Source organism: Gammaproteobacteria bacterium (assembly GCA_011682695.1).
Taxonomy (GTDB): Bacteria; Actinomycetota; Acidimicrobiia; order Spongiisociales; family UBA4744; genus BMS3Bbin01.
The window spans coordinates 1-57,255 of record JAACED010000012.1 but is presented as its reverse complement, the minus strand read 5'-3'; the positions used below and the strand labels follow the sequence as shown (position 1 = coordinate 57,255).

At 62.3% G+C, this 57,255-nt stretch carries 58 protein-coding genes and 1 pseudogene (1 of these 59 only partly in view); 16 read left to right on the top strand and 43 right to left on the bottom strand.

The genetic code is table 11. From position 1 onward, the window contains the following. The 11 genes in view from GWP04_03690 to GWP04_03640 are tightly spaced (at most 31 nt apart) and all read right to left on the bottom strand, a layout consistent with a single transcriptional unit that may run on beyond the window. On the bottom strand, window positions 1-614 hold the 5' portion of the coding sequence (locus tag GWP04_03690) for a segregation/condensation protein A (protein NIA24651.1). The gene continues 151 nt to the left of window position 1, outside the view; only the first 614 of its 765 coding nucleotides appear in the window; the start codon lies at window positions 612-614; its stop codon lies off the left edge, out of view. Between the two features lie 7 nt (window positions 615-621). Next, the gene (locus tag GWP04_03685) at window positions 622-1,128 is read right to left on the bottom strand and encodes an HDIG domain-containing protein (GenBank protein ID NIA24650.1); all 507 of its coding nucleotides are present in this window, start codon (window positions 1,126-1,128) and stop codon (window positions 622-624) included. Continuing rightward, complete coding sequence (locus tag GWP04_03680) at window positions 1,125-1,733, bottom strand: site-2 protease family protein (protein ID NIA24649.1); 609 nt, start codon at window positions 1,731-1,733, stop codon at window positions 1,125-1,127. The genes GWP04_03685 and GWP04_03680 overlap by 4 nt, the downstream gene beginning before the upstream one ends. Further along, the gene (locus tag GWP04_03675; GenBank protein ID NIA24648.1) at window positions 1,730-2,062 is read right to left on the bottom strand and encodes a TraR/DksA family transcriptional regulator; all 333 of its coding nucleotides are present in this window, start codon (window positions 2,060-2,062) and stop codon (window positions 1,730-1,732) included. Before GWP04_03675 ends, GWP04_03680 begins: the two co-directional genes overlap by 4 nt. A 7-nt stretch (window positions 2,063-2,069) precedes the next feature. Then, window positions 2,070-2,960 carry a site-specific tyrosine recombinase XerD gene (gene xerD, locus GWP04_03670; protein NIA24647.1) on the bottom strand — a complete coding sequence of 297 codons (891 nt, stop codon included), beginning with the start codon at window positions 2,958-2,960 and terminating at the stop codon, window positions 2,070-2,072. Window positions 2,961-2,967: 7 nt separating this feature from the next. Continuing rightward, window positions 2,968-4,095, bottom strand: a complete 1,128-nt coding sequence (gene ald / locus GWP04_03665) for an alanine dehydrogenase (GenBank protein NIA24646.1) — start codon at window positions 4,093-4,095, stop codon at window positions 2,968-2,970. Next, window positions 4,092-4,667: an NUDIX domain-containing protein gene (locus tag GWP04_03660; GenBank protein ID NIA24645.1), complete on the bottom strand. Its 576-nt coding sequence runs from the start codon at window positions 4,665-4,667 to the stop codon at window positions 4,092-4,094. The genes ald and GWP04_03660 overlap by 4 nt, the downstream gene beginning before the upstream one ends. Beyond that, window positions 4,630-6,282 carry a CTP synthase gene (locus tag GWP04_03655; GenBank protein ID NIA24644.1) on the bottom strand — a complete coding sequence of 551 codons (1,653 nt, stop codon included), beginning with the start codon at window positions 6,280-6,282 and terminating at the stop codon, window positions 4,630-4,632. The genes GWP04_03660 and GWP04_03655 overlap by 38 nt, the downstream gene beginning before the upstream one ends. A gap of 31 nt (window positions 6,283-6,313) precedes the next feature. Beyond that, window positions 6,314-7,906, bottom strand: coding sequence for an AAA family ATPase (locus tag GWP04_03650; protein ID NIA24643.1), 1,593 nt, complete (start codon window positions 7,904-7,906; stop codon window positions 6,314-6,316). After that, window positions 7,907-8,710, bottom strand: a complete 804-nt coding sequence (locus GWP04_03645) for an NAD(+)/NADH kinase (protein NIA24642.1) — start codon at window positions 8,708-8,710, stop codon at window positions 7,907-7,909. Continuing rightward, on the bottom strand, window positions 8,707-9,444 hold the full coding sequence (locus GWP04_03640) for a TlyA family rRNA (cytidine-2'-O)-methyltransferase (protein ID NIA24641.1): 738 nt from the start codon (window positions 9,442-9,444) through the stop codon (window positions 8,707-8,709). The genes GWP04_03645 and GWP04_03640 overlap by 4 nt, the downstream gene beginning before the upstream one ends. A gap of 213 nt (window positions 9,445-9,657) precedes the next feature. On the opposite strand from GWP04_03640, the gene GWP04_03635 reads away from it, so the two are divergent. Further along, window positions 9,658-10,386, top strand: a complete 729-nt coding sequence (locus GWP04_03635; protein NIA24640.1) for a rhomboid family intramembrane serine protease — start codon at window positions 9,658-9,660, stop codon at window positions 10,384-10,386. Here GWP04_03635 and GWP04_03630 read toward each other — a convergent pair. Continuing rightward, window positions 10,370-11,185 carry an HAD-IIA family hydrolase gene (locus GWP04_03630; GenBank protein ID NIA24639.1) on the bottom strand — a complete coding sequence of 272 codons (816 nt, stop codon included), beginning with the start codon at window positions 11,183-11,185 and terminating at the stop codon, window positions 10,370-10,372. The genes GWP04_03635 and GWP04_03630 overlap by 17 nt on opposite strands. Between GWP04_03630 and GWP04_03625 the strand changes: the two genes are divergently transcribed. After that, the gene (locus GWP04_03625; GenBank protein ID NIA24638.1) at window positions 11,184-12,299 is read left to right on the top strand and encodes a DUF1015 family protein; all 1,116 of its coding nucleotides are present in this window, start codon (window positions 11,184-11,186) and stop codon (window positions 12,297-12,299) included. The genes GWP04_03630 and GWP04_03625 overlap by 2 nt on opposite strands. Here GWP04_03625 and GWP04_03620 read toward each other — a convergent pair. The 17 genes from GWP04_03620 to arc all read right to left on the bottom strand — a co-directional run bounded on the left by GWP04_03620 (window position 12,286) and on the right by arc (window position 28,054). Next, a complete protein-coding gene (locus tag GWP04_03620; protein ID NIA24637.1) occupies window positions 12,286-12,726 on the bottom strand; it encodes an NUDIX domain-containing protein in 441 nt (146 codons plus the stop codon). The genes GWP04_03625 and GWP04_03620 overlap by 14 nt on opposite strands. Next, entirely contained in the window at window positions 12,713-13,189 is a 477-nt protein-coding gene (locus GWP04_03615; GenBank protein ID NIA24636.1) for a GNAT family N-acetyltransferase, read from the bottom strand. Before GWP04_03615 ends, GWP04_03620 begins: the two co-directional genes overlap by 14 nt. Then, complete coding sequence (locus GWP04_03610) at window positions 13,186-13,911, bottom strand: glycosyltransferase (protein NIA24635.1); 726 nt, start codon at window positions 13,909-13,911, stop codon at window positions 13,186-13,188. Before GWP04_03610 ends, GWP04_03615 begins: the two co-directional genes overlap by 4 nt. Beyond that, a complete protein-coding gene (locus GWP04_03605; GenBank protein ID NIA24634.1) occupies window positions 13,901-14,221 on the bottom strand; it encodes a DUF4193 family protein in 321 nt (106 codons plus the stop codon). The genes GWP04_03610 and GWP04_03605 overlap by 11 nt, the downstream gene beginning before the upstream one ends. 263 nt (window positions 14,222-14,484) lie before the next feature. After that, a complete protein-coding gene (locus tag GWP04_03600; protein NIA24633.1) occupies window positions 14,485-15,387 on the bottom strand; it encodes a hypothetical protein in 903 nt (300 codons plus the stop codon). 14 nt (window positions 15,388-15,401) lie between these two features. Further along, window positions 15,402-17,879, bottom strand: coding sequence for a DEAD/DEAH box helicase (locus tag GWP04_03595; protein NIA24632.1), 2,478 nt, complete (start codon window positions 17,877-17,879; stop codon window positions 15,402-15,404). Continuing rightward, window positions 17,876-18,589: a twin-arginine translocase subunit TatC gene (tatC, locus tag GWP04_03590; protein NIA24631.1), complete on the bottom strand. Its 714-nt coding sequence runs from the start codon at window positions 18,587-18,589 to the stop codon at window positions 17,876-17,878. The genes GWP04_03595 and tatC overlap by 4 nt, the downstream gene beginning before the upstream one ends. Continuing rightward, on the bottom strand, window positions 18,582-18,920 hold the full coding sequence (locus GWP04_03585) for a hypothetical protein (GenBank protein NIA24630.1): 339 nt from the start codon (window positions 18,918-18,920) through the stop codon (window positions 18,582-18,584). Before GWP04_03585 ends, tatC begins: the two co-directional genes overlap by 8 nt. A gap of 264 nt (window positions 18,921-19,184) precedes the next feature. Beyond that, window positions 19,185-19,484, bottom strand: coding sequence for a hypothetical protein (locus GWP04_03580; protein ID NIA24629.1), 300 nt, complete (start codon window positions 19,482-19,484; stop codon window positions 19,185-19,187). A gap of 62 nt (window positions 19,485-19,546) precedes the next feature. Further along, window positions 19,547-20,479 (bottom strand): WYL domain-containing protein, encoded by a 933-nt coding sequence (locus tag GWP04_03575; GenBank protein ID NIA24628.1) that lies wholly within the window; start codon window positions 20,477-20,479, stop codon window positions 19,547-19,549. Then, window positions 20,476-21,390 (bottom strand): WYL domain-containing protein, encoded by a 915-nt coding sequence (locus GWP04_03570; protein ID NIA24627.1) that lies wholly within the window; start codon window positions 21,388-21,390, stop codon window positions 20,476-20,478. The genes GWP04_03575 and GWP04_03570 overlap by 4 nt, the downstream gene beginning before the upstream one ends. Window positions 21,391-21,576: 186 nt before the next feature. Continuing rightward, entirely contained in the window at window positions 21,577-22,932 is a 1,356-nt protein-coding gene (gene pafA / locus GWP04_03565; protein ID NIA24626.1) for a Pup--protein ligase, read from the bottom strand. 273 nt (window positions 22,933-23,205) lie between these two features. Next, window positions 23,206-23,889, bottom strand: coding sequence for a proteasome subunit alpha (gene prcA / locus GWP04_03560; protein NIA24625.1), 684 nt, complete (start codon window positions 23,887-23,889; stop codon window positions 23,206-23,208). Beyond that, on the bottom strand, window positions 23,886-24,656 hold the full coding sequence (gene prcB / locus GWP04_03555; protein NIA24624.1) for a proteasome subunit beta: 771 nt from the start codon (window positions 24,654-24,656) through the stop codon (window positions 23,886-23,888). The genes prcA and prcB overlap by 4 nt, the downstream gene beginning before the upstream one ends. Next, window positions 24,653-24,832, bottom strand: coding sequence for a ubiquitin-like protein Pup (locus GWP04_03550; protein NIA24623.1), 180 nt, complete (start codon window positions 24,830-24,832; stop codon window positions 24,653-24,655). Before GWP04_03550 ends, prcB begins: the two co-directional genes overlap by 4 nt. 1 nt (window position 24,833) lies before the next feature. After that, window positions 24,834-26,303 (bottom strand): proteasome accessory factor PafA2, encoded by a 1,470-nt coding sequence (locus GWP04_03545; GenBank protein NIA24622.1) that lies wholly within the window; start codon window positions 26,301-26,303, stop codon window positions 24,834-24,836. 53 nt (window positions 26,304-26,356) lie between these two features. Next, on the bottom strand, window positions 26,357-28,054 hold the full coding sequence (gene arc, locus GWP04_03540; protein NIA24621.1) for a proteasome ATPase: 1,698 nt from the start codon (window positions 28,052-28,054) through the stop codon (window positions 26,357-26,359). 481 nt (window positions 28,055-28,535) lie between these two features. Between arc and GWP04_03535 the strand changes: the two genes are divergently transcribed. After that, window positions 28,536-28,781, top strand: a complete 246-nt coding sequence (locus GWP04_03535) for a ferredoxin (protein ID NIA24620.1) — start codon at window positions 28,536-28,538, stop codon at window positions 28,779-28,781. 201 nt (window positions 28,782-28,982) lie between these two features. Here the strand turns inward: GWP04_03535 and GWP04_03530 are convergent, their stop codons facing one another. The 3 genes from GWP04_03530 to GWP04_03520 are packed head-to-tail and all read right to left on the bottom strand — an operon-like array spanning window position 28,983 to window position 30,837. Then, on the bottom strand, window positions 28,983-29,756 hold the full coding sequence (locus tag GWP04_03530) for an SAM-dependent methyltransferase (GenBank protein ID NIA24619.1): 774 nt from the start codon (window positions 29,754-29,756) through the stop codon (window positions 28,983-28,985). Next, a complete protein-coding gene (locus GWP04_03525; GenBank protein ID NIA24618.1) occupies window positions 29,753-30,643 on the bottom strand; it encodes a tRNA(Ile)-lysidine synthetase in 891 nt (296 codons plus the stop codon). Before GWP04_03525 ends, GWP04_03530 begins: the two co-directional genes overlap by 4 nt. Further along, a complete protein-coding gene (locus GWP04_03520) occupies window positions 30,643-30,837 on the bottom strand; it encodes a thiamine biosynthesis protein ThiS (GenBank protein ID NIA24617.1) in 195 nt (64 codons plus the stop codon). Before GWP04_03520 ends, GWP04_03525 begins: the two co-directional genes overlap by 1 nt. Window positions 30,838-31,050: 213 nt before the next feature. Between GWP04_03520 and GWP04_03515 the strand changes: the two genes are divergently transcribed. Continuing rightward, window positions 31,051-31,245, top strand: coding sequence for a hypothetical protein (locus tag GWP04_03515; protein ID NIA24616.1), 195 nt, complete (start codon window positions 31,051-31,053; stop codon window positions 31,243-31,245). Here GWP04_03515 and GWP04_03510 read toward each other — a convergent pair. Then, complete coding sequence (locus GWP04_03510) at window positions 31,233-31,424, bottom strand: hypothetical protein (GenBank protein NIA24615.1); 192 nt, start codon at window positions 31,422-31,424, stop codon at window positions 31,233-31,235. The genes GWP04_03515 and GWP04_03510 overlap by 13 nt on opposite strands. Next, the gene (locus GWP04_03505) at window positions 31,424-31,717 is read right to left on the bottom strand and encodes a hypothetical protein (protein NIA24614.1); all 294 of its coding nucleotides are present in this window, start codon (window positions 31,715-31,717) and stop codon (window positions 31,424-31,426) included. The genes GWP04_03510 and GWP04_03505 overlap by 1 nt, the downstream gene beginning before the upstream one ends. Before the next feature lie 247 nt (window positions 31,718-31,964). Here GWP04_03505 and GWP04_03500 point away from each other — a divergent pair, with 247 nt between their 5' ends. The 4 genes and pseudogenes from GWP04_03500 to GWP04_03485 all read left to right on the top strand — a co-directional run bounded on the left by GWP04_03500 (window position 31,965) and on the right by GWP04_03485 (window position 36,182). Next, window positions 31,965-33,203, top strand: coding sequence for an MFS transporter (locus GWP04_03500; GenBank protein ID NIA24613.1), 1,239 nt, complete (start codon window positions 31,965-31,967; stop codon window positions 33,201-33,203). Window positions 33,204-33,234: 31 nt separating this feature from the next. After that, window positions 33,235-34,140 (top strand): EamA family transporter, encoded by a 906-nt coding sequence (locus GWP04_03495; GenBank protein NIA24612.1) that lies wholly within the window; start codon window positions 33,235-33,237, stop codon window positions 34,138-34,140. A 185-nt stretch (window positions 34,141-34,325) separates the two neighbouring features. Continuing rightward, window positions 34,326-35,316, top strand: a pseudogene (locus GWP04_03490) (ATP-binding cassette domain-containing protein). Continuing rightward, a complete protein-coding gene (locus tag GWP04_03485) occupies window positions 35,313-36,182 on the top strand; it encodes an ABC transporter permease (protein NIA24611.1) in 870 nt (289 codons plus the stop codon). The pseudogene GWP04_03490 and the gene GWP04_03485 overlap by 4 nt, the downstream one beginning before the upstream one ends. On the opposite strand, the gene GWP04_03480 is transcribed toward GWP04_03485, so the two are convergent. Next, complete coding sequence (locus GWP04_03480; protein ID NIA24610.1) at window positions 36,173-36,358, bottom strand: hypothetical protein; 186 nt, start codon at window positions 36,356-36,358, stop codon at window positions 36,173-36,175. The two genes, GWP04_03485 and GWP04_03480, sit on opposite strands and share 10 nt — an antisense overlap. Window positions 36,359-36,792: 434 nt before the next feature. Here GWP04_03480 and ftcD point away from each other — a divergent pair, with 434 nt between their 5' ends. Beyond that, window positions 36,793-38,448 carry a glutamate formimidoyltransferase gene (ftcD, locus tag GWP04_03475; protein ID NIA24609.1) on the top strand — a complete coding sequence of 552 codons (1,656 nt, stop codon included), beginning with the start codon at window positions 36,793-36,795 and terminating at the stop codon, window positions 38,446-38,448. Between the two features lie 60 nt (window positions 38,449-38,508). Here ftcD and GWP04_03470 read toward each other — a convergent pair whose 3' ends face one another. The 8 genes from GWP04_03470 to GWP04_03435 all read right to left on the bottom strand — a co-directional run bounded on the left by GWP04_03470 (window position 38,509) and on the right by GWP04_03435 (window position 49,165). Then, on the bottom strand, window positions 38,509-40,086 hold the full coding sequence (locus GWP04_03470; protein NIA24608.1) for a citrate lyase subunit alpha: 1,578 nt from the start codon (window positions 40,084-40,086) through the stop codon (window positions 38,509-38,511). Then, window positions 40,083-41,294 carry an HpcH/HpaI aldolase/citrate lyase family protein gene (locus tag GWP04_03465; GenBank protein ID NIA24607.1) on the bottom strand — a complete coding sequence of 404 codons (1,212 nt, stop codon included), beginning with the start codon at window positions 41,292-41,294 and terminating at the stop codon, window positions 40,083-40,085. Before GWP04_03465 ends, GWP04_03470 begins: the two co-directional genes overlap by 4 nt. Then, the gene (locus GWP04_03460) at window positions 41,291-42,472 is read right to left on the bottom strand and encodes an isocitrate/isopropylmalate dehydrogenase family protein (GenBank protein ID NIA24606.1); all 1,182 of its coding nucleotides are present in this window, start codon (window positions 42,470-42,472) and stop codon (window positions 41,291-41,293) included. Before GWP04_03460 ends, GWP04_03465 begins: the two co-directional genes overlap by 4 nt. A gap of 20 nt (window positions 42,473-42,492) precedes the next feature. Further along, window positions 42,493-44,442, bottom strand: a complete 1,950-nt coding sequence (locus tag GWP04_03455) for a homoaconitase (protein NIA24605.1) — start codon at window positions 44,440-44,442, stop codon at window positions 42,493-42,495. Then, a complete protein-coding gene (locus GWP04_03450; protein NIA24604.1) occupies window positions 44,442-45,842 on the bottom strand; it encodes an MmgE/PrpD family protein in 1,401 nt (466 codons plus the stop codon). The genes GWP04_03455 and GWP04_03450 overlap by 1 nt, the downstream gene beginning before the upstream one ends. A gap of 6 nt (window positions 45,843-45,848) precedes the next feature. After that, window positions 45,849-46,391, bottom strand: coding sequence for an HD domain-containing protein (locus GWP04_03445; GenBank protein NIA24603.1), 543 nt, complete (start codon window positions 46,389-46,391; stop codon window positions 45,849-45,851). Window positions 46,392-46,890: 499 nt separating this feature from the next. After that, a complete protein-coding gene (locus GWP04_03440; GenBank protein ID NIA24602.1) occupies window positions 46,891-47,844 on the bottom strand; it encodes a hypothetical protein in 954 nt (317 codons plus the stop codon). Window positions 47,845-47,848: 4 nt separating this feature from the next. After that, window positions 47,849-49,165 (bottom strand): nitrate reductase, encoded by a 1,317-nt coding sequence (locus GWP04_03435; GenBank protein NIA24601.1) that lies wholly within the window; start codon window positions 49,163-49,165, stop codon window positions 47,849-47,851. Window positions 49,166-49,598: 433 nt separating this feature from the next. Here GWP04_03435 and GWP04_03430 point away from each other — a divergent pair, with 433 nt between their 5' ends. The 7 genes from GWP04_03430 to GWP04_03400 form a co-directional block, all read left to right on the top strand. Continuing rightward, the gene (locus GWP04_03430; GenBank protein ID NIA24600.1) at window positions 49,599-50,477 is read left to right on the top strand and encodes a sulfurtransferase; all 879 of its coding nucleotides are present in this window, start codon (window positions 49,599-49,601) and stop codon (window positions 50,475-50,477) included. Window positions 50,478-50,483: 6 nt separating this feature from the next. Further along, entirely contained in the window at window positions 50,484-52,238 is a 1,755-nt protein-coding gene (locus GWP04_03425; GenBank protein NIA24599.1) for an NADPH-dependent assimilatory sulfite reductase hemoprotein subunit, read from the top strand. Further along, window positions 52,235-52,918 (top strand): bifunctional precorrin-2 dehydrogenase/sirohydrochlorin ferrochelatase, encoded by a 684-nt coding sequence (locus GWP04_03420; GenBank protein ID NIA24598.1) that lies wholly within the window; start codon window positions 52,235-52,237, stop codon window positions 52,916-52,918. The genes GWP04_03425 and GWP04_03420 overlap by 4 nt, the downstream gene beginning before the upstream one ends. Further along, window positions 52,915-53,598 (top strand): phosphoadenylyl-sulfate reductase, encoded by a 684-nt coding sequence (locus GWP04_03415; GenBank protein ID NIA24597.1) that lies wholly within the window; start codon window positions 52,915-52,917, stop codon window positions 53,596-53,598. The genes GWP04_03420 and GWP04_03415 overlap by 4 nt, the downstream gene beginning before the upstream one ends. After that, window positions 53,595-54,548 (top strand): uroporphyrinogen-III C-methyltransferase, encoded by a 954-nt coding sequence (gene cobA, locus GWP04_03410; GenBank protein NIA24596.1) that lies wholly within the window; start codon window positions 53,595-53,597, stop codon window positions 54,546-54,548. The genes GWP04_03415 and cobA overlap by 4 nt, the downstream gene beginning before the upstream one ends. Next, the gene (locus GWP04_03405) at window positions 54,545-55,897 is read left to right on the top strand and encodes a pyridoxal-phosphate dependent enzyme (GenBank protein ID NIA24595.1); all 1,353 of its coding nucleotides are present in this window, start codon (window positions 54,545-54,547) and stop codon (window positions 55,895-55,897) included. Before cobA ends, GWP04_03405 begins: the two co-directional genes overlap by 4 nt. A gap of 177 nt (window positions 55,898-56,074) precedes the next feature. Beyond that, on the top strand, window positions 56,075-57,255 hold a 1,181-nt coding region (locus GWP04_03400; protein ID NIA24594.1), incomplete at its 3' end, for a PAS domain S-box protein.

Below are 57,255 nucleotides of genomic sequence, written 5' to 3'. Positions count from 1 at the left end.
CGCTCTGCATGTGCAACGAGATCGGAGAAGTCCGCTTCGGCAGCTGCGACGACTCGGCTTCTCAGATCAGCCATCGCCTCGCCCACCGACGGGAGATCGAGGTCGAAGTGATCGAGGTCAGGTCCGATCTCCGTAGCCTCGAGCAAACGTTCGGCAAGAGCGGCAAGTCCTTCGGCGTTGATGGTGAGCACTGTCTCCGGTGGCTTCTGCAGCGGCGAGAAGTCCATGCCACCGGATCGAGCGACATATCGGCCGGCCTCTTCGAGGCGGTACGCGATCACCGCGGCGACGTCTCTGAACGTTACGCACGCGAGCAGGCGCGAGAGAAGCCGGTCTCGCTCCTCCATGAGTTCGAGCTCCTCATCCAGTTCCACGCCATCGTCCGTGGGAAGCAGGCGGCGTGCCTTGAGCTGGATCAACGTCGAGGCGATCAGGACAAACTCACTCGTGACGTCCATGTCGAGTTGCCCGAGCGTCTGCAATGTCTTCAGATACTCGTCGACCAGATCGACCAGGCTCACCGCCGTGATCTCCACCTGGCGTCTCGTGATCAGTTGCAGGAGCAGATCGAGTGGCCCTTCGAACACGGGGGTTTTGACTTCATAGGTCTTCACGGCGCCCTCATCGTATTGCGCGCGAGAACAGGGTTCGTGCTTTTCTGTCGGCATTTCGCAACGTGTCCCAGTCATCTGGGGTGATCGTCGGTGGTCGCACGCCCTGATGATGGCGTGCGAAGTCGACGACGATCGATTCCGCACCGAGCTTTTGCAGAATGCCGGCGCCGATGGGCCCGTGATCGAGATATGTTTGCAGGCGGCCGCGGACCGTGACGTGGAACCTTGCGAGGGCGCTGGCCAGTGATCTGCCCCAGACCCCGAGTCTGGCTTCTTGTTTGCCGATGTCGTGCAGCAATGCTGCTCGCCGGAGTTCGACTCTGCCCGCCACCAGCCTCGCAGCAGCGAGGCCGTGCTGCTGGTCTGCAGCAGGTTGTCCGAAGAACACCCTCTCCTCGGCATCGGATCGCAGGAGGACCGAAGCTTCTTCTCTCTGCTGTTCGTTGAGAGGGCGAGCCGTCAGCACCTCGAGAAACCGCCGTACGAGATGACACCAGCCTCCGAGCTCGCTCATGCGAGTCCCGCAACCCGGGCGAGTGCCCTGATGGGTGTCATCAGAACGACTGAGAACTGGGGGATGAACAAGAACGCGAAGATGATCAAGAGGCCGAACGGCTCGATCGCGGACCATACGCTGCGGCCGCGTGGGCCCAGAACGAGTGGCAGGAGACGGCTCCCGTCGAGGGGTGGGACGGGAAGCAGATTGAAGATTGCGAGTACCACGTTGACATAGGCGAATGCCCACACGGCGACACCTATCCAGCCTGAGACGGCCGGCAGGAGCAGCCGACCTGCAAGCAGAGCGAGGATCGCGTTGGTGACCGGTCCCGCCAACCCGACTATCGCCATGTCGCGCACCGGCCTGCGGAGATGCGCGGGGATAACAGGGACGGGCTTCGCCCATCCGAATACCGGAGCGCCCGTCAATGCGAGTACGGCCGGAAGGATGATCGTTCCCATCGGATCGATGTGAACGAGAGGATTGAGGGTGATCCGGCCCGCGTCTCGTGCAGTGGTATCACCGAAACGCTCCGCCACCCAGCCGTGAGCCACCTCATGCAGAATCACCGATGGTACGAGCACCGCGATGAAGATCAGACCTTGGACGATTGGGCTCAAGAACGGGACTTACAGTCGACGCAGAATACAGACTCGGGCCGAGCCTCGAGACGGGCTTCGGGGATCCGCTCACCGCAACGGTCGCAGATTCCGTAGGTGCCTTCGTCGATCTTGGCAAGCGCTCGGTCCACCATCCGGACGCGGCGTGCGAGGCTCTGGATGATACCGATCACTTCACTGCGTTCGGCGGTTGCGGCACCGGCGTCTGCGAAGGATCCAGAAAACTGAGCATCTGACCGAAGGTTTCCACGATCGGTCGCGCCGAACTCCTCGAGCTGATGAACCAGCTCTTCACGTTCACTCGTAAGTGTCGAACGGATGTCGTCCATTGTGCGTTCACCTGCTCCGTGGGTGTGACATGACGTACACCTCATAAAGGTGTTGAGGGGAAACCCTGGTGTACACCTGTGTAGTTGAGATACTAGCGTGCCCGAGCATCTCTTGAACGGTCCTCAGGTCCGCTCCCCCCTCCACCATGTGGGTTGCCGTCGAGTGCCGGAGCACATGGGGGGAAACGCGGTCGGGGGTGATGCCGGCTCGCTGCGCCTGAGTCCGCACGATCAGCCATACGCCCTGGCGGCTGAGCCTTCGCCCTCTGGCGCTGAGGAAGAGCGCTCCCGGGTCCGGACGTCCCGACGTCAACACCATGCGATCGTGCAAGTAGGTCCGAATGGCCTGGACGGCATAGGCGCCGATCGGGACGAGTCGTTGCTTGGAACCCTTGCCGGTGACGAGCGCCGTGCGATCTTCGAGGTCGACCGCTTCTATGTCGATGCCGGTCGTCTCGGAGACGCGTGCACCGGTTGCGTACATGAACTCGAGCAGTGCGCGGTCTCTGCGGCCGAGCGGTGAAGAGACATCGGGCGCCTCCAACAGGTTCAGTACTTCCTGAACCGTGAGGGCTTTTGGCAGGCTACGCGCGAGCTTGGGCGTCTCGATCAAGATGGTTGGATCTTCGGTGGCGGAGCCTTCGGCAACCAGAAAGCGGTGTAGGCCTCGAAGTGCGGCCACTTTGCGGGCGATGGTGGATGGAGCCAGTGAGGATTCGTGGAGCATCGAGACGAACTCGACGACCGACCCTGCCGTGGCCGGTCGACCGTCGAGGAACGTCAGATACTGGCGCAGGTCACGGCGATACGCAGTGACCGTGTTTGTGGAGAGCCCTCGCTCGATCGCAAGAGATGCGAGGTATTCCTCGACTCCTGCCCGGATGCCTGGGCCGTCCATCTCCGCATCAATGCGGCCAGTGGTCGAGGATCTGCGTTGGATCTGCATATTCCAACCCGAGACTCTCCGCCACGGCTCGATGGACGACGGCGGGGCCGATGATGTTCAGTCCCAGCAACAGCTCCGGATGGCCGGCGACGGCTCTCGAGACCCCGTTGTCGGCGAGCGCCAAGACGTACGGCAGGGTCGCGTTGGTGAGCGCGTAGGTCGAGGTGTGGGGAACCGCACCCGGGATGTTCCCGACGGCGTAGTGAACGACGTCGTGGAGAATGTAGGTCGGATCACTGTGAGTCGTTTCTCGACTCGTCTCGAAACACCCGCCCTGATCGATCGCGATGTCGACCAGTACGGAGCCACGTTTCATCTCCTTCACCATCGGCTCGGTCACCAGCTTTGGAGCGGACGCTCCAGGAAGCAGCACGGCTCCGATAACGAGATCTGCGTTCCGCACCTGTTCTTCGATGGTCAGCATGTTTGACGACAGGGTCAGAATCCGGCCGCGGTACAGAGCGTCGAGGGCTTGGAGTTTCGCCGCGTCCTTGTCGAGCACGACCACGCGGGCGCCGAGGCCTGCCGCCATCATGGCGGCGTTCGTGCCGGCCATGCCCGCACCGATGATGACGACTTTGGCCGGCATCACCCCCGGCACACCGCCGAGGAGGACGCCGCGGCCCCCATGTGCTTTCTCCAAGAAGTAGGCGCCGGCTTGCGTCGCCATTCTCCCCGCCACTTCCGACATCGGAGCGAGCAGCGGCAGTGCTCCACTGGGAAGTTCGACCGTTTCGTACGCGATGGCGATGATTCCGCGCTCGAGCATCGCTGCCGTCAGATCCGGATGGGCAGCCAGGTGTAGATAGGTGAACAGCACCTGTTCTGCACGCAACATCGCGACTTCCGGCAGTTGTGGCTCCTTCACTTTGAGGATGAGGTCGGCGACTTCGAAGACGTCCCGGGCAGATGCGGCGATGTGGGCGCCTTGACCCTCGTACTCGACGTCGTGGATCGTCGAACCCTCCCCCGCGTGGGTCTCGACGACGACCTGGTGGCCTCTGCCGACGAGCTCACGTACACCGACGGGAGTGATGGCGACACGATGTTCACCCAGTTTGACCTCTCGGGGCACTCCAATGATCACGGTCTGAACTCCCTTCTCAACGAGTGAAGTCCGATCACGGTCTTCACATCCAGGATCTCTCCAGCATCAACCCTACGCAGCGCCTCAGGAATCGGCAGACGTACGATCTGCGACATTTCCTCCTCCGGCCCTTGGGGTCGGGTCGGCACCGGTTCCAGGTCTTCTCCCCTGAACAGCCAAATCCTCTCGTCACTGAAACCTGGCGTCGTGTAGAGACTCCCCAGCGGAATCAAACGTCCCGGCCGATAGCCGATCTCTTCTTCGCATTCTCGTATCGCGGTCACTTCGAGTGGTTCATCGGCCTCGTCGCGCTTGCCCGCAGGAATCTCCAGCAGCCGCTTTCCGATCGGAGAATCCGCTCCTGCGCGATCAGGATGACCTCGTCTCCGATGACCGGAACGATGGCAACGGCGCCAGGGTGATGTACGACCTCTCTGGCGGCGTGGCGGCCGTCGAAGGCCGTGTAGTGCAGTCGTTCGAAATCGAGAAACGCACCATGTGCGAGGAATCGTCGACCGATCAGCCTCAGGGGTGTCACCGGCTTTGCGGCTCCGGAACGCCGACCGTCTCAACGGCGGCCCCAGGCATTGCCCTCCTCGCGAGCGCGGCGCGAATCAGGCCGAGGAACAACGGATGTGGATCATCCGGTCGCGACTTGAACTCGGGATGGAACTGCGACGCGATGAAGAATGGGTGCCCAGGAAGCTCGATGATCTCCACGAGCGAGTCGTCGGGGGCCGTGCCCGAGAGGCGCATGCCGCCGTTCTCGAGGTCCGTGCGGTAGCGATTGTTCAACTCATAACGGTGCCGATGGCGCTCGTAGATCAGCTCTTGCTCGTACAGGCGGCGGGCGAGAGACCCTTCTGCGAGCTTGGCCGGGTAGAGACCGAGGCGCATGGTTCCACCCATGTCCGAGACATCCTGCTGGCTTTCCATCAGGTCGATGACCGGGTTCGTCGTGGTCGGATTGAATTCGGCACTGTCCGCGTCCGTCAGCCCAAGAACGGATCGGGAGAATTCGATGACCGCGCACTGCAATCCGAGGCACAAGCCGAGGAACGGAATACCGTTCTCTCGTGCATAACGAATGGCCGAGATCTTTCCTTCGATTCCTCGGATCCCGAACCCGCCGGGGACCACGATGCCATCCACTCCTGCAAGATGCTCAGGCGCAAGAAGGCCACCCATGTCGTCGCTGGGAATCCACTTCAGATCCAGCTTCGAGTCCGAACCGGCAGCGGCGTGCCGCAGAGCCTCGACGACCGACAGGTACGCGTCCGGCAAATCGACGTACTTTCCCACCAGGCCGATCGTGACGAGTCGGGTGGCGTTTCGCGCACGTTCCACCATCGAGCGCCAGTCAGCGAGGTCGGGAGGCGGTGTTTCGAGGTGAAGGCGTCTGGTGATCACGTCATCGAGGCCGGCCTCGTGCAGCTCCAAGGGGACTTCATAGATGCTGGGCGCGTCCAGAGCGTTGATAACGGCTTCACGATCGACGTCGCAAAAGAGGCTGATCTTCTGAATCGCGTCGGACCCGACCTTGCGGTCGGAGCGGATGACGATCACGTCGGGGTGGATGCCGCGGCTTCGCAGTTCAGCCACCGAATGCTGCGTTGGTTTGGTCTTCAGTTCCTCTGAGGCCGAGATGTAGGGAACGAGCGTCACATGCACATACACGGTGTTGTGCGCTCCGAGATCCTTGCGTAGTTGGCGGATCGCTTCCAGGAACGGCAGGCTCTCGATGTCGCCGACGGTGCCGCCCACCTCCGTGATGATTACGTCGATGTCGTCGCGATCACCGACTCGTCGGATCCGCGATTTGATCTCGTTTGTGATGTGTGGAATAACCTGCACGGTGCCGCCGAGGTAATCACCACGACGTTCCTTCTGAATAACGGACAGGTACACCGAACCAGTGGTCACGTTGGAATCCCGCCGGAGGTTCTCACCGGTGAAACGTTCATAGTGCCCGAGGTCGAGGTCGGTCTCGCCACCATCGTCGGTGACGAACACCTCGCCATGTTGGAAGGGGTTCATCGTTCCCGGATCAACGTTGATATACGGATCCAGCTTCTGATTGACGACGCGCAGACCGCGTGCTTTGAGGAGTCTTCCAAGGGAGGATGCGGTGATCCCCTTCCCAAGACTGGAGACCACACCACCCGTTACGAACACGTATTTCGCCACGGGACGTCAGGGTAGCAGGCCGTGGGCGAACTCAGCCGTCATATCTCTGCGCGGCGGCGATCAGCTCCTCGGCGTGCCGTTGACCCTGCTTGGATTCTGGGAGTCCCGCCAACATCCTCGACAACTCGCGCAACCGGTCTTCTCCCTCCACCCTCTCGACACGTGCCCGGGTCCCTTCCCTGGTGACAACGAAGTGACGCTCCGCGAAGGCGGCGACCTGCGGAAGATGTGTGACACAAAGCACCTGGCGGTTGACCGCGAGCTTGGCCAGTTTTCGTCCGAGGGCAAGCGCGGTCTCCCCACCCACGCCTGCGTCGATCTCATCGAAGGCGACGATGGGAACATGCCCGACGTCCGCAGCCAGACGAAGGGCCAGAACGATTCGGCTCAGTTCCCCTCCCGATGCGACACGATCGATGGGTCCGGGGTCGAGACGGCTATCCGATGCAAAGAGGACACGGATGGTGTCGGCCCCGTTTGCTCCGGCCTCTGCCGGTTCCACGACTACCTGAAGCGAGGCGTTGGAGAACCCCAGTTCGCGAAGGTGCCCTGCCGCCTCGTCTTCGATGTTCTGCGCCGCCTCCTGTCGAGCGAGCCGCAGGGCCGTTCCCGCCGCGGCCAGTCGGCTCTTCGCTTCCTCCAAGTCGTCTCCAATCACATCGGCTCGACTCAAGAGACGATCCAATTGTTCGAGTCTCTCCCCCACTTGCGCTCCGAAACTGAGCACGTCATCGAGGGTGGCACCGTACTTGCGCCGCAGATCGGCGAGGCGCGCAATGCGCTGTTCGAGCACTTCGAGCGCGGCAGGATCATGTTCGATTGTTTCAGCGATCTGGCGCACCTGGGTGAACAATTCGCCTGCGCGGACGGCCACCTCGTCGGATTCGGTGAGCAGTGGAGTCGTCGATGGGTCGAGGCCGGCCACGGCTCTCAGTTCGTCGATCGCCGATCCGGCGGCCGTGATCGTGTCTTCGAGTGCTGCGCGCACCCTCGAGAGGCGCTCGGTCAGTTCGCCGGCATTGCGAAGCCGCGTGGCGGTTTGACGCAGCCGTTCGTCATCGCCGGCCTGGAATCCGGCAGAGATGATGTCATCGTGCTGGTACAAGAGGAGGTCGCGTTCGCGCTCCAGGGCGCGCCGGTCACCTCCAAGTGCCTCCAGGTCGGCTTCGAGGCGCTTCGCTGTTTCCCATGCGTCCCGGTAGGACTCGAGTTCGGGACGTGATCTCAGGCGAGTATCGACGAGATTGCGCATCGCACCGGGCCGGGCAAGCTTCAGGCGATCGTGCTGACCGATGATCTCGATGAGTGACTGCGTCCGTTCTTCGAGCACGCGTGCCGGCACCATATGCCCGTCGAGATAGGCTCGGCTTCGTCCATTTGCGACACGCCGCGCAAGCACCGTTTCCTCTTGACCGATCACGAACCTGCCCTCGACCACGGCGTCCTTTGCGCGCGGGCCGATCATGTCGGTGGGTACGCGCCCACCCATCAAGAGGCGCAACGCTCCAAGGAGCATGGTCTTTCCAGCGCCGGTTTCGCCGCTGACGACCACCAGTCCCGGACCAGGCTCGATGCTGACCTCGTCGAGGATGCCAAGATTCTCGACCTTCAACTCATCGAGCATTCAGCCTCCCACGAGCCTTCGGTCCTCATTGAGATGGAACTTGTCCTTCACGCGCCGAGGAAACGAAGTGCCCGAAACATCGATGAAGCGAACCTGCTGGGATCCACGTTCGATGAGGATCTTGTCACCGCTATGGGCGGTTCCGAGATCTCGTCCATCCACACTCACGCCGGCAGGTCTGTCGGCGACCACGGTGCATTGGATCTCGGCATCTGGATGCAGAATGACCGACTTGGAGAACAACGAGTGGGGAGCGACGGGCGAGATGATCAACGCCTCGACTTCGGGGTCCATAAGTGGTCCACCGGCAGAGAGGTTGTAGGCGGTAGAACCGGTCGGGGTCGCGAACACGAGGCCGTCCGCGTGATAGTCGATGAACCGTTCTCCATCAACCCGAACCTCGATCGAGATAATGCTGTGCCCTCCGGTCTTTTCGACCACGACATCGTTGATGCCGACGGCCGTTTCTCCTCCGTTCATGCGGGCCTGGATCGTCATGCGAGCCGATTCGCGCCATATCCCCGATGCCAACACGTCCAGTGCTTCAGGCAGTCGGGCCGGTTCCACATCCGCCAGAAAGCCTTTCCGTCCAACGTTGACGCCGAGGAGCGCGGCCCCTGACTCCAGCGCGATCCTGGCAGCTCGCAGAACGGTCCCGTCGCCGCCGATCGCGATGACCGCGTCAACGTTCTCGGCTTCCTGGTCTACGACCTCGATGCCACGTTCCAGGCAGCCTTCCCGGAAGCGCTCTGCCACGGTTCCAGCCTGGGGACGCCTCTCGTGTACGACCATTGCCAGCCTCACGCGTGCACCACCTTTGCAATCATCTCGTCATCCACCGTGACACGTCCCTGTCTCGCCCAGAGGAAGAACTCCCTGTTCCCGCCGGCTCCCCGGATGGGAGAGCGAATCACCTGCTTTGCACCGATGCCCGACTGTTCGAGACAGCCGATCACCTTGTCGAGCACTTCCCTATGCACCTTAGGGTCGCGCACGATCCCGCCCTTGCCAACCTTGCCCTTTCCGGCTTCGAACTGCGGTTTCACCAAGAGGACGAAGTCGGTGTCCTCGAAACTACAAGCGGCCAGCGCTGCACCGACCGTGCAGAGGGAGATGAATGACAGGTCGGCCACGATCACCTCGAAGGGAGCATGAATGTCGGCAGGGTCCACGTAACGCAGGTTTGTTCTTTCAACGACCCGCACCCGCGGGTCGTTTCGGATCCCCCACGCCAACTGTCCGTACCCGACGTCCAAGGCGACGACCGGGGATGCTCCGTGCTGGAGCAGGCAGTCGCTGAAGCCGCCTGTCGATGCACCGGCATCGAGGCAGTGTCTTCCGGCAACGGCCACATCGAACGTGTCGAGAGCGCCGGCGAGCTTCTCACCGCCTCGTGAGACGAATCGTGACGACGGCCCAACGAGACGCAAGGACGTTGCGTCGTCCACCAGGGTTGCCGGCTTTGGGGTTGGCATTCCCCCAACCGTCACCGTTCCCGATTCGATGGCAGCCTGGGCTTCGCTGCGACTTGCAGCCATCCCTCTGCGAACGAGCTCGATGTCGAGCCTGCGTCTGGTCAGGCCGAGTCCTCCGCTTTGTCTTCGAGTCGATCGGCCAGCAAGTCGGCCAGCCTTTCGGCCGCTTCCACGGCGTCGGCTGGATCCATACCGGCGAGTTCGTCGAGCATTTCGGTGACTTGCGTATCATCCATCGTCGGCATTATCACATCCCATTCCGACAGGAGCAGTCATTTGATTCCCATCCGGGACGCGAATCCAGGCATCACCCGCCCTGTTGTCACATGGCTGATCATTGCAGCGGGTGCGTTCGTGTTCTTCTTTCTTCAGCCCCACGGTGCGCGGGCTGCTCTGGAGTTCGACGTGCAGCACGCCGCGATCCCTTGCGAACTCTCTTCGGGTTCGCCCCTCGACCAGGGCGATCTCACAGGCTGTTCGGCTGCTCCTCAGCCTCCACCCCTCTATCCAGACAAGAACCTGTGGGGAAGCGTCTTCGTGTCGATGTTCCTGCATGCGAACTTTTTGCATCTGATCGGCAACCTCTGGGTCCTGTGGATTTTCGGCAATAACGTCGAAGATGCCTTCGGCAAGCTCGGATATCCGCTCTTCTATCTGGCCTCGGGAGTTGTCGCGACAGCGACATTCGTCGTCTCCAATCCGAGAGCGATTACCCCTTTGATCGGCGCCTCTGGCGCAATCGCAGGTGTGATGGGTGCCTACCTCGTTCTTTATCCCAGAGCGCGAGTTGTGTCGGTATTCCCGATCCTCTTCTTTCTTCCGATCGCGCTCCCAGCTTCGATCTTTCTGGTTTTCTGGTTCCTCGGCCAGTTCTTCGTCGAAGCGACGGGCGTCGCGTGGCAGGCACACGTTGGCGGATTCCTCTTCGGGGTTACCGTGGCGGCCCTCATGCGACCAGCACTGCTCAGACGGGTCCGCCGGCGTCGGATCATTGCCCTGCGCTGATCCGACCGCGTATCACGATATCGGCGAACTCGACCAGAGACGCGGTGACGAGATCCGGTTTCAGGTCGGATGGAACTTCGTCCAGGTCCGAGAGAACGCCCGTGAGGACCAAAGCAGCGTTCCAGTGTTCGGCCTTCGCCATGGCCAGATCGGTCTCGGGACGATCCCCCACTACCCACACGGGACCGGGTATCAGCCGCTGTTTCACCAGTGTCCGTATCGCAGAGTGAGGTTTGCCTGCGACCGTCGGCGTTCGTCCGGATGCAGTGGCGATCGCGGCGACGATCGCACCCGCGCCACAGTGGAGATCCTCTGGTCCGGGAAAGGTGGCGTCCGTGTTGGTGGCAATGAATCGCGCTCCCCTACGGATGGCAGACGCCGCCCTGTCGAGGCGCCGGTAGTTGAGGTGGACGTCGAGTCCCACGACCACGGCTTCGGCGGCGGAAGGGTCATCGACGATGGGGATTTCGCGTTCGGTCAACGCTGACACGATTCCCTTCCCTCCGAGGACCAAGGATGCCGGCCGATCCGGTGCAAGAAGTGCGGCGGCGGCTTGGGCGGAACCGATGACCTGGTCCGGTGAGGCCGCGTAGCCGTTGAGGCGGGTGATCTCGTTGGCGACATCTGCACACGTTCCCGTCGAGTTGTTCGTGACGAAGACGATGGCGAATCCCGCTTCGTCGAGACGTTGCAGAGCATCCCCCGCGCCGGGGATCGCTTCGGTGTCCCGGTTGAGGACACCGTTGAGATCGCAGAGGACATTGCCGAATCGCCCTGCACCGACTAGAACTCCCGCCATGTTTACACCTTTCCGAGGAACCACGTTCACGGCCAATGTGGCTGCCTGCACCAGCCCGCCATACGACATGATCGACGATGCTGCCACGTTACGTGACACCTCGCCACATAACATGGTGAGGCTCCTGCTCCCGAAGACGTATCAGGAATCTGCAGACCTTCTCGAAGCCTGGCTCGGGGATGGAACGCTGCAGATCGACACAGATCCGCGCTTCTACCTCTACACGATGCGCTACCGGACGGATGAGGGCGTCGAACGAGAGGCGCGTGGTGTGATCGGTGCTCTGGCTCTCGAACCGATCGGCAAGCGGATCCTCGGCCACGAGGAGACGATGGCACACACGGGAGTCGACCGGTTGGAGCTTCTGCGGGCAACCCGCTCGAACCTGGATCTGATCATTGCCCTCTCCCCCGCACCTGGGCTTCCCGCTCTTCTCGAACCGGAAGGCTCTCCTCGTTTCGCGTTCGAAGCCGACGGCGTCCGCCATGCGCTGTATGACCTGGAACGGCAGGTACCGGCAATTGCCGAAGCCGTTGACACGCATCCTCTCGCCATCGCGGATGGGCACCATCGGTTCACGGCGGCTCTCGAGTACCAGGCTTCCCACGAAGGCCGGGGTGGATGGGACGCAATCATGGCCTTCGTGGCTCCGGCCCAGGGCAGTGGATTGCAGATACATCCCATTCACCGATTCTTTCCGATCCTTCGCGTGGAGGAGATCGGTGACATCTTCGACGTGGAAACTGCCCCACCGTCGCCTCCGACGGTGCCCGGCTCCATCACGATGGTCACCACCGGAGAGTCGAAGCTTCTGATTCCGAAGGCGGGTCCGATTCAGGCTCTTCCACCATCATGGAGAAGCGCAAGCACGGCCGTAGCGCGCGAGCTGCTGTATCCCCGGTGCGGCGTCGGGGAAGAAGATGCTGTGTTCCATCCGGATCCCGAGCGCTTGATCGCGGAGCTCGCCGGAGCTCCCGATGGTGCAGTTCTGCTCATGGCTGCAGTGCCGGAGGAAGCAGTCTCCGACGCAGCGGAGCAGCGGCTTCGTTTTCCTCGGAAGACGACCCTGTTCGTTCCGAAACCGCGCGCCGGCCTTGTCCTCAGGTCTTTCTGAACGGACGGGACTCTGTCGCGTCGAGCAGCACGTCCATCAGGTCGACCATGGTTGGTGTGACTGGCCGCTCCAGCACGTCCTCCAACGCAACCCATTCGATCTCCACCGCGTCGTCGCCGGCACGCAACGTCCCGCCAAGAACGCTCGCGAGGAAGTCGACCAGGGTGAAATGCCACGCTGGTGGATCCCCGGGACCGATTGCGTCACCTACCCACACCACGTCTCCGAGGGCGATCTCGAGACCTGTCTCCTCTCGTGCCTCACGTATGGCGGCAGCCTCGAGCGTCTCCCCGAACCTGACTTTGCCGCCGGGTACCGCCCAGAGGCCTTTGTTCGCCCCGCGACCTCTGCGAATGAGCAGCAGCTCTCCATCGCGAATGATGACGACGCCCACGCCCGGAATCGGGGTTCGATCAGAGGTCTTCATGGTGCATGATGATCGAGCGAGCTTTGAACCCGTGTGCTTCGAAGAAGTTCTTCGCCGGGCGGTGGCCCGGCAGCACCGCGACGTCGAATCTTCGTATGCCACGGGTTCGCAGGTCGCCGAGGGCGGTGTCCAGCATGGCCTCTCCCACACCGATTCCTCTCGCGTCGTGTTCAGTGAAGACCAGATCGATCGATGCCGTTCGCTCGCCTCCAGCTTGCGGCAGCAACTCAGTGAGGCCGGCGATGAGGAACCCGACCACGACTTCGTCGATGGTTCCGACGATCACCAGGCGTTCCATCACTGCACGATCGAGAGCAGATTCCTCTGGTGCAGGAAGCCCGTCCGTGAGGGCCCAGATCGGACGCAGGCTCACCATCTCGCGTTCGAGGACGCGATACAGCCGCGCCAGATCGACGAGATCCTCACTGTTGGCGCGTCGTGCTCCAACTGCCACGTCGGTCATTTCCCTGCAATCCTTCTCCGGACACCCCATTTTGTGATGAGCCACATGGCCTCGGCGACGATCCTGGCTCCCATCTTGGACGTACCTTCGCGGCGGTCTCCGAACGTGATCGGCACCTCCACGATTCGCAGACCCTGATCCACGGCTCGCAGCGTCAATTCCACCTGGAAGGCATATCCGCAGGCCAGACAGGTCTCGGATTCGAGCTGCATCAGTGCAAGGGCCCGGTAGGCCCGGAATCCGGCCGTGGCGTCACGGACAGGGAGGCCGAGCATGATCCTGGCATACCAGTTCCCTCCTTTGGAGAGCAAGCGCCGATGCAGCGGCCAGTCTGGAGTGGCGCCCCCTTCGACATACCGGCTACCGATTGCGAGGGCGGCTCCACGGTCCACTGCATCCACGAGCGACGGAAGCGCCGCCGGATCATGGGAGAAATCGGCATCCATCTCGCAGATGATGCGGGCACCTTCAGAGAATGCCAGATGAAACCCGGCAGCGTAGGCAGGGCCGAGTCCCGCCTTGTGCGGCCGGTGGAGAACCCCGACTGAGGGGATCTCCGTTGCGAGGTGGTCCGCCAGTTCGCCGGTGCCGTCGGGTGAGTTGTCGTCGACGACCAGAACGCGATACCCGTGTCGCGTCACTGCCCTGACGATCGGTTCGAGATTCTCGCGCTCGTTGAACGTCGGAAGGACAACGGTCACCTGTGCGGGGTCAGTCGGCACAGTCTTTGCAGATCAGCTTCCGCTTGTTTGCAAGCTGACTGATCCGCTTGACGAGGAAGCAGGAAGAGCAGACGAACTCGTCTCCGCGGATCTCCTCCGCATCGGCGTCCAAGGTGAGTTCTGCACGCCGGATCGCGCGAAGTTCGGCAGCCTCGTCGACGAGCAGCGTCTCCGCGGCCTCGTCTTCGAGTAACTCCAGTTCCTCGGCTTCGAGTTCCTCCAGGGCCTCGGCAGCCTCTTCGGCCGCCTTGTCATCGCCGTCGTCCTCACTGCCCGGATCGAGGTCACTATCTCCGAAACCTTCGTCCAGCTCGATGTCGTCGAGAGCATCGTCAACGACTTCGCCGTTGTCGGATTCGAGTTCGTCGGTAACTCCGCCTTTGAGACCGACCTCGACGTTGTCATCGCTGGGGGCCACTGGTCCTCTCTCTCGTATGAAGCGGCGAGAGTATACCCACAAACCCCCGCCGGAAGCACGATCTGACAGTAGCGCCTCTCTCGCCTTGTGAGACCGATGATCAGGAACCTCAACATCTGCCTCAGAGGTGGTGCGCTTCGCTCTGTCGTTCGCCGCTAGGAGCTTCGGATATGGGACGTCTTCATCGATACCGCCGCTTGGCGGATGTGCCCGCGCATCGAGCCTTCGCCGAAGTACTCGCCGTCTGCCTCCACCGGCCACGGCGCGGACACGCTCAGCTCGAATGAGTCGGCAACAACCCTGCGGATCTGGGGTTCGGCGATGTGCGATCCGGTCTTGGCGAGCCACCAAAGCCGGGGAACATCCTTCTTGGAGGCCGTGAACACCTGGATGTCGAATAGGCCATCGGAAGCGGACGCATGAGGCGCGATGTTCCAACCGCCTGCGAAATACCGGGCGTTGGCGAACACCGCAAGGAGCGAAGGTCCCGAAAACTCCATATCACCTGCGTGGAGAGTCATCTCCACCAACCGGATGCGCGGGAAGACCAACGCCAGTGCCAGGTGATACTTGCTGGAGCCCAACCATCGCGGCAAGGTCAAGGAACGGTGCAGCACCGCCGCGGTGATTCCCGCTTCTGCCACGTTGACGAAGTACCGACTCCCCCAGTCGCCCTCGAGGACACCCACGTCGACCCTCTCGTGAGCGTCGCCGAGCAGCGTCGGTGTTGCCTCTTCGATGCTCTGGGCGATGTCGAATGTCCTCGCGAGATCTGAGCCGGATCCGGAGGGGAGCAACCCCACGACAGGGGGCTCAATCCAATCGTGCTGCAAGAGTTGGTCGACGACGACATTGACGGTTCCATCGCCTCCAACCGCGACGAATCGCGTCCGGCCCTCGCGAACACCTACGTCGACCGCGTCTCGCATCGCCTCCACAGTGGTCGGCACGCGGACTGTGGCGTTGACTCCGTGGTGGCGAAGCGCCTTTCGCGTACGGACTTCGGCGTGGCTGCGGTAGCCGGCTTTTGGGTTCACCAAGACAAGCCATTCCTCCATGTTCCCCTCCCTCGTCACTGAACGGCCGCGACGACGCCGCGGTCGATGCCCCGAATTGCCGCTCCCAACGGGTCTGCGAGATGCTGAGCCGCCTCACGCACTTGCCGCATCACATCCAGAAGCTGTCTGGACGTTCGAACGAAGTCGCCCGCCTCCTGAGTGCCGAGCACCTCACTCAGGTCTTCTCCCATTGTCCAACGGTATGCGAGCGAAACGAATCCAGGATCCGGTCGGCGAGTCTGTGGAAGTCCCCTCGCTCGTTCATCTGCAACGAGCTCCTCCCAGACTGCCTCCAACTGGAGGGCTCTCTCGCGAAGTGCCTCGGATGGCCACGCCTCCGTGCCACCTGCGGCCTTTCGCGGCTCGTAGACCGTCATCGAGACCAACGCTGCCATCTCGGCGGGACTGAGGCCGTCGAAGAGTCCGATGTGGACAGCCTCGGAGATGAGCAGATCGAGTTCGCTATAGATCACTCTCAGGCGTTCACCGCGCGGTGTCAGCTTCCAGCCGTCGACATAGCCGCGATCCTCGAGCAGATCGAGTATCTGCTCGAGCTCCCGAACCAGGCCACCCCGTGCCAGCTCCAGGTCCTTGCCAAGCTGCCGGTTCTGTCGTTGTAAACGATGTGCCCGTTCGAGCGCTCGCAGGTGGGCATCCTTGTCGGGACACGTGGCGACCGGGTGTTCGAGTTCTGCATGTTGGTTTCTCAGGGGATCCGGGCGACCCTGAAACGCTCGAAGTTGTCGTGCAATGTCCGCGCGGAACTTCGGGTCCCCCATCCGTTGAGAGTCCGTCATGACCATGGAGCCCAGTGAGACGGCATCGGGTCCCACGTCGTTGGGACGCAGCCGAACCACCTTGCCTCGTGTCGAGATCACGACGAGTTCGACTCTCTTGCCCCGCGAGCGTTTCATCACGATGTATCGACCCGCCTTGCTGCCCGACACGACTTCGATCACTCGCCCGCGATGCAGCCCGCCCATGGCTGAGGATTCACGGGTCGTAGAAGCGTTGAGCAGGTCTCGATACTCCGCGACGTCCCCTCGGTCGCACGACGCCGCATTCCGCAATGATGCGAGTTCAGCTTCTCGACGTTCGAGGGATCGTGCCTTCTTGCGTATGCCCCTCGACGCCTGGAACTGACCAAATGATGCGTTCAGTAGCTTCTGTGCCCGCTCCCGGGAGTAGTTGGCGACCAGGTTCACCGCCATGTTGTAGGTCGGCCGGAAACTCGATTGCAGCGTGTGCGACCCGGCGGCGGCGAGTTTGGCGACTTGTGCGAAAGGCACGAATCGTGAGTGCAGGACGACGCCGTATCCAACTTCATCGATCCCACGTCGCCCCGCCCTGCCGGTCAATTGCGTGTAGTCGCCGGCCCTGAGGAGTTCGTGGGCTTCTCCGGTGAATCGACTGAGGCTTTCGAGAACAACGGTGCGGGCCGGCATGTTGATGCCAAGGGACAGCGTCTCGGTGGCGAAGACGACTTTGATGAGGCCTCGGGCGAAGAGGTCCTCGACGGTTTCTTTGAACGCCGGCACCATCCCTGCGTGGTGGGGAGCGATCCCCGCCTGCAGGCCTGTCAACCACCCCTCATACTCGAGGACGGTGAGGTCACCGGGATCGAGGTGCGCCGTCCGTTCTTCGGCGACTCTGCGAATGGTCTCGCGTGCTGTGGCATCGGTGAACTTCGCGCCGGACGAGACAAGCCTTGCGGCGGCATCGTTGCAGCCTGCCCTCGAGAAGATGAAGTAGATGACGGGCAGCATTCCTTTGGCGGCCAGCGCCGACACGGTTTCGATTCGCCGTGGGGTACCGTAGCGGCGGGCCCCCTTGCCGCTGATACGTGACTCGATGGACTGGTTCGGCCGGTGTTTTTTGAGCATTGTGTCCATGAGGACTTCGTCGTTCCATCGATCGTTCACTGCGTAGAGGTTCACCAGCGGGACGGGACGGCGCTCGGCCTGTATGAGGGTGGTTCTTCCCCTCCGGCTGCGGACCCATGCCGTGAACTCATCCGCGTTGGACACGGTCGCAGAGAGGCATACGAGCTGGGTCGCTGCCGGAGCGTGGACGATGATCTCCTCCCACACCTGTCCGCGAAACCGGTCTTGGAGATAGTGAACCTCGTCAAGGATCACGACTTCGAGGCCTGCCAGAGCCGTCGATCCGGCATAGATCATGTTCCGGATGACCTCTGTCGTCATCACCACCAGCGGGGCGTCACCGTTGATCGTGTTGTCTCCGGTCAGGAGTCCCACATCAGGAAACTGCTCGCGCATGTCGTTGAATTTCTGGTTGGAGAGTGCCTTGAGTGGTGTTGTGTAGAAGGCCTTCTTCCCTCGGGACAAGGCCTCTCGAATCGCAACCTCGGCGACAAGCGTCTTCCCGGAGCCTGTGGGGGCGGTCACGACGACCGACGCTCCCGACCTGATCGCCTCCGCAGCCTCGAGCTGGAACGCGTCCGGTTCGAAATCAAGGTCGAACCCGATCATTTATGCAACGCCAACTTCACCAGCCAGATTGTCGCTTCATAGAGAACGTAGAGGGGGGCTGCGAGTGCCGTCAGCGTGAGCGGGTCACCTGTCGGGGTCACGACGGCGCCCACGATCACGATGATCAGCACCGCCCAGCGGCGGCCCTTTTTCAGCTGTGTGGAGTTGACGAGTCCGACGGTGGCGGCGGCAAACAGGAACACGGGGAACTCGAACGCGACACCGAACACGAGGAGGAATCGCAGCGTGAGCCCAAAGTAGTCCGAAGCCCCGATCACCGACGTCAGCCCCGGCTGGATCCCGAGAAGGAACACGAGGCCTCTGGGGAGGATGTAGTAGCCGAATGCAGCGCCGCCGGCGAACAGAATCACGAGAGCGGCCACGATCGGAATCGTCCATTTCCTCTCCCTTTTCGTGAGCGCGGGGTTCACGAAGGCCCACAACTGGTAGAACAGGATGGGGCTGGCCAGAAAAGCCCCGCCGAAGAGAGAGAGTCGCATCGCTATCGAAAAGCCCTCCGTCACCTCGAACTGGTTGAGATCTTGGCCTGGCAGTGCAAGCCGATATGGGTTGACGAGGACATCGAACAGTTGCCCACGAAACAGGAACGCGACGACAGCGCCGATGGTCAGCGCGATGGCACACTTCACGAGGCGCCACCGCAGTTCTTCGAGGTGCTCGAGGACGGGGCGTGCCTGGTCCCTACTCATCCGTAGGCCTATCGTCCGACGCTACATCGTCGTCTTTTCCACCACATTCCGCGGCTCTCGGGGTCGCTTCGTCACTGGTGTGCGGCGGCTTGGTGATTCCCTCGAGCGGCTGTGAGAGTTCGGTCAGAGGCTCGACCGAATCTTTGAGCGGCGTTGCCAGGTCTTTCACTTCCCGTTCCAGACCTCGCTGTAGATCGCCCGCCGTCGACTGGATCTCGCGGACCAGTGAGGCAACCTTCCTCGCCATTTCCGGTAGGCGTCGCGGACCGAACACGACCAGTGCGACAAGGAAGATGAAAACGAGTTCGGTAGGGCTGACGTCGAAAAACACGGCGTTTGTATGTTAGAGCCGCTTCGATCACCGTATTTGGTGCTTCGTGGTTTGTACTTCGTATTTCGTATTTCATACCGTGACGTGGCAGGAGTGCAAGACCGCGGAGCGGGCGTCTATCGGTCCCCCAGGGAGCGAAACGAGCGCTGGGGGAGGAAACCAAGCCGGGAGGCGGCCCGGCGGCAGCCGGAAAGGGTTGAAGCACCGCAGCGGACCCTGCCGTGGGATAGGGGGGATCGGCGCCTCGCAGTGCTCAGCGTGTTCCTATGACGAGGGGAGCATCCTCCAGAGATCCTCTTCCCTGTCGAGTGCATGCACGAATCGGTCGATTTCCTCGGCGGTGATCGGCCCTGGTTCGGGAACGACGACGTCGTACGTGACGCCGGTAGCGAGAAGCACGTTCACAACCCGAGGATTGGCCGGTCGGCGTTGGAGATCGCCACACGCCGGGCACCTGAACAAGTAGCTGCCCGAGTCATTGGTCGGGTCCAACTCGAGGTTGAGATCATCCGGGCGCAATTCAATGTCCCCGCACTGCTCACATGTGGTTTTGATGGTGGTCATTCGGCGCTCCGCTCACCGTTCATGCCCCGTATATCGGTCTTGATCAAGACACCCTGAAGTGACTATTCCGAAATGGTCACCCCGTAACGGGAGAGCACCCTGCGACGCAGGGAGGCGGTCGCCGCTGCGATTTCGGCCCCTTGGAGCAGGACGGCATCGTGGCCGAGCCGCACGAGCAGCCGGGCGACGACGCTTGGATCGGACGCCGAGAAGCGGATTACGAAGGGGTCTGTGGAGACGATATCGACCGGGTAATAGTCGGCGACCCAGGCAGCGCGCGGTTCAAGACGAATCGTCGCCCGCACATCATCTTCCGAAGGCGTGTACCGCAGCACCGGCGGTGGCGGTTCCGGATTCGGGATGAACTGCTCCTCGGTCGGGATGGCCGATCGGATTCGGTCGACACGGAATACTCGTTCGGCTCCGGCAGACCGGCAGAAGCCTGACAGGTACCAGTTCCCCATCGTCGTGAAGACCGACCATGGTTCCACCAGCCGTTGGGTCGTTTCGCCCTTGTTCAGCGAGGTGTAGGTCAGATCGATTACACGTCCCTCACGGGCTGCATCGCGCAGCATGGTTACGAGTCCTGACTCTCCCTCGATCTCGATGGCGAGCGTCTCGTCGGACGGGATGCCGAGCGCCGCCGTGAGTTTGTCGACAGCACTCTGCAGCGCAGGTGGTGCCTGGTCGGTGGCGATGAGGGTCTCGGCTGCTGCGAGAAGTGCAAGCGCTTCCGAGGCGCTGAGACGCAGCGCGCGGGAGAAGTAGTCGGCCATGTCGACAATGACTTCGTCCTCATCCACGTACGCGACCATCAGGTCGCCAGGTCCATATCCCGGGAGGCCGCAGACGAATACGAGGTTCAGGTCCTCGATGAGTGCTCGACGCGAGTAGCCGAAGCGATCGCAGACCTCTTGCACAGTGGCTCCGGGATTGGCGATCACCCAGGGAAGCATCGAGAGGATCCGCGTGAGGCGGTTCTTCGTTTTGCTCATGATCGCCCCTGGACTCGGTCGATCAGCGCTTGTCGGAGATGCTGGGGCTCGAGGATCTCCGCCTTGTCCTCGAAGCTCAGTATCCAACCGATGAAGGCGTCCGGATTCGCCACCCGCAGTTCGGCCTCCAGATGCCCATCCGACAGCTCGACGGCTTTGGCGCCGAGTTGGCGCTTTGCCCACCATGCAGTGTCCGCGTCGAACACCACTTTGGCAACGATGTCGGCCTCCCCTGTGGCCCACGGTTCCACGGGGAGAGCATCTCGCAGCCTGAAGCGTGATGGTCGGGTGAACGCACCGGGGCGATCTCCGACGGCGAACTTCGATGCCCTGTCGACCCGATAGGCCCGCATCTCTTCCCCGTCTCTCGCAATCAGGTACCAGTGTCCCCGCTGGTGCAGGATCCCCATGGGTTGGACGTCGCGACGCCGACCCCGGTACATGAACGAGAGCATGCGGCGCTCCGTCGCCGCCAGATAGGCGGCGGAGAGATCCTCTGCACCCAATCCGAGATCTGCCGCAAGCGGCTCTCCCCCTCCGCTCATCGTCAGCCCGCCGAGCTTCATGAGGGCTTCTGGTCCTGCCGGCTGCCCACCGAGCCGTACGACTTGCGCGGCGAGCCAGAGAGCGGCCCGCTCCTCATCGGAGAGTTCGGGGTCCGGCAGCTGGTACGCATCGGGTTGAAGGACGTAGCCGTATTCGACCTCCCACGCGTCCATCGGGCGAAGTTCGATCGGAATTCCCATCCGGCGCAGGAGGTCCTTGTCACGTTCGAACATGCGGTGGAACGCGTCGTCCGACTCCTGGGCATACCCCGCTACGGTGACGCGTATCTCATCAGCCGTGACCGGTCGGTCGGCCGTGAGCAGGAAGGCGAGAAGGTTGAGGAGCCGTTCGAGCACACGTCGCATGCAGAGTCAACTGTAGGGCCCCCGCCCTCGCCGTACCAGGTCCTCGGCACCAGGGTCCGCCGGGCACCGTATTGCAGGCGTCCCGAGGATCGCGCACCGTCGATCGCACTGTTGGTGATATGGGTCGATATCACACCGGTAGTCACGAAAGGCTTGGGACTGACGCTCTCGACGGAGAGCGCAGCTCTACAACCCCGCGATGAGCTGCTCGACGCGGGGGTCCGTGTGCACGAACGGGTCCTTGCAGAGGACCGTCCGCTGTGCCTGATCGTTCACCTTCAGATGGACCCAGTCCACGGTGAAGTCCCGCCCGGCAGCCTTCGCTGCGCGAATGAACGCTCCCCGCAGACGAGCCCGCGTCGTCGCAGGCGCCTCGGTCATCGCCTGGGTGATTGCCACGTCATCGACCACTCGTTCGACCTTTCCTCGACGAACCAGCAGGTGGTAGAGGCCCCGAGCCGGGTTGATATCGTGGTAGGAGAGATCCATCATTGCCAGCCGGGGGTCAGACAAGGCGAGATCGTTGCGAGCACGGTACGCCTCGATCAGTCGCCGCTTCGCGACCCAGTCCACTTGTGCCATGAGAGTCATCGGATCCTTCTCGATGCCGACGAGCATTGCTTCCCACATTCGCACGGCGCGATCGATCACCGGAGGAAACCCCTGGTTTCTCGCGTAGTGGGCGGCCTTGCCCAGATATTCCCACTGAATGTCGAGGGCGGAGAGTTCTCGACCGTTCGCGAGTCGGATCGGCCGTCGACACGTAGGATCTGAACTGATCTCCCGGATCGCACGAATCGGATTCTCGAGGTCGAACGTACGAAACTCGTACCCTTCTTCGAGCATCTGCAACAGCGCGCCAACGACACCGACCTTCGTGTAGGCCGCCGTCTCCGACATGTTGGAGTCGCCGGCGATGACGTGCAATCTCCTATAGAGTGCTGCATCTGCATGGGGTTCGTCCCTCGTGTTCACTATCGGTCTGGTGCGCGTAGTGGCAGAGGACACTCCCTCCCAGATGTGCTCGGCACGCTGGGATATCGTGAAGCGGACTCCTCTGGCGGTTCGCAGCAGCTTGCCGGCGCCGGCATAGATCTGTCTGGTGACGAGAAACGGGATCAGCGCCTCCAGTACGGCCGGGAAATCCGTGCTGCGGCGGATCAGGTAGTTCTCATGGCACCCGTATGAGTTGCCTGCCGAGTCCGTGTTGTTCTTGAAAAGGAAGATCTCGCCACTGATCCCTTCCTCGACCAGTCGCTTCTGAGCTTCCGCGGCCAAGTTCTGCAGAATGCGGTCGCCTGCCTTGTCGGCGGCAATCAGGGTGGCGAGATCATCGCACTCGGGGGTCGCATACTCGGGGTGACTGCCCACGTCGAGGTAGAGACGGGCACCGTTCTCGAGAAAGACGTTGGATGATCGGCCCCAACTCACGACCCGGCGAAACAGATACCTCGCAGCCTCGTCCGGACTCAGCCTCCGCTGGCCGCGAAGGGTGCAGGTCACACCGTATTCGCTTTCGAGCCCGTAGATGCGACGCTTCATCGCATCAGCGTAGACCCAATGGCCGGGAGCCTGTTGAGGAATCCATGGCACGTGTCACGACCTGCGCCCCCCCTCCCGGCTGCGCCGTACTCCCCTTTCCGGCTGACGCCGGCCCCCCTCCCGGCTGCGCCGTACTCCCCTTTCCGGCTGACGCCGGCCCCCCTCCCGGCTGCGCCGTACTCCCCCCAACGGTCGCTTCGCTCCCTGGGGGGAGAAACAGGTCGCTTCGCTCCCTGGGGGGAGAAACAGGTCGCTTCGCTCCCTGGGGGAGAATCAGCCAGAGGCGCCCAGGATCTCGCCGACCTCGGCAGCCGATATCCTGCGAAAGGTTCGCCGGCCTGCCGTCGAATCGAGGACGGCGGCTTCCCATCCGTCGACGTCTCTGTCGAGGACTTCCGCAAACGCAGCTGCGAGCGCGCTGATCGTCTCGGCGAGCGAGCCGACCTGCTGATCCCTCGCTTCCAAGATCTCGCTCAACGCGTCCGCCTGTCCACCGATGGCGCAATACCGGCGTTCGTCCGACAGGGTGCCGTCGTACGTTACCCGGTACAAGTGATTTGGCTGACCGTTGTCACCGAGCTCTGCCACGAGGATCTCGACCTCATACGGCTTCACTTCGTGAGTGAAAATGTTGCCGAGTGTTTGGGAGAACGCGTTCGCAAGCCCTTTCCCATTCACATCCGCCCTGCTGTAGAGATACCCTCTCAGGTCTGCATGGCGTGTTCCTGCGACGCGCAGCGCCTCGAATTCGTTGTACTTGCCCACACCGGCAAAGGCGACACGGTCGTAGATCTCACTGATCTTGTGGAGCGTGGCGCTCGGATTCTCTGCGAGCAGGAGCACGCCCAAGTCGTACTCGGCAGCGACGATCGAACGCCCCCGAGCGATCCCTTTGCGCGCAAACTCGGCCCGATCTTTGACAAGTTGTTCCGGAGGTACGTAAAAGGGGACCGTCATCGTATGTCTCCCAATGCTGCGGAGGCCAAGGCTGCAACCTCGTCCGACTCGACCTCGACGAACCCTTCCGCCGTAACGGTCACGACATTCGGAAGGATGCCGCGGGCCAGATCGGGCCCGCCCGTCGCCGTGTCCTCTTGGGCAGCAGCCACCAGCGCTCGCATCCCGATGTCCAACGCATCTGACTTGCCGAGATCGGCGCGGTAGGAGGATCTGAGATACGCCTTCGCGTCACGAGCACCCGAGCCGGTCGCTCCATACTCATGCTCTTCATACCGTCCCCCAACCACATCGAATGTGTAGAGGCGACCGGTACCCTCGGCCTCGTCGTATCCGCAGAAGAGAGGAACGACGACAAGGCCCTGGAACACCAAGGGCAACTGTTGGCGGACCATCCGACCCAGATACGTGGCTTTGCCATCGAGGCTGAGGCGCGTCCCTTCCAGTTTCTCGTAGTGCTCCAGCTCGGTTTGGAAGAGACGGACCAGGTCGATCGCAATGCCCGCCGTTCCGGAGATCGCGATGGCGGAGAAATGATCGGCTTCGAACACCTTCTGGATTCTGCGATGAGCGACGATATGTCCTTCTGTTGCCTGGCGGTCTCCGAGCATCACCACGCCATCGGCGAAACGCAGGGCAAGGACCGTCGTAGCCACAGGGGCGCCGAGTACAGAGTGATCTGTCGTCGGAATCTCCCACTTCGGAGTCATGTTGAGTGAAGCGAGAAGGTCGCTGAAGCTCACACCCTGTCCATACACGTCGTTCATTCTCCGCCCTTCTGGACATAGTTCTTGACGAATTCCTCAGCGTTCTCTTCCAGAACCTCGTCGATCTCACCGAGAAGATCATCGATCTCATCGGTATGAACCACAGGAGCGGAGGCGACGTCGGTCTGCCCGGCGGTGTCAGGTTCTCGATGGGCCTTTCGGATGTTCTCTTTCATGTCAGTCACCTCCTAGCGCTTCGAGGAGATCGGCGGCACTCGACGATGCGTCGAAGAGTGCCCCCACACGGTCCACCGTTCCTCGCAACGGATCCATCATAGGCACCCTCTTGAACGTGGCTCCGCCGGTATCGAACACGAGCGAGTCCCAGTTCGCGGCCACCAACGCGTCGCCGTGGTCGCTCACGCAGCGGCCCCGAAAATACGCGCGCGTGCCTGCAGGGGGATAGTGCAGGGCATCGGCCACTTGGGCGTCGGTGAAGAGACGCCGGATCAAACCTCTCTCGACGAAATGGTCGTACAACCCGCGGCTCGGGTCGACGTCATGGTATTGGAGATCGAGTGCCCTCAGACGCGAATGGGTCCAGTCGAGATGCTCCCGGTTCTTGTATGCCCGCATGATCCGCAGCTTCGCGGTCCAGTCCAGACGATCGGCGGTGGTCATCGGGTCCACCTCGAGGTCTTGGAGAACCTGTTCCCAGTGCACCAAGACGTCTCGACTCACATCGTTTGCCGACGATGCCTCCGCATACTTGGAGAGCCAATCGAAGTATTGCCACTGCAACTCGAGCGCGGTGGCGGAACCACCGCCCGCGAGGCGCAGGGACCGACTCAAACCGATGTCATGACTCACTTGCCAGGTAGCCGCCACAGGATCGAGAAGTTCGAGAGCGTCGGGCAAGGCGGCGTCCTCGATCGCAGCCAGAAGCAGTGACGTCGTTCCGAGTTTCAGATAGGTCTGGATCTCGGATCGTGTCGCGTCCCCGATAATGATGTGCAGCCTCCGGAACCGCTCCGGGTCACTATGCGGTTCGTCCCGCGTATTGATGATCGGCCGCCGCGCCGTCGTCTCCAGCCCGACCCGTTCTTCAATGAAGTCGGCTCGTTGACTGATCTGAAAGTCGACCTGCGCCCGTCCGTTTTCCACCCCAACCTTCCCAGAGCCGGTGAAGACCTGGCGGGTGACCAGGAACGTTGTCAGGTAGCGGACGATATCGTTGAACGGTAGGGCTCTCGACACCAGGTAGTTCTCGTGAGCGCCGTAGGAGTTCCCTTTTCCGTCACTGTTGTTCTTGTAGAGGGCAATCTTCTCCCCTGGCTCGAGTATCCGTTGTACCGCGTTTGCTGCGCGTGCCATGGCGAGCTCCCCCGCCTTGTCGTGCAGGGCCGCTTCGCGGGCGTCCAGGCATTCGGGTGTCGAGTACTCGGGGTGAGCATGGTCAACGTACATCCGGGCTCCGTTCGGGAGCAGGACGTTGAGCGTCTCCGCGTCGAGCGCAACCCTGGTACCGAACGATCGCCCTCTTGCGTCACGCCCTGGGGACTCCTCGGCGAGAGACCACCTCAGTCGCAATCCATCCGGCGAGCCGTTGACGACGAGTCCCGATGCGAGCACGGGGTTGAAATCCGCCTGGTGACGAATCGTGATGCCGAATTCGGTCTCGGTGCCGAGCACCTTCGGAATGGCCATCGGCTAGGAGACCAACGATGACAGGGAGTGCACAATGAGCATCTGAGGCCTCCTCACAGGTACTGGCCGGTCGTGACAGCCTCGATCTGTTTCGACTTGTTTTCCCCTCGCATCAGCGTCCGGACGTACACGATGCGCTCCCCTTTCTTGCCGGAGACCTTCGCCCAATCGTCCGGATTCGTCGTGTTGGGAAGATCTTCGTGCTCGGCGAATTCGCTCGTGATCGCCCGCAGCAGGTCCGCCGTCCGGAGGCCTCTCGGTCCTCCTGCGATCTCGCGCTTGATCGCCTCCTTCTTGGCCCGGCTGACGATGTTCTGGATCATCGCGCCGCTGGCGAAGTCCTTGAAGTAGAGCAGTTCCCGGTCACCGTTCGCGTAGGTGACCTCGAGGAACTTGTTCTCATCATCTTGTGCGTACATCCGCTCGACGGTGGAATCGATCATCGCCGAGAGCATCGCGTCGGGGTCGCCTCCAGCCTTCTCCATCTCCTGCATATCCAGCGGTGCAGCACCGTCGAGGTAGATGCTGAAGATCTCGCGAGCGGACGTTTTGTCGGGCCGGTTGATCTTGATCTTCACGTCGAGGCGGCCCGGCCGGAGAATCGCAGGGTCGATCAAGTCCTCACGATTCGACGCGCCGATAACGATCACGTTCTTGAGACTCTCCACACCGTCGAGTTCCGAGAGCAGCTGAGGCACGACCGTCGACTCCATGTCGGACGACACTCCTGTGCCTCTGGTGCGAAATAGTGAGTCCATCTCATCGAAGAACACAATGACCGGGACTCCCTGGTCCGACTTTTCCTTTGCCCTTTGGAAGATCAATCGGATCTGCCGCTCCGTCTCACCGACGTACTTATTGAGCAGTTCCGGACCTTTCACGTTGAGGAAGTAGGAACGGATGTCGCTGCGTCCGGTACGAGCCGCCACTGCCTGAGCGAGACTGTTGGCAACCGCCTTGGCGATCAGGGTCTTGCCACAGCCGGGAGGCCCGTACAGGAGTACTCCTTTGGGAGCTTCGAGTCCATACTCCGCGAAGAGTTCCTTGTGCACGTATGGGAGTTCAACGGCGTCGCGAATCGTCTCAATCTGTTCCCTGAGCCCTCCCACCTTGTCGTAGGTCACGTCGGGAACTTCTTCGAGGATGAGTTCCTGGACTTCGGGGCGTAGGAGCTTCTCGAACACGAGTCCGGTCCGTGTGTCGAGGCGTACAGCGTCGCCTGCCCGCAGGGGCTCTCCCTCGAGGGGCTCTGCGATTTCCACGACTCGTTCTTCGTCTCCTCTCGCAAGGACGAGGAGGCGCTGCTCTCCGAGGCGCTCCTTGATGGTCACGACTTCGCCCGACACGGTGAAACGTCGTACATCAACGATGTTCATCGTCTCGTTCAACAGGACCTCTTGGCCACGCAGGAGCTGTTTGACCTCGATGCTGGGTTGAGCCTCCACACGGAGTTTGCGACCACCGGTAGCGATATCCACCGTCCCGTCGGCGTTGACTTGGAGGATGGTTCCAAACTGGTTGGGAGGAGCTGCGAGCCTCTCGATCTCGGTGCGGAGCATCGCGAGCTGTTCTCGTGCCTCGCGCAGCAATTCCGCCATCCGCTTGTTCTGCGATCCTGCCCTTTCGAGGGATGTTTTGGTCTCGGAGAGCTGGCGTTCAAGCCTGCGGGCGCGGCTCGATTCTGATCTGAGAGTCGCAACCTCGGCTTCAAGGCGCGTCACAGTTGCTTTCAGTTGCTCTACGTCACCCATGGGCTCGCGCGAAGTATACGGCGGTGCAGAAACTGTCCTCAGGGAGCGCTGAGAGATTCACGTTCTTCCGGCCGCCGTTGGTGTCCGGGGATGATCCTGGATGCAGACACCCAATGGGGATGAGGGCGCAGTACGCATCCTGCTCGCTTCGAATCTACGAGTGGACGAACTACCCGCCGGGAGGTCATCAACCAAGGGCTCGAGGTCGGAACCGTTGCAGAGTGGTGGTGTTCCGGCAGGTCTCGAAGGTGTTGGTCGGACGTAAAAGGCCGACTCGGAAACGCTCCGAGACGACGCTGGGGAACCGTCGAGACAAACGAATCCAAGGCGGAAGCTTCGACCAGTTCGTCCAACTCATCCTCACCGCCAAACCTCTCGAGTGGGCCAATCGAGGGACCCGATAACCACCGTCTCGGCGTGCGGTTAGTGGAGAGCGCGAATTTGGGTAGCATGCCTCCGACACAGAAGGAGCTTCTGAGCTATGAAGGTTTGGATCGACCAAGATCTCTGTACCGGCGACGGTCTCTGCGAAGAGATCGCCCCGGATGTTTTCGTGCTGTTGGATGACGGACTCGCGTATGTCAAGGAAGGCGACAAGATCTTTGCTGCGTCCGAGGGCAACCCGGAAGGTGCCCAGGGCATCGGCGTTGTCCCTCCAGGACAGGAAGAGATGGTCATCGAGTCGGCAGAGGAATGCCCGGGAGAGTGCATCTTCATCGAGCCTTGAGAATCTGCCGAGTGATGCCGGTGTGCGGATCGGCGGTTGCGCGAGCCACTCGCAAGGCCGCACAACGAAAGCGCACCTTCGGGGTGCGTCGGGGCGCAGTACACGGCGAGTAGCGAAGTGCGACCGTCGAGATGCGCGGCATGTTTCGCTCGGCAGATCTCGGCAGATGTTCGTCACGGGAGGCCCCACACGGGGCCTCCCTCACGTAGCGGTTCGCCGTCCGACGACCACGAACCCGGTATGGCCGACCATTCGGTGATCAGGACGGACTGATCGTCCTTCGACCTTCCATGTGCGGTGCAGCGTCTCGAAGACGTCGATCAGCGCATACGAACCGAACTCCCGCAACGTTTCCACGAGCGTCTGCACCTGTGGCACGGTTGGGAGGTACGCGATGAAGATGCCTCCGGGCTCCAGATGACTGCCGACGCGCGCGACGTGCCATGGTTCCGGGAGATCCAGAACGAGCCGGTCGGCGTGAGCGGTCTCGGCTTCTGTTTCGACGTCTCCGATGCGCAGGTCGAGCGTTGGGGGGATCTCACCGAAGAACCGTTCGATGGTATGCCGGGCATGAGTTGCATGATCTTCGCGGCGTTCGACACTGATGACACGGCCGGTGGGACCGACGGCACGCACGAGCGCGATGGTCAAAGCTCCGGATCCCGTACCCGCTTCCAGGACGATGCTGCCGGGCCTGATGTCCCCGTACACGAGGATCGGACCTATGTCCTTGGGATAGACGACTTGTGCCCCTCTGCGCATCTTGAGCACGTAGTCCACGAAACGTGGACGGATCGCCAGCAGCTTGCTTCCGCTTCCCGTCGAAACGAGCGATCCTTCTTGTGTCCCGATCAGTTCTGTGTGCGGAATCACCCCGAGGTGGGAGTGAAACTCACTGCCTTCTCGCAGTGTGAGCAGATAGCGCCTTCCCTTGGAGTCGACCAGCAGACAGAGATCTCCCGCATCGAACGTCATCGCGTCGCTCGTTCCTGAAGCCGACAAAAGGCGCACCGCTCGCCGGTGGTCGGCCTTCCGCAGTCGGAACAGGGATGCAGGTCGGGAGCCTCGGCAGTGAACATGTCGGAGGCTCTGTCGAAGAATCCTCCCAGGAAGTGCTGCGTGACACCCGGCGAGCGTTGTTCGAGCATGGCCATCCATTCCTTGAGTCGATTGACCGTGTTGCCTTCCACCAACGGACACTCCTCGACCTCGTAGTCGATTCCTGCGAGGACCGCGTAGGCGGCGGTCTCTCGTTCGGCAACACGAATCAGCGGCTTTACCCTCTTGGTCAAACCGTCCGAAGCCGGGAGGACGGGGCGCTGTCTGCCCAGGTACTCCACGTTCCAGTTGAGAACGTTGGAGAGCAGTGTCGCAGCCTCGTCGTCCAGATTATGTCCCATCACCAGAACCTCACAGCCCCGGCGTGCCGCCTCCTCGTTCAGAATGTACCGTTTGGAAAGGCCACATGCGGAGCATGCCGTGCGTCGTGTCGCTTTCGCCGCATCGGGAACCGAGAAGCCGTATTCCTGCACGAGGTCGACCGGATGCAGAATCAGGTCCCGTTGTTCGGCGAACGTCTGGACTCTCCTCAGACTGTCCTGCGAGTAGTCCCCGATGCCAAGGTCGAGATAGATCCCTTCTGTCCGATAGCCGAGGTGATGCAGGATGTCCCACAGGGCCAGACTGTCCTTGCCTCCCGACACACCAATCGCGAGACGCTGATCCGGATGAAACATGGCGTAGTCGTGAATCGTTCGCCCAACTTGTCTTCGAACATGTTCGATGAAGTGGTCTCGGCAGAACGCCGCGTTGTGGCGTCGCACCTCGATCGCCGCGTTCCCTCTACACACGCGACAGCGCATCAGCCCCCCGAGATGACCGGCCGCAGCTCCACCGTGTCATCCGCGGCGAGCCGTTGGTCGCGGGTGAGCAGGTCGTTGCCGCGGATTACCAGCACCGTCTCCAGGACGATGTCCAAATGTTCGAGAAGGGCACGTACCGTCGTCGGTCCTTCGATGTCAATTTCGCGCCGAGGGTGCCGGAGGACGACCTTCACGAAGAGAACACCACCGCAGCGAGCCCGGCGGCGAGTGACAGGACCATCCCAAGCACGATCACCCAGATCACGATCTTCTTCATGGTGTCGTTGAGCATCCCCGTACTCTACGCGTCTTCTGGGCTTGCGAAGTTCTGATGTTGGTCTGGGCAGTGCCACGGCGAGGTCTTCACAGTGCCATGCATGGTGCTTCGGGCAACTACGCTGGGTCTCATGGAACTGGGTCGCATCGCCGTACGAAGCACGCTCCGTGGTCTGCGAACGGGTGACGCCCGCCTGATCCTGATCGGTGCGGCGCTTCTGGGGTTCAAGTGGCTGCGAAAGCCGAAGGTCGATGCGTTGGTGTACAAGCGACGTCTCCGGCCCGGTGACACCCTCAAGATCCGGCTCGAGCCTCAGGAACGGTAGACCTTCACGACCGCCCTCGACCTGCTGCCGCGACGCCGGCCGATCACGAAGGCAAGGACAACAACGGCGACCACCGCCACGGCGATGACAACACCCTTCTGTTGCATGCTCTCTTTGGTGTCGCTCAGGGCCTGCTCGATCTCTCGGGCTTTTGCTTCGATGTCTGCTCGTTCGACCATCAGCGGCTTGTTCTCCAAATGATGAGACCGGCGATTGCGGAAAGGACGATAACCGAGATGAGCAGACCGAGCGCACTCCACAAGTCACCATCGGGAAGCACACGGATCAGCAACCTGGTTCCTGCGATGGCAAGAAGGAGGGCCCCGATGGAGAACAACGCCGCCGCGGCCAGGCCCATCCCTGCAACCCTCCCGAGGCGCTTCGCCGGTTCGATGGTCTGTTCTCGGAGGTATTGCTTGGATAGGTCGATCAACTCTCCGACCTGTTCGGGAATCTCGCTTACATCGCTCATGACACCACCGAGGCTACCCGAGGTCCCGATTCATGGGCGAATCAGTTTCTTGGATGGCGTCTCCCAGACGTCGTTGTCGTGACTGCCCTTCCCGGCTGGTGTCCGCCCCGCGGTCGCGCACCGATGCTTCGTCGCTATATGAAGTACGAAATACAAAGTACGAGCTACGAGGTACGTGCCTCCCCACCGGCATCACTCGGTAGACTTTCAGGCATCGTCCCCTGGTCCGCCACTAGGCTGTTGGATCGTGAGCCAAGGCACCCACAGGTCGGTTCCACATGCCCGGAACTTCTCGATCGTCTGGACGGGACAGACAGTTTCATTGTTTGGCGACTACGTCGCCTACTTGACAGTCCCACTCTTCCTTGCAGAGCTCTCACAACGTGCGTTCGACTTCGGGCTCCTGTCCGCTGCCGAGAACCTTCCCACACTGATCTTCGGCTTTGTCGGCGCAACGCTATTGGACCGATACCGGCTGCGGTGGCTCATCGCCATCAACGAGCTGGCGCGAGCAGCCGCGTTCTTCTCGCTTGCCATCCTGGTTCGTGACGGGACATTCACCACATGGGGCTTGTTCGCGTTTGCGTTCGTTGCAGGCAGTCTCGCCGCCTCATTCAACGCCTCGTTGCAGGCGTTCATCCCGTCGGTGGCTGCGGGACTCGGTTTGTCTCGGGCGAATGGACGCCTCTCGCTTTCACAGCAGATCGCCTTCCTCCTCGGGCCTCTCACCGGTGGACTGATCGTGAAGGTTGCCGACTTCTCCGCCGCCTTCGCCTTCAACGGGGTGACCTTCCTCGTGTCGGCCTTGTCATTCATCTACCTGTCTCGCGTTCCGCAACGCGCCCTCGGTACCGGCGATCACTTCATGGAGAATCTCCGAGAAGGGTGGGCACATCTCTGGGGCGAACGCCGGATCCGCCTGACCACGCTTGGTGGAGGTCTCGCGAACTTCATCACGGGATTCATCGAGGCGACCCTCGTGTTGATCGGAGCCCAGCTCCTCGGGACGGACGATCCGGCCCGACTCGGGATCTTCTTCGTCGGAATGGGCGCCGGCGGCATCATCGGAGCGATCAGTGCTCCCAGGGTCATCGATCGCGTCCACATCGGCCGCACCTATGTGTTCGGATTTGCGATCTTTGGTTTTGGAATGTTCGGCCTGACCTGGTCGAGCAACTTGCTGGTCGTTACCAGTGTTCTGGCGGTCGGCTTCGCGGGACTCGTTTGGACCAACGTGAGTCTGCTCACCATGCGTCAGCTCTACACGCCGCAGCATCTGCTCGGCAGAGTCAGCGCCGCCGGACGTGGACTGGCCTGGAGCACGGTCCCCTTCGGTGCCCTGTTCGGCACGGCACTGGCCGATCGTATCGGCCTCCTGACGATCGTTCGGCTCGGACCGATCCTGATCGTTCTCTTCGCCGTGTATCTCTCTCGTACAGTCGTCTGGTCTGCCCGCAACGTCGCAGAGTACGACCAGCCGGCCTGAATCAAGGCAGCCGGGCACTACCCTCCCGTCGATGCGGGTCTCTTCAATCCTTTCGACTGCTCCGGGGACCCGACGAACCGCCTTCGCGGTCACCGACTGGGGTCTGCTTACCGGGATCGCGCTCATCTGGGGCTCGTCGTTCCTCCTCATCGCGATTGGACTCGAGGCGTTTCCCCCAACCGTTGTCACAACGCTTCGCCTTGCCGTCGGCGCTGCGACCTTGGCTCTGTTTCCCGCTTCGAGGCGGCCGGTGGACCGGGCCGACTTTCCTCGGATCGTTCTCCTGGGTGTCATCTGGATGGGATTTCCCATGCTCCTCTTCCCGATCGCCCAGCAGTGGATCTCATCCTCACTCGCCGGGATGCTCAACGGGTCGATGCCGATCTTCTCCGCACTCATTGCAGCCTTGCTTCTCCGTAAGACTCCTGGTCGCTACCAGATCGTTGGCGTCTTGCTGGGCCTCATCGGGATCGTCGCCATCGGACTTCCAGGTATGGAAGGGGGCCCATCGGTCCTTCGCGGCACACTGCTGGTGCTGGCCGCCACGATCTCCTACGGCGTGTCGGTCAACCTGGCGGTGCCGCTTCAGCAGAGGTACGGTGCGATCCCGGTGATCATGCGCGCCCAACTCGTGGCGGTCGCACTTGTTGCTCCTTTCGGGTTGGTCCATGCGCGGCAGGTGCAGTTCGCATGGGGTCCTCTGGCGGCGGTCGCGGCCTTGGGCGTGTTCGGAACAGGACTGGCGCTCGTCGCCATGACGGTCCTTGCCGGCCGAGTTGGGGCGACCCGCGCCTCGATCGCTATCTACTTTCTGCCGGTCGTGGCGATTCTCCTCGGGGTCTTCTTCCACGGCGAACATGTGGCGCCTTTGTCCATCGTGGGAACCGCCGTTGTGCTCATCGGAGCGTTCCTTGCTTCCAGAGCAGAGGCCCCATAGGTCGATCGCGCCGTTCGCCAGGACGGTTTCGGGCAATGCACAGGCCCTCATGACTCGTCGATGCCACGGCGGCCTTGACCACAAGGATGCGCGTTCGCCGAGACATGCGCCGGCGACAGCCGCGCCCGTGGGACGAAACGAACCTCGTTCAGGCGGCACTAACCTCGCTCCGAGAGGACGGGGGTATGACTCGAGCGATCGATGTGAACGCCTTGACCAAGCGTTTCGGGAATCTCGTTGCGGTCGATGCGGTCGACTTTTGGGTCGACAAAGGTGAGGTGTTCGGCTTTCTCGGGCCGAACGGCGCCGGAAAGACCACCACGATCTCGATGCTGACGACCCTGCTCAAGCCATCGGCGGGCAGCGCAGCCGTTGCCGGACACGATATCCGATCCGACCAGAGCGCGGTGCGCTCCGCGATCGGCATCGTGTTCCAGGAACCCAGCCTCGACGATCGTCTCACGGCTCGTGAGAACCTCAACTTCCACGGCGTTCTCTACCACGTTCCCCCGAAGATCCGGAGGCATCGCATCGACGACCTCCTGAAACTGGTCGACCTCGACTCACGTGGCGACGACACCGTCGAGAAGTTCTCCGGCGGCATGAAGCGCCGCCTGGAGATCGCGAGGGGACTTCTTCACACTCCCGAAATCCTCTTTTTGGACGAGCCGACGATCGGGCTGGACCCGCAGACAAGACGCAACATGTGGGATCACATCAAGCGTCTGCGAGAAGACACGGGGACGACCATCTTCATGACCACGCACTACATGGACGAAGCCGAGTTCTGCGATCGGATCGCCATCATTGACCACGCGAGCATCGTCGCTCTCGACACGCCGGAGGGTCTCAAGCGCATGGTCGGCGGTGACGTCGTCACCGTCAGGACGCCCGACGTGAACGACCTCGCCGAGTTCCTCTCCACAGAGGCCGTCACAACCACGGTGAGCGGCGGCGAAGTCCGAATCGAGGTACGAGAAGGTGCGCCCTTCATCCCGCACCTTGCGAGGGGATTCAAGGGTCGTATCGACGCGATCGAACTCAGGAGGGCCGACCCTCGACGATGTCTTCCTGAAGCTGACGGGAAGAACCATCCGGGAGTCTGAGCTTGATCAGGGTGATCTCAACCGCAACCGTCTCAAGATGATGGTTCGCAGACGGAGGGGGCACGGATGACAGCCACAGAAGCTCGTACTGAACGACGGCCTTCGTCTGCCGCGGCAGTGGGGATCATCTGGCGCAGGGAGATCACTCGATGGTGGCGGGACAAGACGAGAATCGCCGGGTCTCTTGGGATGCCCATCATCTTCCTCCTGATCTTCGGCAGCGGACTCAGCGGCGCGATGGGATCACTGATCGGCGGCGGATCCGGTGGTCCGACGATCGACTTCAAGCAGTTCATCTTCCCCGGAATCATCGCTATGAACGTCTTCTTCGCGTCGATCTTCAACGGCATCTCGCTCGTCTACGACCGCGAGTTCGGCATCCTCAAGGAGGTCCTCGTTGCCCCCGTCAATCGTGCCTCGGTGGCGTTGGGCAAAACCCTCGGCGGTGCTACGGTCGCGACGATTCAGGGAACGCTCGTCTTTCTGTTCGCCCCGCTCGTCGGGGTCACTCTTACGCCTCTGCTGGTCCTCCAACTCTGGCCGGTGATGTTCCTTGGTGCTTTTGGCTTGTCGGGGATGGGTGTCGCGCTTGCTGCACGGATGCGCAGTACCGAGGCGTTCCAGGTGATCAACCAGTTCGTCACATTTCCGATGATCTTTCTGTCGGGTGTGTTCTTTCCACTCCAGGGTCTGCCCGCATGGATGACCGTTCTCGTCAAGATCAATCCGATCACCTACGCGGTCGACCCGCTGCGGAGATTGGTCCTGGAGGCCCAGGGGTTGCCCGCCGCCGTGCTGGATCGGCTTCCCGACCTCGGTCTCGGAATCAAGGTTTTCGGGCACGCGATGACGGTGAGCCAGGATCTCATCATTGTGGGCGTGTTCGGAGTGGTGATGAATCTGCTCGCCATGTGGCTGATGAGCATTCAGGACTGACGGGCACCGTCGTCTTGATCAACGTCCGGCCGGTCGATGATCCCGGCGACCATCTCGCGCCACATGGCGTCGGAGGCACACTTTGCGCAGAGGAACACTTTGCGGCCCTGTTTGACAACGGCCGCCTTCTCCCGGCACTGCGTACATATGAAGCTAAACGCAGTGCCCGTAGTCATCACTCGGGATATCGGCGCAAAGGCCTGCTTCCTGTAGGCGTTTCCTTCTCCCGGACCACGGACGCCACCGTACGGTGCGGCCGGTGCACGTCGCGAGGTGCGTTTGCGGGTTTCATCTCGGCAGGCGGCCCGGCGGCCTCTAGCCTGGGCTGGAACAGCGAGGAGACCGCCCATGGATGTCCACCGAATACCCGGTGAATACCGCCGGAATCATGGACGATATCCCCTGTACGATCCACCGTGGTTGCGCCGCACCTACACGACGTGCCTCTGGGACGGTGCTCCCCGGCGAACCGGTTCCGAGTTCTGCTCGGTACGGTGCGAGGAACAGTACCTGGAGTGGGAGGAGTCCATGACGTCGCATTATGTTGCCCGCGAACCGTTGGAAACCTTCCTGGCCCCTGAAGAAGAGCCGGATCTCTGATGGAGGTCGTATGAAACTCATCGAATGCATCCCCAACTTCAGTGAAGGTCGTGATCGTCGGGTCATCGACGCAATCGCCGCCGTCATCGACGCGGTCGACGGTGTGACACTCCTGGACGTCGACCCTGGGGCCGCCACGAATCGCACCGTCATGACGTTCGCCGGATCGCCCGAAGCCGTGGAGGAGGCCGCATTCCTGGCCATCGAGAAGGCAGCCGATCTGATCGACATGCGAACCCACCATGGTGAACACCCTCGAATGGGAAGCACCGATGTTTGCCCGTTCGTTCCGCTCGACGGCGCCTCCATGGAGGATTGCGTTCGGATCGCACGGCGTCTGGGAGAACGCGTTGGCACCGAGCTCTCGATCCCCGTGTACTTATACGGGGAGGCAGCAACGCGTTCCGAGCACCGATCCCTTGCCGACGTTCGCCGTGGTGAGTACGAAGGACTTGCCGACCGCGAGGACGAGCCCGACTTCGGTCCGACAGGATTCAACGCAAGGACCGGGGCAACCGCGATCGGCGCACGCAACTTCCTGATCGCCTACAACGTCAATCTCAACACTCGTGACCGCCGGCTTGCCAACAAGATCGCCGGTGCTCTCAGGGAAAGCGGGAGACCAAAACGTGGTCCCGACGGCAAGATCCAGCGTGATGCGAACGGTGTTGTCCTGCGTGAGCCGGGACGGTTCACACACCTGCGAGGGGTCGGCTGGTACATCGAGGAGTACGGAAGAGCGCAGGTGTCGTTCAACTTGACCGATCCCGACGTCACCTCACTCCATGCCGTCTTTGACGCCGCGTGCGACGAGGCTGCCCAGCTCGGCGTACGCGTGACCGGTAGCGAGATCGTAGGCCTGGTCCCCCGCCGCGCAATGCTGGCAGCCGGCGATCACTATTTGCATGCCCAGGGCAAGACGACGGGCATCCCGGAGGCCGAACGGATGCACATCGCCGTGCTCAGCCTTGGCCTGAACGATGTGACACCGTTCGATCCGGCCGACAAGGTGATCGAGTACCGGTATCACGGGGCACCGTCAGGCCTCGTTACCAACTCGCTGTGGGAGTTCGCCGACATCCTCTCGGCAGGCACCCCGACGCCCGGAGGCGGCAGTGTGGCGGCGTTGGTCGGCTCACTGTCGGTGGCGCTGACGTCGATGGTTGCGGCGCTCACGTTCTCCAAGACGAGCGACACCAAGATGGAGGACATCGGCCGGTCGGCACAGCAGCTCAAGTACTGGTTCCTCGACGCTGTCGATCGGGACACGGACTCGTTCAACGCGTTGATGGCGGCGTTGCGCCTGCCTCGCAAGACGGACGCAGAACGTCTCGCTCGCGACCATGCCGTGCAGGACGCCACGGTGGCCGCCAGCCTGGTCCCTCTCGAAGTACTCGAGCACTGTGTCGATGCGCTCGATGCCGCCATGGTGGTTGCCAAGGACGGAAACGAGAGTGCCGTCACGGATACCGGTGTCGCTGCAAGCTGTGCGCTCGCCGCGGCGGAGGGTGCGTCGCTGAACGTGCGCATCAACCTCGGTTCGCTGCTCGACCATCCAGAGACAGAACGTCTGGACGCACGACGGAGCGCTGCACTCGAGTCCGCCAGGACGCTGGCAGCCGACGTGCTGGCGATCGTGGAGAGCCGTATCGCGAACGATCACTAGCCACAGACACCGAACCTAGGGCTCAGGGGTACCCCCACAGGGCACCTACGAGCCCAGGGTTCAACTGTGGGGGGTGGAATCGACGCCAGGCTGCCACACGGTGTCGAGGACCGTGCCGTCCACCCACTTGATCACGGCCACAGGCCGGTCTGTCAGCACGGCCGGCTCCGGCTTGCCTCCGCAGATACGCTCCACGTCGGCCTGCAAGCTGTGAATGTCGACGATGGGAAGATCAGAACCCTCCGTTGCATCCAGCAGGTCTTGGCGCCTCGGGTTGATGGCGATACCGCGCTCCGTCACCACGACGTCGATGAGTTCGGCCGGGCCCGTGAGCGTGGTCACTCGATCGCGAATGACGGGGTTTCGATCGCGAAACGACGGCATCGCCAAGATCGTGCAGCCGGCGAAGAGGCAGTTCTGCCAGCCGCCGATGCCATGCAGGAGGCGCCCGTCGGAATGTGTCACCACGTTGGCGTTGAAATCAACATCCACCTCGGTTGCACCAAGAACGACGGTATCGACCATGCTCGCGAAGTTGCCTTTGCCGTTGAAGTTGTACGAAGTGAACGGAGAGGTCGCCACATGGCGTGCGTCTGTCGCTATGGATTGGATGCCGCTGAGATCGAACGTCTGACCGTCGAGGATGTAGTCCGTCAGGCCTTCCTGCAACATGTCCACCAGTACACGGGTGGAACCTCCGCGGACGAACCGTGCAGTGACGCCGGCATCTCGCATCATGTCCGCGAGGAACGCTGTGAAGGCAAGTGAGATGCCCCCAGCTCCCGCCTGGAATGAGAAGCCCTCCCGCAAGATGCCTGCATCTCTGACGAACCGTGCCGCGTACTCCGCGATGATGAGCCGGTCCGGGCTCTTTGTGATCTGCGTCGTGCCGGAGACGATCTTGCCCGGGTCCCCGATCGAAGGCACCTCAACCACGTAATCGACATTGTTGCCCTGTATCTGCCAGGGAACGCACGGGAAGGGAACGAGCCCGTCGGTAACGACGATGACGTGATCGGCATACAGGGAATCTGCCAGAGCGAAGCCAAGGGATCCGCAGGCCGACTTGCCGTGTGCGCCGTTCGCGTTGCCGAACATGTCTGCGCTCGGAGCGGCGATCACGGCAATGTCGATGTGCACCTCGCCGTCGGAGATTGCCTGCCACCGGCCGCCGTGTGAGCGAAGTACGCCCAGTCCACGCATCCTTCCCTCTGAGCAGTACTCCCCCAGCGGCCCGTTCATGCTGCCTTCGATGTGGTGGACGACGCCGGCTTCCATCAGGTCGATCACGGGTTCGTGGCAGGGGAATGACGCACTCGGAAACCAGGTCAGGTCGCGGATCCCCATGTCCCTCGCGGCATCGAGGAGGCTCAGAGCCACACGGTCTCCGTTGCGAAGGTGATGATGGGTAGAGACGACCATCCCATCGGACAGACCGCACCGTTCGAGGGCCACCTGCAGGGATGCGACACGTTTGTCTCCGTTGTCCGGATAGTCAGACGAGACTCGGATCGGAGGGCCTGCCTTGTTGCCGACCGGCCGGTGGCCGCCGATGCCCTGGTAGGGGGTCTGCTCATGACCGTTTACGACGGTTGGAACCATCCGACCCACGGCGTTCTCGGTGAATTCGGTCGTCATTGCCCGCTCCCCTCCTCCGCCAAGAGGCCCAGGGCTCGAGCCCGCTCGACGACCTTCATCGCTCTCTGCACCACCGGCGCATCGATCATCTTGGAGCCGATGCTTACGATGGCCAAGCCTTCTCGCTGGGCTCGCTCGAAGGCAGCAACGATCTCCTGCGCCCGCTCGATCTCCTTCGGAGTCGGGGCAAATGCGTGGTGAACAACCGGAATCTGGCGTGGATGGAGACAGCCCATTCCTTCGAAACCCAGCGCCTTCGATCTCTCACACCAGGATGTCAGACCCTCGAGATCGGATACGTCGGCGTAGACCGAGTCGATCGGCTGGACGCCCGCGGCCGCTGCGCCATTGACGATACGCTCCCGTGCGTACTGCGTTGCCTGCTCCTTGGCGGACCCGGACACTCCGAGGTCCGCCATCAGATCTTCCAGTCCCACGGTGAGGGCGACGACCCTGTCGGAAGAGCGGGCGATATCGAACGCCGATTCGACTCCGAGTGCAGACTCGACGATCGGCATGATCCAGATCGGCCGATGCCACCCCAGTCTCTCGAGCAAGGTGGTAATCGTTCGGTCGACCTCTTCGATCTCGGTCGGATCTTCAACTTTCGGGACGAGGATCAGATCCGGTCCACTGGGGATCACCGCCTCGAGGTCGTCCAACCCGACCGGAAGCTGATTGATGCGGACCATGATCTCTGCCCCGGCGAAATCCAGGTGCCGAACGGCATTGGCGACCAGAAGCCGAGCGCTGTCCTTCTCGGCCGGGTGCACCGAGTCCTCGAGATCCAGGATGAGAGCGTCGGAACCGTAGAGGCCCGCGTTGACCATGTACTTCGGATCGTTCCCGGGAAGGTACAGCCGGGACCGTCGCAGCCGACGGCGCTCGGACGGAGCGCTGTCGGGTTCGGGAACGAGATCGAGCGGCTTCTCGCCGAGGAGTCCGGCCCTGAGCGCCGCAGTCTCGACCCGTGCGGCAATGGTGAAAGGAAGCGCTCCCATGTCGTGGATCGTGACTCGCGCGTTCTCGAGACCGAGGTGCTCCAACTGGTCGCGGACCTGATCTCGGATCGCACCCCCGTAATAAGCCTCGACCTTGGACTCCAGGTCGACCGTGAGACCCCCATCTTCACGTTCTTCGATCTTGACGCGCACGTCGGAGCGGACACCGGGGCCCGCGAAGCCCGCTTCGGCGCTTCGCCCGGTCACAAGGCGTCCAGGATCGCGTCGGTCATTTCGGAGGTGGTGGCGGCGCCCGCGTCGACGACCCCCGGCCCGCCGGGAAGGTGCATCATGTCGTAGGTTCGAACCGCGCCGTCACGGATGACCTTGCCGACGGCCTCTCTGACCCGACTGGCCTTCTCCTTTTCGCCGACGTGATCCAGCAACATGGCGGCAGTCAGGATCATGGCGATGGGGTTGACGATCGATGGCACCAGCTCCGCGTACTTCGGCGCCGAACCGTGTGTCGGTTCGAACACTGCCACCTCGTCCCCGATGTTTCCAGAGCAGGCGAAGCCAAGCCCGCCCACCAGGCCCGCGAAGCCGTCGGAGATGATGTCGCCGAAGAGGTTCCCTGCCACGAGGACTCCGTAGTTCTCCGGATTCTTGGTGAGCCACATCATCTGGGCGTCGATGTTCGTCGACCACCGTTCGATGTTCGGGTACTCGGCCCCGATCTCTTTGGCAACGTCCTCGAGCATGCCCGATGTCTCTCTCAGGACATTGGGCTTCTCGCACACGGTGACCGATCGATAGCCGTACTTTGCGGCGTATTCGAATGCGGCGCGGACGATGCGTCGGCATGCGTTGCGTGAGAACACGCGAGTGGAAATCGCCAGATCCGCGCTGGGAATGGTGGTGAATGGTGCGAATTTGGGATGCGTTGCCAGCGCCTCGAGAACCTCGGTTGGAGGATCGGTCCACTCGACGCCGGCGTAGAGACCTTCAGTGTTCTGGCGGAAGATCACCGCATCCACTGGGGGCTCCTCGACACCGTTGCCGGTTTGCCGGACGAAGTTGAGCGGGTTTCCTGCGTAGGAGCGACAGGGTCGCACACAGATGTCCAGGCCGAAACGCTGACGAAGTCCAACGATTGGGCTGAAGTACACGTGGCCCTGCCCCCGCAGTTCGGGAGCGAGCTCGGCTTCTGCCGCCGCCTTGGGCTTGGAGGTGATGGCGCCGAACAGACCGAGTTTGTGCTCGGCGAGGAGATCGATCGTGGCCTGCGGGAGGGGGTTGCCCTGCTCCCGCCAGCACTCCCAGCCAATGTCGGCATGCACATAGTCTGCTTCGAAACCGACCCCGTCGAGGACGCGGGTCGCTTCTGGGAGTACAAGGGCGCCGATGCCATCACCTGGCATCGTCACGACGGTCCTTCGAGTCATTACATCCTCCTTGGGAATGGTCACGTCACTGAAAGTTGCCGGCGAACGGCGTTCTCCAGACCGCCGGCAGCCACGAGAGATTGGGGTACTTCGCTGAGTACTGGAAATGGGAAGACCCGGTTATCGAACGAGACTTCCCCGGACGTGAAATCGACACTCAGGGTGTCGTCCGAGAAGACGGACCGGGGGCCGGTGTCAATCGCGGTTGTGAACTTCTCTCGCAGGTACGCGACGAGTTCGGGGCATTCGATGCACACGAAGCCATTGTTGAAGGCGTTGCGCAGGTAGGTCTGTGAGTAGCTCGCTGCGATCACCATGGCGATGCCCGCCGCCTGAAGAGCGGTCGCCGCCTGTTCGCGACTGGAGCCTGTTCCGAAGTTGTCACCGCCGATGAGAATGTCACCCGGTCGGATCTTGGAAGCGAACTCCGGGTCGTAGTTCTCCATGACAACGCCCGCCATGGCTTCGGGTGTCATGTCGTCACGGTAGGTGTAGTCCTTGCTGTAGATGCCGTCCGTGTTGATGTTGTCCTGGGTGAGCAACACGATCCGGCCCTCCAACCGCGCGGGGAATCCTTCTTCGATCGTCACCTTCCTCGCCCGGCTCGCAACGGAGCGACTCGCAACGTGGATGCTTCTCCGGGGAGCGCGATCGGGCCAGCCGCCCACACCACAGATATGGCCGGCAACGGCGGAGGCCGCCACCACCTGGGGACTGGCGAGATAAGCCTGTGCGTCGCGTGAGCCCATGCGGCCTTTGAAGTTCCGGTTCGTCGCAGAGATTCCCACCTCTCCTGCTTCGAGCAGACCGGTTCCCAGACCGATGCAGGGGCCACACCCGGGTGGCAACGGTCGGCCGCCGGCATCCAGGATCGTCTGCCAGTGTCCGGCGGCTTCGGCACGCTCTTGCACTTCCCGGCTGGCCGCAGCGAAGTAGAGCTCGACGCGGTCGGCGACCTGCCTGCCTTCGAGTTCCTCGGCGGCAGCGGCAAGATCTTCGAAGCGTGAATTCACGCAGGACAGCAAGTAGGCCTTGTCGACGGGCACGGCCTGTTCCTGGATCGTCGCGAGCGACCTGGTGGCTTGCACGGTATCGGGACCATTGATGTGGGGAGTGACTTCGTCGAGGTCGAGCACGATGTGCGCTGCGCAGTCGGCCAGCGGATCGCCGACGAGGTAGTCGGCCACCGTATCTGGGATGCCACCAAGGCGCTGCCGCCCTCGTGGTCCAAGGACGCCACGTCGCCATTCGAGGTACTCGAGCGTGGTCTCGTCAACCGGGAACCATCCTACGAGAGCACCCCATTCGGTCGTCATATTGGAGATGGTGAGCCGTGCATCCATGCTGAGGCTCTTCACTCCAGGTCCGCTGAATTCGACGGCTGCGTTGAGCACTTCACCGTGGGAGTAGAGGCCGCAGAGGATGAGAATCACGTCTTTGCCCGTTGTTCCCTCAGGAAGCTCTCCCACCAACTCGACACGAACCGTGCGCGGAATCTGCCACCAGAACTCCCCGGTAGCCCAGATTGCTGCCGCATCGGTACGTACGACGGGTGTTCCGATGGCCCCCAGGGCCCCGTACATGTTTGCATGTGAGTCGGACGCGACGACGAATGAACCAGGAGTGACATAGCCCTGCTCGACCATGATCTGGTGGCCGATTCCTTCACCGGGAGCGTAGAAATCAACACCCTGGCTCCTGGCGAACTCTTCGATCTTGCGGTACTTGGCGAGGTTGGTCTCCGACGTGTTCTGAATGTCATGGTCGATCGCGAACACGGGTTGTCTCGGGTCTGAGACTCGTGTCGCTCCCATCGTCCGGAATTTCTTCAGCACAGGCGCCGTGTTGTCGTGAGTCAGCACATGGTCGGGAACAATGGTCACGAAGTCACCGGCCTTGATCGGTCCGCTCTTGGCACCGCCGGCGAGATGGGTTTGCGTTATCGCCTCAACGACCGTCTGGTGCCTGATCACGACGCACCATCAACACGCAACAGGTCGGTCAGATCGCGAACGCTGTCGAGGTTCTCCAGGTTCCAGACGGCATCTTTGATTTGTTGGCGACGTCCTGACGACATAACCGGTGCCGCAAGCGCGTCGAACTTCTGCTCGATCTCCGCCGAACTGAGCGGATTGCCTGGATGCCCTTTGGGATAGTCCAGATCCTTCGTGAACGTTCGACCATCGGTGGTGGTGATGGTCACGCTGACGCGTTGGCGGGCCGGGAAGTCCTTTTCGATCTCCGGGTCGGCGACCACGACGACCTTGTTCAACTGAGCACGAATATGGGGATCTTCGATTTTGTTCATCGTGAATTGGAGCGGTGTGACCTGTCGGTCGACCAAAGCCGCGGCAATTACGTAGGGCAGGCTGTGGTCGGCGGTCTCTCGGTTGTGTGGCGCGTACTTGCTGGGATCGGCCAAGATGTCCGCAGCCCGCGCGAGCGATCGAATCCTGACCTCTTCGACGTCGTCCGCCGCAAGGTCATGCTCGGTCACGAGGTCGAGCACTGCGGAAATTGGGGTATGTGTGAGGGCTTCGGTCGGAAACGCTTTCATGCCGCAGCGTGTGATCCGCCACGATTCTCCGAGCCCGTCCGTCAGGACTTCGAGTTTCCATTCGGGGCCGAGCGTCTCGACCAGTCCTTCCTTGCCGTCGATCACGTGCTCGGGTCCCGTGTAGCCCCGTTCGGCGAGGAGCGCTGCCAGGACACCGCGTTGTGTAGCGAGGGGATCTACGGTGTTCTTCATCATCGTGAGCTTGCCGGCTGTGACCGCGCCGAGCGTCGCTTGCGAGCTCCCCGAGATCCCGACTGCATGTTGGATGCGGTCTGCATCGAGATGCAGCATTCGTCCGGCCACGAACGCAGCGGCGAAAGCGGTCAATGTCGCATGGTGCCACCCACGTTCGCGAATACCGGGAAACGCCGCCTCGCAAAGCCGCATCTCGAACTCGTGGCCAAGAATGATCCCGACGCACAGCTCCTTGCCGCCGCCGTCGGAGCGCTCGACGAGGGCAAGAGCCCCGGGGATGATGTCCGAGGGATGCGAAGGATCCTGCTGCCAGTAGATGTCGTTGTAGTCCATCGCCCTCACCATCAAGGCGTTGGCAAGGGACGCCGACACGGCGTCCACCCTTCTGCCGGTGCCGATCACGGTCGCCGGACCGGATCCTGCGGTCTCCTCCAACACGTCCAGCAGGATCTTCACATCATGTTGGGTGTAGCCACCAAGCGCGCAACCAAGCGAGTCGAGGAGATAGCGCTTCGCTTGATGGATTCCTTCTTCGGACAAGTCGGCGAATGTCAGGTCGGCGGCCCAGCGGGCCATGGGGGCAGTGATCATCTCGGAAGCGGCATGGGGGCTCTTCATTGGTTGTTACCTCGTCAGATTCTTGAAAGGAAGGAAACTCATGAAGTCGGCATGGTGCAGGATGGTCGCCTCGACCGAGCGCGTCACAAGATCCCCCTCATGGGAATGGGCGGCGATGATGTGACAAATCGAGTCGGGTACACCGCACTCCTTGGCAAGCGCCACACCCGTGAACGGATGACGTAGAAGGCGACCCGATTCGCTCTGGACGGCCTTGCCGTCGACCTTTTCGTACTCGAGTAACTTCCCCACGTCGATCAGAATGCCGCCGGCGAGCACCGTGTCCATGTCGATGCTCAACGCGCTGCCGAGGAACTCTTGCATCGCCTCCGCGGCCCCGCGCGCAATGTGCACAACACAGCGTTTGTGCTCCATGAACGAGGTTGGGCAGTCGGGGACGAGCAGGGTGAAAGGGATCTCATGCAGGTCGTCCGGCTCCAACGGACTGCGCTCGAACGCGAGCACCCAGGTGTCGAGAGTCCTCTCTCGGAGTTCCAGATCCTGGATCCAGTCGAGTTCGGGCCAAAGCAGGCGGACGGCGTCGCGCATCTCAGTATTCGTCATGATGTCAGAGTCTCTCACGGAGACGTGAGTCTTGGCAAAGTCCACTGGAAACACGAGATACGGCGGGTCGTTTGGTCCTGTGTTCGAGGATTCGTCGAGAAATCATCAGCGTTCCTTTCGACCGATTCTGGGGATCTGTGCGATAGGCACGTGTGAGCCTGTTGATCAAGTCGATGACAGGCTCGAGTGTCGAAATACCACGAATGTGTACTGAGTTGCCACACCCCCAAACGACACCGAGCAGAGTGCATGCGGCAGTATGGCCGATTCCGATCAGCATGTCTTGCACATCGGCACGAGTGTCGAGCGTGCGAGTCTGTGGTCTGCTCATTTCGGAAGAACCGGCCGAGGTTGGTGTCAGAGGATGGACACGACACCCGACCCCGCGCAGCGCGCGATCGGGCGGTGTCCCACGAGTCGTGTCGCCCCCTGCATTGGTCGGTTCCGAGCCGCTCCACGCGATGGCCGGCACTCTGCAAGCCGGCTACCCGGCGGTCCTTGCCGATGAGGTTCCGTCAACGGACGGCGCCTTTCTTGCCGGCCGCTCAGATCGTGGGTCCAGCAGCGCCACAAGTCCGAAGGTCCCAGTGTTGGCGAACAACAACGGTGCCATGAACGGCGCCCCTGTGATGAAACGCTCGGCGACGATCACGCCGCGCGAGGTCAGGTTGTCGTCGATGTGGAATACGGTCCCGAGCACTCCCGTGGCGATCAACAGCAGCATGGCGATCACGTATCCGGCGATGTCGCTGCGCCGGGGCCGGGGAATGGCCGCCAGCACGAGGGCGGCCATGGCGCCGAAGACCCCGAGCAGTGTCGGGATCCAGAGATACGGGTTTTCGAATCCGGTGCGGGCGTGGTCGAACACCGCCGCTACGGTCGTGCCGGCGGCTGCCAGAGCAACGATGAGCAGATACGCTCGCGTCTTGGCGAGAGGCAGCCGCAGATAGGCCCCGCGAAGCATTCTGAGGCGGCCGCTGTCGGGGGGATCCTCGATCCACACGGCACTGATCCCCCACAGGGCCACGATGATGAACATCACCGGTCCGACGAATGGTGGGCCCCACACCAGCAGACGGGTGCTCAGCCTTTCGGCCAGCGGTCCGACCGGGAGGGCGGCCCGCTCCAGGTGGTAGTAGACACCCATGACGCCGACCACCGCGCTGGCCACGAACGTCGCGTTGGCCAAGACGGTGGCAACCCCCCGGCGTTTGATGGCAAGGGCTCCCGCCAGAATGAGCACGACACCGGCGGCCGGTCCGAAGATGATCGGAATCCACTCTCCGGCAACGATGCTTCCGCTGACGTTGTGAGCCATGTAGATGTCGACGCCGAGGAAGATCTCGTTCACTGCGGCGAGTAACAGCACGATCTGATCCCGGGACAGTGGCAGGCGCCGTTCCCGGAGGTTGGGAAACAGCTCGGCCAGAAGGTACATCCGGCTACCTGGATCCCTCGAGCCCGGCTTCGGCGAGCTTGTCGGCGACCATCTCCCGCAACTCGGCCAGGTCGTCCAGGAGTTCGTACGCACCGTGCCACTGTGCGTAGTCGGGACCCTGCATCCAGGTTCCGAACTTGGCGGTGCGACCCCAGTGGTGCCACAGGTTGAAGAAGGTGAAGTCGATCGGTTCGTCGAACGGCTCCGGAGTGAGCAGGTCGTTGTCCTTGAGCGGTTGGATGATCTCGCGGCTCTCCAACACCCACTCGTTCACCCGCTCGGTGGCTGCGTCGGCGGCCGCGTAGAAGTCGTCGATGAAAGTCGTGTTGTGGCACTCGAAGCACACCGATTGCATCCGCACCCGGTTGCTGTCGGCATTGGGCCGCAGTTCGCTCACCGAGGAGAACAGGAACCAGGTGAGTCGCTCTCCCACGTCGTGGGTCGTCCCGGTGGCTCCGAACCCGCTCATATGACAGATGGCACACGTCGGTGCCGGAAAGTCGGCGACCGTGGCGGTCCCGGCTTCTACGTCCCAGTTCCACTGATCTCCACCGACGTGATACGAGATCCCATGTGGGGACTCCTCGTAGATCTCCCACTGTGGATGGTCGGGACCGATGTGGCATGCGTTACAGGTTTCGGGCTTCCGAGCCTGTTCCAGGCTGAACTCGTGGCGAAGGTGGCATTGCTGGCATTCGCCGACTGAACCGTCTGCTGCCGGAAGGCCGATGTTGTGACAGCTCTCGCAGGTGAAGCGCGTCATCGCCGGTCCTTCGATGGCAAAGATGGCATTGCGCTCCTTGTCCGGAGCGAAGCCGCCCTCCGGAATCGCCTCGTACTGCGCCAGCAATTCTGCAGACAGTCCTTCGGTACCGGCCATCGCTACGTACGCGGGAAGGCTGTGGCGACTGGCGTAGTATTCGTTGACTTCGGCGGGATGGCACTTCTCACACATCGCGGTCGTCGGTGAGCCCAGCACCCAGGTCCCCTCATGTTCATGGGCTCCCGGGTAATCGGCCGCCACTTCATGACAGTCCTCGCAGGCAACGTTGGCCACGGCCATCGTGCTGTGACCGTACTGCTCGACGATCCCTGGTGTGGCGTTGCGATGGCACGAGACACATGCGTTGCTGCTGGAGGCGAGGACGTTCACGCGTTCCTCAGGTCCCGCGACCTGGGTGCCCGAAGCGAGGATGATCAGGATGATGACCGCCATGATGACGACCGCGACACCGCCGATAATGAGGAGCCGCCAGGTCGACCACCAGGCGACGGGTCCCTCGTTCCCCGGCCCGAGTTCCCTATCAGGTTCCGTAGTCATGCTACCCCTCCCCTACGCTGATGCCCTTCAACCTAGTGCCTCGGCTATCGACTTCTGCGCTGTTTTGTTGGCGGGGAATACCCCTCGTCGTGTCCTTGCCCCGACGTGCTTCCAGACTACGCGTTCGTTTAGCGTGCGTGCCGGCCAAAACGTCGAACAGCTTGTCCGTCGCTGGGTAGCCGCACCTGCCCGTTTTGGAGGCGGCAGAGACCGTGTGCTTGCGGGGATTCCCTCGGCACGGTACATTGCGGCCCTCATGTTGTGGATGATGTGTACGTGTCGAAGCTCTCGGGTGGTCCACCCGAGCGTCGGCGTGTCCATCGCCTCACGCTCCTGACGACGCCACCACCCGTCAGCATTCTCCGGCGTCGTCTCCCCTTCCGGATAGCCGTCGTTCGTTGGCGACGGTCCGCAACTTCAGGAGCGACCAAACATGAGCTATGCCAACCCGGACGCCCTCGTCACGACCGAGTGGCTGGAGCGCCGCCTCGAGGATCCCCGGATCCGAATTCTCGAGATGGCAGCCGATCCCTTTACCTACGATCACGGTCACGTTCCGGGCGCAATCCTTTGGAGTGGACTCTGCGATCTGCAACGCCCGAAGCCGCCTTCCTGCCCCGACCGGACCGAAGTGAGCCGAGTTCTCTCGCGAGCCCGGGTAGCCGATACCTCCACAGTGATCGTGTATGGAGGGCCCGGCAACTGGCTGGGAGCGTTCGGCTACTGGCTTCTCAAGTACCGGGGTTTCGATCAAGTTCGCCTCCTCGATGGAGGGCGCGAGAAGTGGCAACTGGAGGCACGTCCGCTGACTCGAGAGGTTCCCTCATCAGAAAGCGGCAGCTTTCCCTTGACGAGCGCAGACCGACGTGAGCTGAGAGCGAGTCGAGACCAAATCCTCGCCGGGGACGGTGATACCGTCCTCGTTGACACGCGTTCACCTCAGGAATACCGGGGCGATCAGCTGGCGCCCCCCAACGCATCGCAGCACCAGGGTTACCCGGGAGGCCACATTCCCGGGGCCAGGAATGTTCCCTGGCCGCGCACGACCAACGCCGACCGAAGCTTCCGTTCCTTCGAGAATCTGCGTGCGGTCTTCGAGCGTGAGTCCATCCCCCGAGAGGCGCGAGTCGTCACGTACTCACTGTCGGGCGCACGGTCCGCCCACACCTGGTTCGTCCTCAAGGAGCTCCTGGGCTACCCGCGGGTTCAGCACTATGACGGCTCCTGGGTCGACTACACGGCCGGCGGCGCGCCGGTGGAACTGGGCGAACGGCGGCAGACGGCCGCCGCGTCCGCCCTGGAGGGTTGCTGAGTGGCCATGACCTCCATCGAGCATTCCCTCGTCGAACAGATCAAGGCCGGCAGCGGCTTCCTCCGCGGCACCGTCGTCGAGGAGTTGAGCGACGAAAGACCATCGTTCAGCAGGGAGAACGTCGTCACTCTGAAGTTCCACGGGATTACCGAGGAGGATGATCGAGATGTCCGCTCCGGCTTGCCGACCGGCGCGAGCCCGGACGTCATCTTCATGGTGAGGGCAGTGATTCCGGGAGGCGTCCTGACTGCCGACCAGTACCTGGCATTCGATGCCTTGGCTGACCAGGCCGGGAACGGGACTCTCCGCCTCACGACCCGTCAAGCGGTTCAGTTCCACCACACTCGCAAGACCGACCTCTCCTCGCTGATACGTACATTGAACGAGCATCTGGTCACCACCTTCGGCGCCAGCGGCGACGCGGTGCGCAACGTGATGAGTTGTCCGGCACCTTTCTCCGACAGGACCGACACAGGGCTGGTCACCTTCGCCGAGAGGATCGCCGATCACTTCCGGCCACGGACCCGCGCCTACTACGAGATATGGATGAACGGTGAGCGTGCGGTCACCGCCGCCGTGCAGGAGCCCCTCTACGGAAAGACCTACCTTCCCCGAAAGTTCAAGATCGGCCTGGCCTTCCCCGAAGACAATTGCATCGACGTCTACTCCCAGGATGTCGGCATCGTCGCCGACATCCGATCCGGGAGTCTGGAGGGGTTCACACTGCTGGTCGGAGGCGGCCTGGGCCGGACCCACGGTAGGCCCGACACCTTCCCGCGGCTGGCCGATCCGCTCTGCTTCGTTGCTCCCGACGAGCTCTTGGAAGTGCTCACAGCGATCGTCGGCCTCCACCGGGACTTTGGGGACCGGGTGGACCGCAGGCAAGCCCGCCTCAAATACCTCATCGACCACTGGGGCGTAGACATTTTCAAGGATGCTCTCGAACAGCGCGTCGGCCGACGTCTCGCCGACCCGAAGCTCCTGTCGTGGACCGGTGCCGACGACCATCTCGGCGTGCACCGCCAGGACGACCACCGGTGGTTCCTGGGAGTGCCCATCGAAGCGGGACGCATCACAGACCGCGGCGACGTTCTCCTGCGCACCGGGCTTCGTGCCGTCGTCGAACGGTTCCGGCCCGGAATCCGGCTCACCCCCGGCCAAAACCTGCTCCTCACCGACCTCACCGACACCGCACGAGCACACGTGACGTCCACGCTGGAAGACCACGGTGTGCTCCCAGCCGGTCGGATACCCCCGGTGGTCCTGCACTCCATGGCATGCCCGGCGCTTCCCACCTGCCCCCTGGCCGTCACCGAATCCGAACGTGTCCTTCCCGAGGTGACACGGGCTCTCCAGGCGGAACTGGAAGCGCTGGGGATCGGTGAGGAAGGCATCCGAGTGCGCATGACCGGCTGCCCCAACGGATGCGCGCGCCCGTACACGGCCGAGATTGCCCTCGTCGGCCGCCGCAAAGGCGCCTACGACGTGCACCTGGGCGGCAGCACACTTGGGACCCGTCTCAACGTGCTCCTGGCCGAGAACGTAGCCGAGGAGAACCTGGTCAGCCTGCTGTCACCGATCCTCGCTACCTACCGGGATGGTCGGTACGAGGGAGAGACGTTCGGAGACTTCTGCCGCCGCAGCGGCGTCGGGAGCGGCGAGAGGGCCGACCGAGGAGATCAGTTTCCCGTTGCGACATCCGACCCGATTGATGCCACCGACCGCCCACAATCCCCGATCCACGGAGCGACCTTGCCATGACCATCACCTACCCACACAAACGGCCGTCCGAACGCGTCCCGGCGCATTACCCGCTGTTGCTCCGTCTCGAGGGTCGCTCCTGCGTAGTGGTTGGAGGGGGAAGGGTGGCCGAGGGCAAAGTCGAGGGTCTCCTCGCCGCCGGTGGCGACGTCACCGTGGTTGGCCCCGAGTTGACCGAACGGCTGCTCGGATGGTTCGAAGAGGGGCGGATCGGCTGGAAACCGACGCCCTACCGGAAGGGTGACCTCGCCGGCTGCTTCCTCGCCGTCGCGGCCACCGAGGACCGCGACGTCAACGAGAAGGTCTGGAAAGAGGCCCAAGCACGCTCGATCCTACTGAACGCCCCCGATGACCCGTCCCACTGCAACTTCCTCCTGCCTGCAGTCCACCGGCAAGGCGATCTTGTTGTGACAGTCTCCTCCAGCGGACGCGCTCCGGCCTTCTCTGTCTGGCTGCGGGACCGGATCGCCGAGGACATCGGATCCGAGTACGGAACCTATCTCGATCTCCTGGCCGACCTGAGAACGCAGGTGGCCCGGCGTTTTCCCGATCCAACACAACGACGGCAGGTCTGGAAAGCGCTGATCGGCGCCAAAACCTTGGAACTGATCCGGCGTGGGGACCTGGGTGCCGCCCACCGCGCCGTCTCCGACCTACTCGACGTCGAGGAGGGACTATGACAGCGGTGACTCGCACACGCAAAGAGCTGAAGGCCGAGACGCTGGTCGGTGCGGCCCTGGAGTATCCGGGGACGGCCGGCATCACCTGCAGCTTCCAGGCCGGTGGCATCGCCTTGCTCAGCATCATTCGACGATTCCGGCGTGACATCCCGGTCCTGTTCGTGGACACCGGTCTCCACTTCACCGAGACGTACGCCTTCCGTGACCGGCTCGCGCGCGAGTGGGACCTCAACCTCGTGAATATCACCCCCGGCGACTTGTCGGCTGACGGTCCCAGCGATGACCTGCCCCACACCAATCCTGATCTCTGCTGCCGGTTGCGCAAGGTCGAACCGCTGCTCCGGACGCTCGAGGACTACGACATCTGGTTCACCGCCTTGCGGCGGGACCAGGCGCCGACCAGGGCCGCTACTCCCCGAATCGACCGGTACCGGCTTCCCACCGGAAAGCAGCTCATCAAGGTGAATCCGATCGTCGACTGGACCTGGGAAGAGGTCCTCGAATTCTCGCGAGGCAACCATCTGCCGCTGCACCCTCTCTACGCCGCGGGTTACCCGAGCATCGGTTGCGCCCCCTGCACGTCGCTGCCCGTCGATCCGAGCGACGCCCGTTCCGGTCGCTGGAACGGCACCAGGACCGAGTGCGGCATCCATCCGCCGAGCGAGAAGGGGCCGGCATGAGACCGGTGATCGGAAACGATGCTGTGGCCACCGGACAGGGGACGCCAACCTCCACCGGCAAGGTGTATCTGGTCGGGGCAGGCCCCGGAGACCCTGAACTCCTCACCCTGAAGGCACTCCGCGTTCTAAAGGAAGCCGAGGTCGTGCTCCACGACCGTCTCATCAGCCCCGAGATCCTCAGCATGGTCAACCCGTCGGCACTCCGCATCGATGTGGGAAAACGACCCGGAAGCTCCGCCCACAGTCAAGATCGCATCAACAGCACAATGCTCGGATACGCGGCGTCAGGGAGGACGGTTGCGCGCCTCAAGAGCGGAGATCCGCTGATTTTCGGACGCGGAGGCGAGGAATGGGGATATCTCCGCCGCCACGACATCGAGGTGGAGATGGTGCCCGGGATCACGTCGGCAGTATCGGTGCCCGGCGTGGTCGGCATTCCCCTCACCCTGCGGGGCGTCGCTGAATCCTTCGCTGTCATCACCGGTCAGAAGGAAAACGGTTCGATGCCGGAATGGTCCCGCTACGCCCAGATCGACACGTTGGTCATCCTCATGGGGGTGCACCGACGAGGCGCCATCGCCCGTGCTCTGATCGTGGCAGGTCGGTCGCCGGACGAACCGGCCGCCTTTGTCGAGAGAGGCACCACCGGCGACGAGCGCGTGCTCGTGACCAACCTCGCGGAAATCGCTGCAGAAAGACTCGCTGTTCGGGCACCGGCGGTATTGGTCGTGGGGCAGGTCGTCGATCTCCATGTCGCCCTCGCATCGCGAGCCCGATTGTCGCCGCCGGGCCAACACCTTCGCGCTGTTGATCAAGCCGCTTTTCCGCTGGTGGACGATCACCACCCGGCCGGCGACGCCTTCCGAGCCGCGAGCAAAAGCCGCAGCCAAGAGGGAGAGCAGATCGGCGTGGCGGTTTTTCAAGAGAGTTCGATGAGGAGCGTGACGTGAACAACCATTCCCTTCGTGTCTATGAGTCGATCCTGGGACTGCTCTGCAACGCCGACAACCCCACACCACTGGTCCGTCTCACGCGCGTGGTCCCCTTCCGGCACACGCAGGTGTACGCCAAGCTGGAATGGTTCAACCCCTTCGGATCCGTGAAGGACAGGGTGGCGTTCAACATGGTCGGCGACGCCGAAGAACGCGGTGTAATCGGAACGGGCCAGAAGCTGGTGGAGCCCACCTCCGGCAATACAGGTCTTGGTCTCGTCATGGTCGCGAACAAGAAGGGCTACTCGCTGACCACTCCCCTCTCCAACGAGATCCCACCGGAGAAACGGACGATGCTGCGTTTCTTCGGAGCGAACGTGCTCGAACTGGAGGACACGCTCTGTCCCGCGCCTGGGGCACCCGAAGGCGCCGTCGCCAGGGCGATGGAAATCGCCGAACAACCTGAGTTCCACATGTTGAACCAGTACGCGAACGTGGCGAACCCTGAGGCTCACTACAGGACCACGGGACCGGAGATCTGGCGTCAGACGCAGGGCAAGGTGACCCACCTGGTCGCGGGGCTCGGCACCTGCGGCACGATCACCGGCACGGGGCAATTCCTCAAGGAACAGAACCCCGATGTCCAGGTGCTCGGCGTCCACCCCAACGAGGGACACGACATTCCGGGCGTGCGAAGTATCCGGCAACTGCAGCAGACCCGCTTCTTCCGTCCCGAGCAGTACGACGGTCTGGTGGAGGTTCGCAACAACGAGGCCTTCGATCTTTGCCTGCGGCTCAACCGCGAGGAGAGCATTACTGCGGGACCGAGCTCCGCCATGGCTCTGGAGGGCGCCTTCAAGCTGATACCCGACGAGCCGGGCAACCGCGTTGTGGTGATCTTCCCCGACAGCGCTTTCAAGTATGCCTCGTCGGTCGTCAAGCATCTGGCCGGCCTGGGAGCGGCGCAAGCGACGCCGGCAAGCGGGCAAGAGGGTCTGCTGGAACAGATGGTCGAGAACGTCAGGGCCAATGCGACCCTGACGATCGACGTCGAGTCGGCCCATGAGGTGTGGCAGAGACACAACCCGTTTGTGATGGACGTGTGCGACTACGCGAAGTACTGCGAGGGACACATTCCCGGCGCCGTCAACATGCCCCTCCAGGATCTGGACGAGCACATTGTGGACCTTCCCGAGAATCTCGACACCCCCGTACTCAGCGTGTGCCAACGGGGAAACATGTCGCTTCTTGGTGTCCTTTTCCTGACCACGCTGGGCTATCGGAATGTGCGAAGCGTTATCGGGGGAACCATCGCCTGGCGCGAGAAGGGATTCATCACCGAGTCGACGGGTCGAGGGCTCACATGATCCAGGCCCGGTGGAACTCGTTGGCGACCTCGGTGCTTTCCGGGCCCAACCTTCTGGCACGGGCGCGCCGTATCAGCGAGGAAGTACTGGACCACGCGATGCCTTGACGCTTCTCGTGATCCGTTCATCTGGCGCGATGCAGGCTTTCGCGGGGCATCACCGGTATAGTTCCTCACGGTGAATGTCTGGCCAACTGTGGAAGACTTGCACCGCCGATACGTGCACGTGGGTGTCTACGTCGCCGCAGTGTTGGGGGTCGCGTATGGAGTCGCCGCTGCCGTCAGTCGGGATATCAGCCTTGCTGTCGCGGCGGTGATCCTGTTTCTGCTCGCCGCTTTCGCTCGTTGGCAGATGAGGCATGACCGGCCTCGGCTCGACGTCCTGGTCGGTCTGGCCGGTCTTCTTTTGGTCGGATCTGCGCTGGTCAGCGAACCGGCAATCCTGCTGAGTGCTCTCCTCACGTACACGGTCTTCGCCGCCGCGGCGGCGTATCTCGGAGGGCGTTGGTTGAGCCTCTGGTTCGGCGCCGCAATCATGATCACAGCCGTCGTGTTCATCCTGAGGTTGCAGGCGCCGCCGGCCCTGACGGCACTTGCCATCGGCATTCTCGTCATCGGTAACGGCGTCGGAGGTCTGATACACCGCGAAACCGGGAGCCTGCTTCGATCAGAGGCGGCCAGGTGGGATGCCCTCTTCAGCTTGGCGCCCAACGGCATCGTCGTGATCGACACCGACGGAAACATCGTGATGGTCAATGAGCGGTTCGTCGAGATGTTCGGCCTGGTGTCCACCAGTGACGTGGTCGGTGGAACCCTCGACAGGTTCATCCCGGAGCGATTCCGGAGCAACCACCCCAAGCACGTCCGCGACTTCGCCATGTCTTCGGAACACCACCGAATGATGGAGAGAAGACCCGTGCTCCACGGGATGCGAGCCAATGGTGAGGAGTTCCGCATCGAGATTTCGATAGCGAACGTGACCTTCGATGGCCAGCACGCACTGATGGCCATCGTCCGAGATGTGACAGAACGACTGGAGAACCTGCGCAGGCTCGAGGAGATGGCCGAATCCCGGCTCCAGCTCCTGGCCTCGGTATCCCATGAGGTACGCACTCCGCTGACCGCAATACTCGGGTTTGCAGAACTTCTCAAAGCGGATACAGATCTGTCGTCTGAGGAGCGAGAGGCCATGATGAGAGATATCGCTTCTGAGGCGTCGGACATGGCGAACCTGGTAGAGGACCTCCTGGTGGGAGCGCGAGCGGAACTGGGAGAGCTCGAAGTCATCCAGGTGCCGGTCAACCTGGAGGCCCAGGCGAGCAAGGTCCTCGAGTCCCTCCGTGTCAAGGCACCTGTCGA

Coding starts and splice junctions, on each gene's coding strand:
- pafA (NIA24626.1), bottom strand. CDS start 22,932: ATGAAGCGTCGCATCTACGGGCTCGAAAGCGAATACGGTGTGACCTGC.
- GWP04_03485 (NIA24611.1), top strand. CDS start 35,313: ATGACAGCCACAGAAGCTCGTACTGAACGACGGCCTTCGTCTGCCGCG.
- GWP04_03595 (NIA24632.1), bottom strand. CDS start 17,879: ATGATCGGGTTCGACCTTGATTTCGAACCGGACGCGTTCCAGCTCGAG.
- GWP04_03630 (NIA24639.1), bottom strand. CDS start 11,185: ATGGCGGGAGTTCTAGTCGGTGCAGGGCGATTCGGCAATGTCCTCTGC.
- GWP04_03440 (NIA24602.1), bottom strand. CDS start 47,844: ATGTACCTTCTGGCCGAGCTGTTTCCCAACCTCCGGGAACGGCGCCTG.
- xerD (NIA24647.1), bottom strand. CDS start 2,960: ATGGACGGCCCAGGCATCCGGGCAGGAGTCGAGGAATACCTCGCATCT.
- cobA (NIA24596.1), top strand. CDS start 53,595: ATGAGACCGGTGATCGGAAACGATGCTGTGGCCACCGGACAGGGGACG.
- GWP04_03480 (NIA24610.1), bottom strand. CDS start 36,358: ATGACTACGGGCACTGCGTTTAGCTTCATATGTACGCAGTGCCGGGAG.
- GWP04_03510 (NIA24615.1), bottom strand. CDS start 31,424: ATGGTCGAACGAGCAGACATCGAAGCAAAAGCCCGAGAGATCGAGCAG.
- GWP04_03525 (NIA24618.1), bottom strand. CDS start 30,643: ATGCGCTGTCGCGTGTGTAGAGGGAACGCGGCGATCGAGGTGCGACGC.
- ftcD (NIA24609.1), top strand. CDS start 36,793: ATGAAACTCATCGAATGCATCCCCAACTTCAGTGAAGGTCGTGATCGT.
- GWP04_03470 (NIA24608.1), bottom strand. CDS start 40,086: ATGACGACCGAATTCACCGAGAACGCCGTGGGTCGGATGGTTCCAACC.
- GWP04_03575 (NIA24628.1), bottom strand. CDS start 20,479: ATGAGCAAAACGAAGAACCGCCTCACGCGGATCCTCTCGATGCTTCCC.
- GWP04_03415 (NIA24597.1), top strand. CDS start 52,915: ATGACAGCGGTGACTCGCACACGCAAAGAGCTGAAGGCCGAGACGCTG.
- arc (NIA24621.1), bottom strand. CDS start 28,054: ATGGGTGACGTAGAGCAACTGAAAGCAACTGTGACGCGCCTTGAAGCC.
- GWP04_03685 (NIA24650.1), bottom strand. CDS start 1,128: ATGAGCGAGCTCGGAGGCTGGTGTCATCTCGTACGGCGGTTTCTCGAG.
- GWP04_03570 (NIA24627.1), bottom strand. CDS start 21,390: ATGCGACGTGTGCTCGAACGGCTCCTCAACCTTCTCGCCTTCCTGCTC.
- GWP04_03420 (NIA24598.1), top strand. CDS start 52,235: ATGACCATCACCTACCCACACAAACGGCCGTCCGAACGCGTCCCGGCG.
- GWP04_03600 (NIA24633.1), bottom strand. CDS start 15,387: ATGGAGGAATGGCTTGTCTTGGTGAACCCAAAAGCCGGCTACCGCAGC.
- GWP04_03435 (NIA24601.1), bottom strand. CDS start 49,165: ATGACTACGGAACCTGATAGGGAACTCGGGCCGGGGAACGAGGGACCC.
- GWP04_03515 (NIA24616.1), top strand. CDS start 31,051: ATGGAACTGGGTCGCATCGCCGTACGAAGCACGCTCCGTGGTCTGCGA.
- GWP04_03615 (NIA24636.1), bottom strand. CDS start 13,189: ATGACCGACGTGGCAGTTGGAGCACGACGCGCCAACAGTGAGGATCTC.
- GWP04_03495 (NIA24612.1), top strand. CDS start 33,235: ATGCGGGTCTCTTCAATCCTTTCGACTGCTCCGGGGACCCGACGAACC.
- tatC (NIA24631.1), bottom strand. CDS start 18,589: ATGAGTAGGGACCAGGCACGCCCCGTCCTCGAGCACCTCGAAGAACTG.
- GWP04_03530 (NIA24619.1), bottom strand. CDS start 29,756: ATGACGTTCGATGCGGGAGATCTCTGTCTGCTGGTCGACTCCAAGGGA.
- GWP04_03450 (NIA24604.1), bottom strand. CDS start 45,842: ATGAAGAGCCCCCATGCCGCTTCCGAGATGATCACTGCCCCCATGGCC.
- GWP04_03430 (NIA24600.1), top strand. CDS start 49,599: ATGAGCTATGCCAACCCGGACGCCCTCGTCACGACCGAGTGGCTGGAG.
- GWP04_03580 (NIA24629.1), bottom strand. CDS start 19,484: ATGACCACCATCAAAACCACATGTGAGCAGTGCGGGGACATTGAATTG.
- GWP04_03625 (NIA24638.1), top strand. CDS start 11,184: ATGTTTACACCTTTCCGAGGAACCACGTTCACGGCCAATGTGGCTGCC.
- GWP04_03505 (NIA24614.1), bottom strand. CDS start 31,717: ATGAGCGATGTAAGCGAGATTCCCGAACAGGTCGGAGAGTTGATCGAC.
- GWP04_03460 (NIA24606.1), bottom strand. CDS start 42,472: ATGACTCGAAGGACCGTCGTGACGATGCCAGGTGATGGCATCGGCGCC.
- prcA (NIA24625.1), bottom strand. CDS start 23,889: ATGACGGTCCCCTTTTACGTACCTCCGGAACAACTTGTCAAAGATCGG.
- GWP04_03650 (NIA24643.1), bottom strand. CDS start 7,906: ATGCTCGATGAGTTGAAGGTCGAGAATCTTGGCATCCTCGACGAGGTC.
- GWP04_03640 (NIA24641.1), bottom strand. CDS start 9,444: ATGGCTGCAAGTCGCAGCGAAGCCCAGGCTGCCATCGAATCGGGAACG.
- GWP04_03445 (NIA24603.1), bottom strand. CDS start 46,391: ATGCGCGACGCCGTCCGCCTGCTTTGGCCCGAACTCGACTGGATCCAG.
- GWP04_03425 (NIA24599.1), top strand. CDS start 50,484: ATGACCTCCATCGAGCATTCCCTCGTCGAACAGATCAAGGCCGGCAGC.
- GWP04_03675 (NIA24648.1), bottom strand. CDS start 2,062: ATGGACGACATCCGTTCGACACTTACGAGTGAACGTGAAGAGCTGGTT.
- GWP04_03535 (NIA24620.1), top strand. CDS start 28,536: ATGAAGGTTTGGATCGACCAAGATCTCTGTACCGGCGACGGTCTCTGC.
- GWP04_03545 (NIA24622.1), bottom strand. CDS start 26,303: ATGGCCATTCCGAAGGTGCTCGGCACCGAGACCGAATTCGGCATCACG.
- prcB (NIA24624.1), bottom strand. CDS start 24,656: ATGAACGACGTGTATGGACAGGGTGTGAGCTTCAGCGACCTTCTCGCT.
- GWP04_03620 (NIA24637.1), bottom strand. CDS start 12,726: ATGAAGACCTCTGATCGAACCCCGATTCCGGGCGTGGGCGTCGTCATC.
- GWP04_03550 (NIA24623.1), bottom strand. CDS start 24,832: ATGAAAGAGAACATCCGAAAGGCCCATCGAGAACCTGACACCGCCGGG.